Source organism: Acidovorax sp. GW823-FHT01C06 (genome assembly GCF_058798375.1).
In genome coordinates this window covers 274,449-320,401 of sequence record NZ_JBXAKN010000005.1, presented here as the reverse complement: position 1 = coordinate 320,401, position 45,953 = coordinate 274,449, and the positions used below count along the sequence as shown (strand labels likewise).

At 70.2% G+C, this 45,953-nt stretch carries 34 protein-coding genes (1 of these 34 only partly in view); 20 read left to right on the top strand and 14 right to left on the bottom strand.

Going from position 1 to position 45,953, the window contains the following annotated elements:
• Positions 1 to 208: 208 nt before the first annotated feature.
• The 5 genes from AC1RCS_RS13750 to AC1RCS_RS13730 all read right to left on the bottom strand — a co-directional run bounded on the left by AC1RCS_RS13750 (position 209) and on the right by AC1RCS_RS13730 (position 5,660).
• A complete protein-coding gene (locus AC1RCS_RS13750; RefSeq protein ID WP_218296735.1) occupies positions 209 to 976 on the bottom strand; it encodes a class II glutamine amidotransferase in 768 nt (255 codons plus the stop codon).
• 29 nt (positions 977 to 1,005) lie between these two features.
• Positions 1,006 to 2,502: an MFS transporter gene (locus tag AC1RCS_RS13745; protein ID WP_492245005.1), complete on the bottom strand. Its 1,497-nt coding sequence runs from the start codon at positions 2,500 to 2,502 to the stop codon at positions 1,006 to 1,008.
• Positions 2,503 to 2,683: 181 nt separating this feature from the next.
• Positions 2,684 to 2,890, bottom strand: coding sequence for a 4-oxalocrotonate tautomerase (locus AC1RCS_RS13740; protein WP_370627859.1), 207 nt, complete (start codon positions 2,888 to 2,890; stop codon positions 2,684 to 2,686).
• A gap of 24 nt (positions 2,891 to 2,914) precedes the next feature.
• Entirely contained in the window at positions 2,915 to 3,187 is a 273-nt protein-coding gene (locus AC1RCS_RS13735) for a cysteine-rich CWC family protein (RefSeq protein WP_492245006.1), read from the bottom strand.
• 262 nt (positions 3,188 to 3,449) lie between these two features.
• Positions 3,450 to 5,660, bottom strand: a complete 2,211-nt coding sequence (locus AC1RCS_RS13730) for a malate synthase G (RefSeq protein WP_492245007.1) — start codon at positions 5,658 to 5,660, stop codon at positions 3,450 to 3,452.
• Between the two features lie 232 nt (positions 5,661 to 5,892).
• Here AC1RCS_RS13730 and AC1RCS_RS13725 point away from each other — a divergent pair, with 232 nt between their 5' ends.
• From AC1RCS_RS13725 to AC1RCS_RS13715, 3 genes are all read left to right on the top strand, one after another.
• Positions 5,893 to 7,818 carry an acyl CoA:acetate/3-ketoacid CoA transferase gene (locus AC1RCS_RS13725; RefSeq protein WP_492245008.1) on the top strand — a complete coding sequence of 642 codons (1,926 nt, stop codon included), beginning with the start codon at positions 5,893 to 5,895 and terminating at the stop codon, positions 7,816 to 7,818.
• Between the two features lie 132 nt (positions 7,819 to 7,950).
• The gene (locus AC1RCS_RS13720; RefSeq protein ID WP_218296741.1) at positions 7,951 to 8,874 is read left to right on the top strand and encodes a LysR family transcriptional regulator; all 924 of its coding nucleotides are present in this window, start codon (positions 7,951 to 7,953) and stop codon (positions 8,872 to 8,874) included.
• 162 nt (positions 8,875 to 9,036) lie between these two features.
• Entirely contained in the window at positions 9,037 to 9,681 is a 645-nt protein-coding gene (locus tag AC1RCS_RS13715; protein ID WP_218296742.1) for a LuxR C-terminal-related transcriptional regulator, read from the top strand.
• 217 nt (positions 9,682 to 9,898) lie between these two features.
• Here AC1RCS_RS13715 and AC1RCS_RS13710 read toward each other — a convergent pair whose 3' ends face one another.
• Positions 9,899 to 12,580, bottom strand: coding sequence for a hybrid sensor histidine kinase/response regulator (locus AC1RCS_RS13710; RefSeq protein ID WP_492245009.1), 2,682 nt, complete (start codon positions 12,578 to 12,580; stop codon positions 9,899 to 9,901).
• A 233-nt stretch (positions 12,581 to 12,813) separates the two neighbouring features.
• On the opposite strand from AC1RCS_RS13710, the gene AC1RCS_RS13705 reads away from it, so the two are divergent.
• On the top strand, positions 12,814 to 14,169 hold the full coding sequence (locus tag AC1RCS_RS13705; RefSeq protein ID WP_218296744.1) for a dicarboxylate/amino acid:cation symporter: 1,356 nt from the start codon (positions 12,814 to 12,816) through the stop codon (positions 14,167 to 14,169).
• Between the two features lie 116 nt (positions 14,170 to 14,285).
• On the opposite strand, the gene AC1RCS_RS13700 is transcribed toward AC1RCS_RS13705, so the two are convergent.
• The gene (locus tag AC1RCS_RS13700; protein ID WP_492245010.1) at positions 14,286 to 16,544 is read right to left on the bottom strand and encodes an IPTL-CTERM sorting domain-containing protein; all 2,259 of its coding nucleotides are present in this window, start codon (positions 16,542 to 16,544) and stop codon (positions 14,286 to 14,288) included.
• Positions 16,545 to 16,611: 67 nt separating this feature from the next.
• The gene (locus AC1RCS_RS13695; RefSeq protein WP_492245011.1) at positions 16,612 to 17,640 is read right to left on the bottom strand and encodes an IPTL-CTERM sorting domain-containing protein; all 1,029 of its coding nucleotides are present in this window, start codon (positions 17,638 to 17,640) and stop codon (positions 16,612 to 16,614) included.
• A gap of 157 nt (positions 17,641 to 17,797) precedes the next feature.
• Between AC1RCS_RS13695 and AC1RCS_RS13690 the strand changes: the two genes are divergently transcribed.
• The 5 genes from AC1RCS_RS13690 (at position 17,798) to AC1RCS_RS13670 (ending at position 26,815) form a co-directional block, all read left to right on the top strand.
• A complete protein-coding gene (locus tag AC1RCS_RS13690; RefSeq protein WP_218296746.1) occupies positions 17,798 to 18,502 on the top strand; it encodes a response regulator transcription factor in 705 nt (234 codons plus the stop codon).
• A complete protein-coding gene (locus AC1RCS_RS13685; protein WP_492245012.1) occupies positions 18,465 to 20,441 on the top strand; it encodes a sensor histidine kinase in 1,977 nt (658 codons plus the stop codon). The genes AC1RCS_RS13690 and AC1RCS_RS13685 overlap by 38 nt, the downstream gene beginning before the upstream one ends.
• A 159-nt stretch (positions 20,442 to 20,600) precedes the next feature.
• Complete coding sequence (locus tag AC1RCS_RS13680) at positions 20,601 to 23,864, top strand: IPTL-CTERM sorting domain-containing protein (RefSeq protein WP_492245013.1); 3,264 nt, start codon at positions 20,601 to 20,603, stop codon at positions 23,862 to 23,864.
• A 156-nt stretch (positions 23,865 to 24,020) separates the two neighbouring features.
• On the top strand, positions 24,021 to 26,276 hold the full coding sequence (locus AC1RCS_RS13675; RefSeq protein WP_492245014.1) for an IPTL-CTERM sorting domain-containing protein: 2,256 nt from the start codon (positions 24,021 to 24,023) through the stop codon (positions 26,274 to 26,276).
• 83 nt (positions 26,277 to 26,359) lie between these two features.
• Complete coding sequence (locus AC1RCS_RS13670; RefSeq protein WP_218296750.1) at positions 26,360 to 26,815, top strand: DUF2214 family protein; 456 nt, start codon at positions 26,360 to 26,362, stop codon at positions 26,813 to 26,815.
• Between the two features lie 48 nt (positions 26,816 to 26,863).
• On the opposite strand, the gene AC1RCS_RS13665 is transcribed toward AC1RCS_RS13670, so the two are convergent.
• A complete protein-coding gene (locus AC1RCS_RS13665) occupies positions 26,864 to 27,193 on the bottom strand; it encodes a PsiF family protein (RefSeq protein ID WP_218296751.1) in 330 nt (109 codons plus the stop codon).
• Between the two features lie 109 nt (positions 27,194 to 27,302).
• Here AC1RCS_RS13665 and argS point away from each other — a divergent pair, with 109 nt between their 5' ends.
• From argS to AC1RCS_RS13620, 9 genes are all read left to right on the top strand, one after another.
• On the top strand, positions 27,303 to 29,012 hold the full coding sequence (argS, locus tag AC1RCS_RS13660) for an arginine--tRNA ligase (RefSeq protein WP_218341193.1): 1,710 nt from the start codon (positions 27,303 to 27,305) through the stop codon (positions 29,010 to 29,012).
• Positions 29,013 to 29,021: 9 nt separating this feature from the next.
• Positions 29,022 to 29,666 carry an SPOR domain-containing protein gene (locus tag AC1RCS_RS13655; protein ID WP_218296753.1) on the top strand — a complete coding sequence of 215 codons (645 nt, stop codon included), beginning with the start codon at positions 29,022 to 29,024 and terminating at the stop codon, positions 29,664 to 29,666.
• A 79-nt stretch (positions 29,667 to 29,745) separates the two neighbouring features.
• Positions 29,746 to 30,402, top strand: a complete 657-nt coding sequence (locus tag AC1RCS_RS13650; protein WP_218296754.1) for a thiol:disulfide interchange protein DsbA/DsbL — start codon at positions 29,746 to 29,748, stop codon at positions 30,400 to 30,402.
• A 210-nt stretch (positions 30,403 to 30,612) separates the two neighbouring features.
• A complete protein-coding gene (gene lptA, locus AC1RCS_RS13645) occupies positions 30,613 to 31,269 on the top strand; it encodes a lipopolysaccharide transport periplasmic protein LptA (protein ID WP_218296755.1) in 657 nt (218 codons plus the stop codon).
• Positions 31,266 to 32,051 (top strand): LPS export ABC transporter ATP-binding protein, encoded by a 786-nt coding sequence (gene lptB / locus AC1RCS_RS13640; protein ID WP_218296756.1) that lies wholly within the window; start codon positions 31,266 to 31,268, stop codon positions 32,049 to 32,051. Before lptA ends, lptB begins: the two co-directional genes overlap by 4 nt.
• Before the next feature lie 172 nt (positions 32,052 to 32,223).
• The gene (locus AC1RCS_RS13635) at positions 32,224 to 33,813 is read left to right on the top strand and encodes an RNA polymerase factor sigma-54 (RefSeq protein WP_218296757.1); all 1,590 of its coding nucleotides are present in this window, start codon (positions 32,224 to 32,226) and stop codon (positions 33,811 to 33,813) included.
• 91 nt (positions 33,814 to 33,904) lie between these two features.
• Positions 33,905 to 34,387: an acyl-CoA thioesterase gene (locus AC1RCS_RS13630; protein ID WP_492245015.1), complete on the top strand. Its 483-nt coding sequence runs from the start codon at positions 33,905 to 33,907 to the stop codon at positions 34,385 to 34,387.
• Positions 34,384 to 35,688, top strand: a complete 1,305-nt coding sequence (locus AC1RCS_RS13625) for a THUMP domain-containing class I SAM-dependent RNA methyltransferase (protein WP_218296759.1) — start codon at positions 34,384 to 34,386, stop codon at positions 35,686 to 35,688. The genes AC1RCS_RS13630 and AC1RCS_RS13625 overlap by 4 nt, the downstream gene beginning before the upstream one ends.
• Positions 35,678 to 36,169, top strand: coding sequence for a putative toxin-antitoxin system toxin component, PIN family (locus AC1RCS_RS13620; RefSeq protein WP_492245016.1), 492 nt, complete (start codon positions 35,678 to 35,680; stop codon positions 36,167 to 36,169). The genes AC1RCS_RS13625 and AC1RCS_RS13620 overlap by 11 nt, the downstream gene beginning before the upstream one ends.
• Before the next feature lie 51 nt (positions 36,170 to 36,220).
• On the opposite strand, the gene AC1RCS_RS13615 is transcribed toward AC1RCS_RS13620, so the two are convergent.
• The 3 genes from AC1RCS_RS13615 to AC1RCS_RS13605 form a co-directional block, all read right to left on the bottom strand.
• A complete protein-coding gene (locus AC1RCS_RS13615) occupies positions 36,221 to 37,954 on the bottom strand; it encodes an ABC transporter ATP-binding protein/permease (protein WP_492245017.1) in 1,734 nt (577 codons plus the stop codon).
• Between the two features lie 273 nt (positions 37,955 to 38,227).
• A complete protein-coding gene (locus AC1RCS_RS13610; protein WP_492245018.1) occupies positions 38,228 to 39,043 on the bottom strand; it encodes a BUD32 family EKC/KEOPS complex subunit in 816 nt (271 codons plus the stop codon).
• Positions 39,040 to 40,782 (bottom strand): FMN-binding glutamate synthase family protein, encoded by a 1,743-nt coding sequence (locus AC1RCS_RS13605; RefSeq protein WP_218341201.1) that lies wholly within the window; start codon positions 40,780 to 40,782, stop codon positions 39,040 to 39,042. Before AC1RCS_RS13605 ends, AC1RCS_RS13610 begins: the two co-directional genes overlap by 4 nt.
• A 157-nt stretch (positions 40,783 to 40,939) precedes the next feature.
• Here AC1RCS_RS13605 and AC1RCS_RS13600 point away from each other — a divergent pair, with 157 nt between their 5' ends.
• On the top strand, positions 40,940 to 41,764 hold the full coding sequence (locus tag AC1RCS_RS13600; RefSeq protein ID WP_218296764.1) for a YecA/YgfB family protein: 825 nt from the start codon (positions 40,940 to 40,942) through the stop codon (positions 41,762 to 41,764).
• 112 nt (positions 41,765 to 41,876) lie between these two features.
• Here the strand turns inward: AC1RCS_RS13600 and AC1RCS_RS13595 are convergent, their stop codons facing one another.
• Positions 41,877 to 43,754 (bottom strand): patatin-like phospholipase family protein, encoded by a 1,878-nt coding sequence (locus AC1RCS_RS13595; protein WP_218341203.1) that lies wholly within the window; start codon positions 43,752 to 43,754, stop codon positions 41,877 to 41,879.
• A gap of 219 nt (positions 43,755 to 43,973) precedes the next feature.
• The gene (locus tag AC1RCS_RS13590; protein WP_218296766.1) at positions 43,974 to 44,867 is read right to left on the bottom strand and encodes an alpha/beta fold hydrolase; all 894 of its coding nucleotides are present in this window, start codon (positions 44,865 to 44,867) and stop codon (positions 43,974 to 43,976) included.
• Positions 44,868 to 45,303: 436 nt separating this feature from the next.
• Here AC1RCS_RS13590 and AC1RCS_RS13585 point away from each other — a divergent pair, with 436 nt between their 5' ends.
• Positions 45,304 to 45,953, top strand: partial view of an IPTL-CTERM sorting domain-containing protein gene (locus AC1RCS_RS13585; RefSeq protein WP_492245019.1) — the 5' portion only. The gene runs 622 nt beyond the window's last position; only the first 650 of its 1,272 coding nucleotides appear in the window; its start codon is at positions 45,304 to 45,306; its stop codon lies beyond the right edge, outside the window.

Sequence of the window (45,953 nt, the reverse complement as noted above, 5' to 3'; positions counted from 1 at the left end):
GTGAAAGTAGGTCATCGTCAGGCTCTTACAGCCCAGAAAACCCCAGTCAGCAATGACTGGGGTTTTTTGCTTTGGGGAACGGCGAAAAGCACGTTGTGGGCAGTGCGTCTTCCGTGACACCACTGGCGTTTATCGAAGCTAAGCCCGGCAGGCGCGGGCGGTACACCCCGAGGGATCGAGGGAAGGGCCTGCGCGAAAGCCCGGTGGCTCAACCGCCTTGCCGCTGTCCGTCCACGAACACCAGCAGTTCTTCCTTGCCGAAGGCCGTCCACTCCTCATTGGTGGTGAGGGGGGCCGTCACGATCACGGCCACGCGGTCCGTGGCCGTGGTCCGGGTGGCGAAGTCGATGCGCACGTCCTCGTCCGACAACTGTGCCTCGCTGAACGGGTGTTTGCGCTCGATGTAGTACAGCCCTGTGGATGCATGGGCCCACAGCGCCTGGCCGTTGGAGAGCAGGAAATTGAAGGTGCCATGCGGTGCGATGCGCGCGGCCAGCTCTTTCAAGGTGATGGTCAGTTCGGCAATGCTGGGCACGCTGGCATGGGACTTGGCCAGCTCCTGCATGATCCAGCAGAAGGCGTGCTCGCTGTCGGTATCCCCCACCGGATGGAAATGCGCATGCAGGCGGGGGCGGAAGTCCTTCAAGTCACCGTTGTGGGCGAACACCCAGTACCGGCCCCACAGCTCGCGCACGAAGGGGTGGCAGTTCTGCAGGCTCACCACACCCTGGGTGGCCTTGCGGATGTGCGCGATCACGTTGCGGCTCTGGATGGGGTAGCGGCGGATCAACTCCGCCACGGGCGAATTCACGGCGGGCAGATGGTCCACGAAGTGCCGCAGTCCCCGGTCTTCGAAAAAGGCGATGCCCCAGCCGTCGGCATGGTCGGCCGTGTTGCCGCCGCGCTGTGCGAAACCGGTGAAGCTGAAGGTCACGTCGGTCGGCGTGTTGCAGTTCATACCGAGCAGTTGGCACATGGTCGAGCGAAGTCCGGATCAATCGGCCATCAGGCCGGGGGTGAAGGGGAGGATGTATCGGCCGGCGCCGCAGGTGCTTCGCGCAGCTGCCACGCGGCCACCAGGGCCAGCAGGCACAGCGCGGTCAGCATCAGAAAGGTCTCGCCAAAGGCGTCGATGCGGGCTGTGTTGCTCGCACCCGAGGTCAGCGACGCACCATGCGCCCCCAGGCGCCACTCCAGCACGATACCGCACAGGCTCACGCCGGCGGCCCCGCCGAGCATGCGCAGGAAGCCGATGGCGCTCGATCCCTGCGAGATCAGCGACTTGTCCAGCGGCCGCATGGCCCCCAGGTTGAGCGACGGCAGGATGAAGCCGAGTCCGATGCGGCCCAGGATCGCAAAAGCCACCAGCATCCACAGTGCGGAGCCCAGGCCCACCAGCACCATGAGCCCGAACGACAGGGCCAGCAGGGCCAGGCCGATGCTCACCAGCAGGTGCGTGGGCTGCCTGTCGGCCAGCCGTCCCACCAGGGCGATGGTGATGGCCAGCACGAAGCCCGCGGGCAGCATGATGGTGCCCACGTGCGAGGCCGAGAGCGACAACCCCAGTTGCATGAACACCGGCAACAGGTAGGTGGAGCCGAACAGCGCCGTGCCATAGATGAACGCCACGATGCTGCCCATGGCGAACTGCCGGTACTGGAACAACCGCAAATCCATCAGCGGCTTGCGCCCCTGCCGCAGCTGCCGGCGTTGCCAGCCGATGAAGAGGCCCGTGGCGACCACGGCACCGGCCAGCAACAGGATGGCCTCCGATGCGGTGCCCCCATGCAGTGCCACCAGCCCATTGAGCAGGCACAGCGTCCCGGCCGTGCCCAGCGCCAGGCCGCGCCAGTCGAGCGCCTCGCCCTGGCGGTTGGCGGCCACGCCGCCCGGCGCGGTGACGGGCACGAATTTGTAGGCGAGCCAGAGGGAGGCCAGGCACAGCGGCACGACCATGAAGAAAATGGAGCGCCAGCCGAACCAGTCGACCAGCAGGCCGCCGATGCTCGGTCCGATGGCGGGCGCCAGCACCACGCCCATGCCGAAGATGCCGCTGGCGCGGCCTTGCTCGTGGGGCTGGAAGGCGTAGAGGATGATGACGGCGGGAATGGGCTGCACGACCCCGGCCGCCAGCCCCTCGGCCACCCGGGCGGCCAGCACCAGGCCGAAATCACGGGCCAGCCCGCCGCCGATGCCGCCGGCCAGCAGCAGGAGCATGGCGCCCACATAGGTGGCGCGGTAGCCATAGCGGGACAGGAGCCACGGCGTGGTCAGCATCGAGACCGTGGTGGCCACCATGAAGCCCGAGGTGACCCATTGGGCGCGCTCCTGGCCCAGGGTGAAGTAGTGGCTCATGTCGGGGATGGCCACGTTCACGATGGTCGACGACATGATCGACGCCATCGTGCCGACCATGACGGACAGCAGCAGCAGCCAGCGGTAACGTTCGCCATGGCGTTCGCGCAGGGCGGCGAGGGAACCAGAAGAAGGCTGTGTTGTCATGGATCGGTGGGCTGGCGTTCAGTTGCGAAGAAGCACGGGCTCTTCAGTGGGCTGGCGCAGTCCCAGGCCAGCGCAGTCAGGGACGGGCCGCCCCGCACCGAGGACCGGGCCCTCCCTTTTTCGGATTGCTGCAAAGCAATTCGAGAGCAGGGGGAAGGCGCCCAGTGCCTCGGGGGGATAGTCAGCTCCTCTCCGACCAGAGCTTGCCGCCCGTGGCCCAGTTCTCCCGCTTGACGTCGGTGATCAGGATGTCCACCGACTCGGGCGAACCGCCGAGCACCTCGACGGAGACGCGGGTGATCTCTTCCACCAGCTTGCGCTTTTGCTCGACCGTGCGGCCTTCCATCATTTCGACGTGGTACGTGGGCATATCAGCCTCCTTGGAGATAGTTGCAGAAAACAAAAGCGGAAATCATATCGGCGCCGGCGCGTCCGCAGAGGCGCCGGGCTGGGGCGCCGGTGGAGCGCCCCGCGCGCCGCACGCAGGACAGATACACACCTGGCCCCGTGCTCGGGCCGGCAGCGCCGCCAGCGCTTCCGGGTTGATCACCCGCGCCATGCACCAGCAGCTCTCGGCGGGCTGGCCCGCCGCGATGGCGCACTGGTTCGGCTGGCCGCACAGGGGGCAGCTGGAGGAGGAGGAGGAAGACGGCGCAGCGGATGGCGGGGCACTGGAGGGCGGCATGATGGCGGGCGGCACGCGCCCGCTGTGGATGGGAGGCGGCTGCGGGCCCAGTGTAAGGCGCCTGCGGCGTCCCGTCTTCCGCGCAGCGGGAAAGCCTGGGCGCTGGTGCCATGCGCGGCGGGCGGTCCGTGCCGCGCACCACTGGCACGTGGCCCGCCGCAGCCAGGGCAATCCATAAAAAAACAGCTGCCAGCGCTTGATGGGAAGGCGCTGGCAGCTATCAATAGGTGAGCGTGGCGCGCTTTGCGCGGCGTTCCCGGAATCAGGTGGCCTGTGCGGCCTTGAGCTTCAGGCGCCAGGCATGCAGCAGGGGTTCGGTGTAGCCGCTGGGCTGCTCCTGGCCCTTGAAGACCAGGTCGCAGGCGGCCTGGTAGGCCATGCTGGTGGCGAAGTGGCCCGCCATCGGCTGGTACAGCGGGTCGCCCGCGTTCTGGCCGTCCACCACCGCGGCCATGCGCTCGAAGGTCTCGCGCACCTGCGCTTCGGTCACCACGCCGTGCAGCAGCCAGTTGGCCATGTGCTGGCTGCTGATGCGCAGCGTGGCACGGTCTTCCATCAGGCCCACGTTGTGGATGTCGGGCACCTTGGAGCAGCCCACGCCCTGGTCCACCCAGCGCACCACATAGCCCAGGATGCCCTGGGCGTTGTTGTCCAGCTCCTGCTGCTTCTCGGCGTCGCTCCAGTTGGGGGCGGCTGCCACGGGCACGGTGAGCAGGCCGGTCAGCAGGTTGTCGCGCTCGGCGTTCACGTCGGTCTTCTCCAGGCCGATCTGGATCTCGGCCACGTTGACCTGGTGGTAGTGCAGCGCGTGCAGCGTCGCGCCGGTAGGGCTGGGTACCCAGGCGGTGTTGGCGCCGGCCTTGGGGTGGGCGATCTTTTGCTTGAGCATCTCGGCCATCAGGTCGGGCATGGCCCACATGCCCTTGCCGATCTGTGCCTTGCCGCGCAGGCCGCAGGAGAGGCCCACCAGCACGTTGTTCTTCTCGTACGACTGGATCCAGGCGCTGGTCTTCATGTCGCCCTTGCGCACCATGGGGCCGGCGTGCATGGCGGTGTGCATCTCGTCGCCGGTGCGGTCCAGGAAGCCGGTGTTGATGAACGCCACGCGCGCCGATGCGGCGGCGATGCAGGCCTTGAGGTTGACGGAGGTGCGGCGCTCTTCGTCCATGATGCCCAGCTTGACCGTGCTGTCGGGCAGGCCCAGCAGCTTCTCGACGCGGCCAAACAGCTCGGCGGCAAAGCCCACCTCAGCCGGGCCGTGCATCTTGGGCTTGACGATGTAGACGCTGCCCTTGCGGGAGTTGCGGATACCGTTCGCGCCGTGGCCTTGCAGGTCGTGCAATGCGATGGCCGTTGTGACCACTGCATCCATGATGCCTTCTGGGATCTCGCGCTGCGCGCCCTGCGCGTCGGTCCAGAGAATGGCCGGGTTGGTCATCAGGTGGCCCACGTTGCGCAGGAACATGAGCGAGCGGCCGTGCAGGCGCACCTCGCCACCTTGCGGGCCCGTATAGATGCGGTCAGGGTTCAGCCCGCGCGTGATGGTCTTGCCGCCCTTGGCGACCTGCTCGGTCAGCGTGGCCTGGATGATGCCCAGCCAGTTGCTGTAGCCCAGCACCTTGTCCTCGGCGTCCACGGCGGCCACGGAATCTTCCAGGTCCAGGATGGTGGAGAGCGCGGCTTCCAGCACCAGGTCGCTCACGCCCGCGGCATCGGTCTGGCCGATGGGCGTTGCGCGGTCGATCTGGATGTCGAGGTGCAGGCCGTTGTGCTGCAGCAGCACCGACGAAGGTGCCGCGGCGTTGCCCTGGTAGCCCTTGAACTGCGAGGCGTCCTTCAGGCCCGTGGTGCTCCCGTTGGCGAACGCGACGACCAGCTGGCCGCCTTCCACCTTGTAGCCCGTCGAATCCTTGTGCGAACCCGCAGCCAGCGGCGCGGTGTCGTCCAGCACCTGGCGCGCGAACGCGATCACCTTGGCGCCGCGCACGGGGTTGTAGCCCTTGCCCTTTTCGGCGCCGCCTTCTTCGCTGATGGCGTCCGTGCCGTACAGCGCGTCATACAGGCTGCCCCAGCGCGCGTTGGCGGCGTTCAGCGCGTAGCGGGCGTTCAGGATGGGCACCACCAGCTGCGGGCCGGCCTGCGTGGCCAGCTCGTCGTCCACATTGGCGGTGGTGGCCTTCACATCGGCGGGCTGGGGCACCAGGTAGCCGATCTTTTCCAGGAAACCACGGTAGGCCACCATGTCCTTGATGGGACCGGGGTTGGCCTTGTGCCAGGTGTCCAGCTCGGTCTGCAGGCGGTCGCGCTCGGCCAGCAGGGCGATGTTGCGCGGGGCCAGGTCGGCCACGATGGCGTCAAAGCCCTTCCAGAAGGCGGCGGCATCGACACCCGTGCCGGGCAGCACCTTGTCTTCGACAAAGCGGTACAGGGAGGTGGCCACTTGCAGGCCGTGGACTAAGGTGCGATCGGTCATGGGGTGCCTAGAAAGTTGTGCAAACGTGGATCAATGAAAAAGAAAACGGGACCTGTATGAGCAGGCCATGGGCAGACTGTATTGCAAATATTTGCCCACATAAATACGCTGAAAATCTCTAAACCAGTGACTTTTACGCACAACTGGTGGCCGTCCGTAGTCGCCCGGAATGGTGCTTTGGCCGGTTACCCACTACGCTGCGCACACAACAAACCCACCGGGAGACAAACCCATGCAGGCACCCCTGGCCGCTGGCGCGCTGAACGCAGCCTACAAGAACAAGATCGTCAGCGCCGCCGACGCGGTGTTGCTCATCCACGATGGCGACACCGTGGCCACGGGCGGCTTCGTCGGCATCGGCTTTGCCGAGAGCATCGCCGTGGCGCTCGCCCAGCGCTGGGAGGCCACACAGACCCCGCGCGACCTCACCCTGGTCTACGCCGCAGGCCAGGGCGATGGCAAGCAGCGCGGCCTCAACCACCTGGGCCACGCGGGCCTGCTCAGGCGCGTGATCGGCGGGCACTGGAGCCTGGTGCCGCGCATCCAGAAGCTCGCGGTGGACAACCAGATCGAGGCCTGGAACCTGCCGCAGGGCGTGATCACGCACCTGTTCCGCGACATCGCCGCGGGCAAGCCCGGCACGCTCACGCGCGTGGGCCTCGACACCTTCGTGGACCCGCGCCATGGCGGCGGCAAGCTCAACGCGCGCACCACCGAAGACCTGGTGCGCATCCTGCCCATCGACGGGCAGGACTACCTGTTCTACAAGGCCTTCCCGATCCACGTCGGCATCATCCGCGCGACGACGGCCGACGCAGACGGCAACCTCACCATGGAGCGCGAGGCGCTCACGCTCGAAGCGCTGGCCATCGCCATGGCCGCGCGCAACTCGGGCGGCGTGGTCATCGCGCAGGTCGAGCGCATCGCCGAGCGCGGCACGCTCAACCCCCGGCAGGTGAAGGTGCCCGGCGTGCTGGTGGACGCCGTGGTGCTGGCCACCGAGCCCGCGCACCACCACCAGACCTTTGCCGAGCCCTACAGCGCCGCGTTCGCGGGCGAATTGCGCGTGCCCGTGGACACGCTGGAGGCCATGCCCCTGACCGAGCGCAAGATCATCGCCCGCCGCGCGGCGCTGGAGCTGCGCCCGCACCAGGTGGTGAACCTGGGGATCGGCATGCCCGAGGGCGTGGCCAACGTGGCGGCCGAGGAGCGCATCATCGACCTGGTCACGCTCACGGCCGAGCCCGGCGTGATCGGCGGCATCCCCGCCGGGGGCCTGAACTTCGGCGCGGCCGTGAACCCGCAGGCCATCATCGACCAGCCCAACCAGTTCGACTTCTACGACGGCGGCGGCCTGGACATCGCCATCCTGGGCCTGGCGCAGGCCGACCAGCACGGCAACCTCAACGTGAGCAAGTTCGGGCCGCGCCTGGCGGGTGCGGGCGGCTTCATCAACATCAGCCAGAACGCCAAGACCGTGGTGTTCGTCGGCACCTTCACGGCGGGGGCGCTGCAGGTCGAGGCGGTCGACGGCCACCTGCACATCCTGCACGAAGGCGGCGCGCGCAAGCTGGTGCGCGAGGTCGAGCACCGCACCTTCAGCGGCGCCGAGGCGCTGCGGCGCGGCCAGCGTGTGCTGTACGTCACCGAGCGCTGCGTGTTCCGCCTGGTGCCCTCGGGCGAGGAGGGCGGCAGCGGCGCGCTGGAGCTGATCGAGCTGGCGCCCGGCATCGACCTGCACCGCGACGTGCTCGCCCACATGGCCTTCACGCCGCGCATCAGCCCGGGCCTGCAGGCCATGGACATGCGCCTGTTCGAGCCCGGCCCGCTGGGCCTGCGCGAGCAGCTGCTCAACCGCCCGCTGGTGCAGCGCTTCGAGCTCGACGCCGCGCGCAGGCTGCTGCACATCGACTTCTCGGGCCTGCAGATCAACACGGCCACCACCATCGACGCCATCGAGCACGAGGTGCGCCGCCTGCTGGCACCGCTTGCTGCCCAGGGCGAGCGCGTGGAGGTCATCGTGAACTACGACCACTTCACCATCGCGCCCGACCTGGCGGATGCCTACACCGCCATGGTGCAGGGGCTCACGCGCGACCACTACGCGGACGTCAAGCGGTATGGCACGGTGGGTTTCCTCAAGTCGCGCCTGTTCTGATTGCTATAAAAACAATAGCTATTGGCGCAATGCCACCGGGCGCTGGACGCTGTTTTTGCTTCAAGGCCGGGGGCGTAAGGCCCGTGCGGCGCCGGGCTTGCACGCCCTCGGATGTCTCCATAATCACTGCCCATGGACAAACTCAAGGCCTTCGAATCCTTTGTGTCGGTGGCTACGCGCGGCAGCCTCACGGCCGCCGCCAAGGCCGAGGGCGTGGCGCCCGCCATCATGGGGCGGCGGCTCGACGCGCTGGAAGAGCACCTGGGCGTGAAGCTGCTGGTGCGCACCACGCGGCGCATCAGCCTCACGCACGAGGGCAGCGCGTTCCTGGAAGACTGCCAGCGCCTGCTGTCCGACGTGGCCAATGCCGAGGCCAGCGTGTCGGAAGGCGGGGTCAAGGCCACGGGCCATTTGCGCATCACCGCGCCCGCCGGTTTTGGCCGCCGCCATGTGGCGCCGCTGGTGCCGCGTTTTCGCTCGGCGCACCCGGACGTGACCATCTCGCTGAACCTCAGCGACCGCGTGGTGGACCTCGCGGGAGAAGGCTTCGACTGCGCCGTGCGCGTGGGCGACCTGCCCGACTCGTCGCTGGTGAGCGTTCGCATCGCCGACAACCGCCGCCTGTGCGTGGCCACGCCCGAATACCTGGCCCGGCGCGGCACGCCGCGCGCGCCGGCCGAACTCGTGCAGCACGACTGCCTCACGCTCTCCAGCGACGCATCGCAGACGCGCGGCTGGGCGTTCCGGGTGCCCCTTGCGGATGGCGCCACGGAGGTCATGCATCTGAAGCCCGGCGGGCCGCTCGACTGCTCCGACGGCCAGGTGCTGCACGACTGGTGCCTGGGCGGCTGGGGCATCGCCTGGCGCAGCACCTGGGAGGTCGAGGCCGAGATCGCCGCTGGTCGCCTGGTCGCGGTGCTGGAGGACTTCGCCGCGCCGCCCAACGGCATCTATGTGGTGTTCCCCCAGCGCAAGCACCTGCCGCTGCGCGTGCGGCTGTGGATCGACTTCCTGAAACACCAGTACGCGCAGCCCGCGTTCTGGAAAGGCGAATGACTTCCCCTGAGCCGCTGCGCGCCTTCCTCCGACGCGAAGCGGGATGCCTCCGGGGGCCAAGCCGGTTCCACGGTAGCGCTGGCCTTGGCGCGCCCCATGCGTTGGCCCGCTCCGTGCGACGGGTGGTGCTGATGGACCGCCCCGTGGCAGACTGCGCACTCCATGGCCGAGCCCACGCTTCTCGTCGCTGACGACCACCCGCTGTTCCGCGCCGCCGTGCTGCACGTGCTGCATGAGCGTCTGCCGCAGTTCCGCACGCTGGAGGCGGCCAGCGCCGCCACGCTGGGCACGGCGCTGCAGGAGCACCCCGAGGTGGAGCTGGTGCTGCTGGACCTGAGCATGCCCGGCGCGCGCGGCTTCTCCTCGCTGCTGCACGTGCGCGGCGAGTACCCCGAGCTGCCGGTGGTCATCATCTCGTCCAACGACCACCCGCGCGTGATCCGCCGCGCGCAGCAGTTCGGCGCGGCCGGTTTCATCCCCAAATCCGCGCCGGCCGAGGCCATGGGCGAGGCCATCGAGGCCGTGCTCGACGGCGGCAGCTGGTTCCCGCCCATGGCGGCCGAGCGCTCCGAGGCCGACGCCGAGCTGGCCGCGCGGCTCGCGCAGCTCACGCCCCAGCAGTTCCGCGTGCTGCTGTGCCTGGCCGACGGCCTGCTCAACAAGCAGATCGCCGCCGCGCTGGGCCTGGCGGAGAACACCGTGAAGGTGCATGTCACGGCCATCCTGAAAAAGCTCGCGTGCTACAGCCGCACGCAGGCGGCGGTGCTGGTGAAAAGCCTGGAGACGGAAGACGGCGTGTCTTCCTGAGGTCGGGATCTGAATCAAAACGGCCGCTGTCGCCTATTCATCAAGCGCTGGCAGCTACTAAAAGCGTAGCGACGAGCGCAGCCTCCCCAACCGGGCGCAGCACCATGTGCGAGACGCCGTGCGAGGGCCGCCAGCACACGGTGCCTGCACTGGCGCCGTCCCCCTTCCCGTAGCGCGCAGCGCGCAGAGAGAAAGAAGGAGGAAGCCACGCAGCGGCTCAGGGGGATGCTCCCTGTCTCAGCAGCGTCTGGCTCACCAGCGCCCGCAGCGCCGGCGCCCGCACCGGCTTGGCCAGAAAGCCCCAGCCGCGTTCGGCCGCCTGCCGGCGCAGCGTGGCGTCGTGCTCGGCGGTGACCAGGATCACCGCGGGGGCCTGGCCCCAGCGTTCGCACAGCTGGGCGTAGACATCGGGGCCATGGTGGCGAGCGCCCAGGTGCACGTCCAGCAGCACCAGCTGCGGCGCCTGGCCGCGTTCGGCCTGGGCCAGCGCCTCGGGCGCGCCGCCGGCCAGCGGCACCTGGCAGCCCCAGCGCTCCAGCAGGGCACGTGTCGCGGCGCAGGTGGGGCCGTCGTCCTCGATCACCCAGGCGCTGCTGCCCTGCAGCGGGGCGTCTTCCTGCGGCTGCCGTGGAGCGGCCGTGGCGGCGGCGGCTGGCTGTTGCCGCGCGGCGGCGGGGTCGCCCAGCGGCACGCGCACCCAGAACACACTGCCGCGCCCCAGCTGCGAGCGCAGCCCGATCTCGTGCCCCAGCAGGCGGCCCAGGCGCTCGACGATGGCCAGGCCCAGGCCCGCGCCCCGGTCGTCGGCGCGGCCTTCGTCCAGGCGGCGGAACTCCTCGAAGATCTCGCGCTGCAGCGCCTCGGGGATGCCCGGGCCCTGGTCGTGCACCTCGATGCGCAGGTGGTCACCGGCCCTGCGGCAGCCCACCACGATGCGCCCCTGCCGGCTGTAGCGGATGGCGTTGGAGACGAAGTTCTGCAGGATGCGGCGCAGCAGGTTCTCGTCGGTGCGCACCACGGCGCGCGTGGGCACGCAGCGGAGCTTCAGGCCCTGGCCCTCGGCCAGCACGCCGAAGTTGTGGGCCAGCACCTGCAGCAGCGGGCCCAGGGCCACGTCGTGGATGTGCACGTCCAGTTGCCCCGACTCCATGCGCGAGATATCGAGCAGGCTGCTCAGGATCGCGTCCTGCGAAGCGAGCGCGCCGTCGATGCTGTCCACCGTGCGCCGCTCGGCGTCGTCCTGCAGGTGGCTGCGCAGCAGCGAGGTGAACATGCGCGCGGCGTTCAGCGGCTGCAGCAGGTCGTGCACGGCGGCCGCGACGAAGCGGGTCTTGTAGCGGTTGGCGCGCTCGGCCTCGCGCCGCGCGGCGTCCAGGTCGCGCGTGCGGTCGGCCACGCGCTGCTCCAGCGCATCGGCCAGGCTGCGCAGTTCGCGTGCGGCGTTCTTGTAGCTGGTGATGTCGGCATAGCTGGTCACGAAGCCGCCTTCGGGCAGCGGGTTGCCGCGGATCTCGAGCACCGTGCCATCGCCCTTGGCGCTCTCGTGCAGATGGGGCAGGCCGCTGCGCAGGTGCGACAGGCGCCGCTCGATCGCCTCGTCGGCCGGGCCGGGGCCCAGCAAGCCGCGGCGCGCGTTGTGGCGCAGCAGGTCCGCGATGGGCTGGCCCACGCGCATCAGGTCGGCGGGGTAGCGAAACAGCTGCACGTAGCGCGAGTTCCAGGCCACGAGGTTCAGGTCGGCATCGATGATGACCACGCCCTGGGGCAGGTGCTCCAGGCTGCGCGAGAGGCCCGTGTCGGTCTGCTGGGCGGCCTGCTGCGCCGCCTGCACGATGCCGTCCTGGGCGGTGCGCAGCTCCTGCGCGTGCTGCTGCAGCACGGTCTCCAGCTCCTGGCGGCTGCGCTGGCGCAGGTTCGCCAGGCGCTGCCGCTGGCGCACGAACAGCACCAGCAGGGCCAGTGCCAGCCACCCGCCGCCGCCGGCCGCCGCGGCCCAGCGGCTGTCGGCGATGCTGCTGTGCGTGTCGTGCACCAGGTGCAGCTGCCAGGGCGTGCCGGGCAGCGGCTGGGTCTGCCACAGCACGCGGCCGGGCAGGGGCGGCAGGTCGGGCGACAACAGGCGCACCAGGCGGCCGCCGTTGTCCATGTGGTCGTCCACGCGCCAGGCCAGCGGGCGCAGCGGCTGGTTCGAATACTGGCGCGTGGCGTTGAGCTCGCGGCGCTCCTCGTCGCCCAGGGGCTCCAGCAGGCGGTAGCGCCACGCGTCCTGGCTGGCCAGGAACACCACGCCGTGCGCGTCGGAGGCCAGCACGATGTCCGGCGTCTGCAGCCACTCGCGCTCGAGCTCCTGCAGCGCGATCTTGATCGCCACCAGGCCCAGCGTGTGGCCGCTGGCGTCGCGGATGGCCTGCGACAGGAAGTAGCCCGGCTCGCCCGTGGTCACGCCGATGCCGTAGAAGCTGCCGCGCCCCTGCGCCAGCGCCTCCTGCACATACGGGCGAAAGCTGTAGTCCACCCCCACGTTGCTGGTGGTGGTGCGCCAGTTGCTGGCCGCCACGGCCAGCCCTTCGCGGTTGAGCAGGGTGAGCGTGGACGACTGGCTCGCGCCGTTGGCCTGCTCCAGCTTGAGGTTGAGCTGCTCCACCTCCGCCGGGCTCAGGGCGCGGGTCAGCGCATCCTGCAGCTGCGCGTCCAGCGCCAGCACCTCGGGCAGGGTGCGGTAGCGGTCGATGCGCTGGGCCAGCGTCTGGCCGTACAGGGTCAGCTGCTGCTGCACGCTGTCGCTCTCCTCGTGCAGCGAACGCTGCCACGCCCACTGCCCGGCCACGAACATGCTGCCCGCCATGCCGGTGAGGAGGATCAGCAGGGTCCAGAATTTGCGAAGGCGCGGCGTCGTCATGGGGCAGAAATCAGGGGGCCGGGAGCGTGCCCCGGGCTTGATGGTGAGGGCAGCGAGTGTGCCTCACCTCGCTGGCATCTAGGGGTTTTCCCTATATTGGGGCACGGGGCGCCCTCTGGCGGTGCCACCGACTAATACCAATAGGTTATCGGCTGAATCCGGGGGCGGCGGTACAAACGGCACCCTCGACGCACCCCGCTGGTGCAGTCACCGTGATTTCAGGAGACATCCCCATGCACGCCATTACCGCCCCCACCGCCCATCCCGTGCGGCTTCCCTTTTACCGGCAACTGTACTTCCAGGTGGTGGTCGCCATCGTCCTCGGGGTGCTGCTGGGCCACTTCGAGCCGGCCTACGGCGAGGCGCTCAAGCCGCTGGGCGACGCGTTCATCAAGCTGGTGAAGATGATCATCGCCCCGGTGATCTTCCTGACCATCGTGACCGGCATCGCGGGCATGTCGCAGCTCTCCACCGTGGGCCGCGTGTTCGGCAAGGCCATGGCGTACTTCCTGTTCTTCTCCACGCTGGCGCTGGTCGTCGGCCTGGTGGTGGCCAACGTGGTGCAGCCCGGCGCGGGCATGAACATCAACCCCGCCGACCTGGACCAGACGGCCGTGAAGACCTACGTGGCCAAGTCGCACGAGATGTCGCTCACCGGCTTCGCGATGGACATCATCCCCAAGACGCTGGTCAGCCCCTTCGTGGGCGACAACATCCTGCAGGTGCTGCTGGTGGCCGTGCTGTTCGGCATCGCGCTGGCCATGGTGGGCGAGGCCGGCCGCCCGGTGCAGAATTTTCTGGAAGCGCTGACCACGCCCGTGTTCAAGGTGGTGGGCATCGTGATGAAGGCCGCGCCCATCGGCGCGTTCGGCGCCATGGCCTTCACCATCGGCAAGTTCGGCCTGGGTTCGCTCGTCAACCTGGCCTGGCTGGTGGGCTCGTTCTACATCACCTCGCTGCTGTTCGTGGTGGTCATCCTGGGCTTCGTGGCCCGGCTGTGCGGCTTCTCGGTGCTCAAGCTGTGCCGCTACCTGAAGGCCGAGCTGATGCTGGTGCTGGGCACCTCGTCGTCCGAATCGGCCCTGCCGTCGCTGATGGAGAAGATGGAAAAGGCCGGCTGCAGCAAGTCGGTGGTGGGCCTCGTGGTGCCCACGGGCTACTCGTTCAACCTGGACGGCACCAACATCTACATGACGCTGGCCGCGCTGTTCATCGCCCAGGCCACCAACACCGAACTCTCGCTGGGCCACCAGGTGGCGCTGCTGCTGGTGGCCATGCTGTCGTCCAAGGGCGCGGCGGGCGTGACCGGCGCGGGCTTCATCACCCTGGCCGCCACCCTGGCCGTGGTGCCCGAGGTGCCGGTGGCCGGCATGGCGCTGATCCTGGGCGTGGACCGCTTCATGAGCGAGTGCCGCTCGCTGACCAACTTCATCGGCAACGCGGTGGCCACCGTGGTCGTCTCGCGCTGGGAAAACGCGCTGGACCACGAACGCCTGGACGCCGCGCTGAATGGCCATCCGCTGCCCGCCCCCGGGGTGGTGCCCGCCGCCGAGGTGCCCCTGGGCGCGGTGGCCCGCTCCGCGGCCTGATACGCCGCCACTCGCCGCCGCAGCGGCGCGGGCCCCGGGGCTTGCGCCGCTGTTTTTTTGCTATTGATGTAATAGCTGCTTGCGCTTGCTGGGCAAGCGCTGGCCCCCGTCTGTGTTCAGGCGAATGCCTTGCGCCGCTGCGCCACCATGCCTGCCGTGCCCGCCAGCAGCGTGAGCAGCAGCAAGCCCCATCCGCCCAGTGCCGGGATGCCATGGGCGCTGGGGGGGGCGGCGGCCAGGGGCATCGCCGGGTCCAGGATCTCGCCGTTCTGCAGGCCGTCGTCATCGCCCACGCCGCCGTCGGTCACGTCAAAGCCCACGGTGTTGCCGTTGATGAGCAGGTTGCCGGGCGTGATGAAGTTGCCATGGCTGTGCTTGATGAAGTCGTCCACCGCCTGCGGCCAGATGGTGGTGACGCGCACCGTCGCGCCCGGGGTGCAGCCCACCAGCTTGAAGCGGAATGCGCCTTGCGGCGCGGTGCGGCCTGGCGGCGTTGCGGCCGCCGCGATGAACCCGGTGGCCGCCGGGTCGAAGCGGCAGCCCGCCCCCCCGCCGGTGAAGCTGGCGCTGGCCGCGCCCCCCGCGCCGCCGGCCGGCACGGTGGTGCCGGTGGCGGTGGTGATGGCCGCGTACTGCGCCTGCACGCTGCGCGGGGCCTGCACGTTGGCGAGGGTGCAGGTGCGGCTGGGCAGGTCCACGCCGTCGCAGCCGGTAAAGCCGGTGAAGGTGAAGCCCGCGTGGGGCGCGCTGGCGGTGCAGGTGGCGCCGCCGCCGTGGTTCACGCTCGCCGGGCAGGTGACGATGCCGCCGCCGGCGGGCGATGCGCTGGCGCTGAGGGCATGGGTGTTGATGGCGAAGCTCGCCGTCACGCTGCGCGCCTGGTCCAGGGTGACGGTGCAGGTGGTGGCGCTGCCGGTGCAGTCGCCGCCCCACACCACGTGCCAGTCGGTGGCGGGCGTGGCCGTGAGGGTCACCACGCCGCCCGCGAGGTAGCTGGCCTCGCAGTTGCCGCTGCTCGCAATGCAGTTGGTGATCTGGCCTGCCGTGGGGGCGGGCGGGGCCGTGGCGCCCACGCTGCCGCCCGTGGACAGCACGGCCAGTTGCAGCAGCTTGTCGTCGCGCAGGTCGGCGTCGGCGCGGTCAGGGCCTGCGTTCCGGCCCCGCATCCCGGCGCCGGCCGCGTTGCCGCTGACGCTGTGTTCGCAGCCGGGCGCCAGGGTCAGCTGGCCATCGTTCCACAGCCCGCCCACGGCCTGGCCGCCAGCGAAGCTGGCAGGGTGACCACTACCGCCACCGCCCGCGGCCAGGTTGGCGCTGATGGCGCAGCCCGCGCCCTGCACCGTGAGTTGCGCGCCCGGCGCGTTGTAGATGCCGCCGGCCGCCGCGCCGCCGGCGCTATTTCCGCCGCCGCTAATCCATCCCCCGCCCCCGCCGCCGCCCACCCAGACGCCGCCGAGCGTGGCATACCCCCCGCCGCCGCCCGTGTCACCAGCATTTCCTGGAAAGCCCGTGCTGCCGGTGCCGCCGTTTCCTGCAAGGGTTGCGCCTGCGCCGCCGCTGCCGCCGTTGCTGCCGTTCCCGGCGTCGGTGTTCCCGCCGCCGCCGCCATAGCCGCCACCTCCCGCGCCGTACCATCCGCCACCGCCACCGCCGCCCGCCCAGCCACCGCCGCCGGCACCGCCACCACCGGCGCCACCGCCCCCCGCGCCCCCGCCATGGCTGCCGCTGCCGCCATTGCTGAAACCCTCCCCACCCGTTGGTGCATCGATGGCGCCGCTACCGCCTCCATTGAGGCTGCTGCCATTGCCTCCGCTGCCGCCCGCGCCCTTGATCTCGCCCGGCTGGCCGATGTTCAGCCCCACGCCGCTGCCCCCGCCGCCGCCGCCCATGCCGCTCTGCCCGCCGCCCGTGGCGTAGTTGCCCTGCACCCGCACGCCGTCGAGCGTGAGCGTGCCATCGTTGCGGATGCCTGCGCCCCAGGACGAGCCCGACTGCGCCGTGCCGCCCACGTCGATCCCCTTGCCTGCCAGCAGCCCGCGCGTGATGACCAGCCCGCGCAGGGTGGCGGTGGCGCCCGCGTTGACCCACAGCACGCGGCCCCGAAGCTGCCCGTCCAGCGTGACGCCGGGGCCGTCGATGGTGACGCTCTTGCCGATGACGAGCTGGCCCAGCAGCGCCACGCGGGACACGCCGCCCGCGAAGGCGATGGTGTCGCCGCTGGCGTTGGCATCGGCGAGCGCCTGGCGCAGGCTGCCCGGGCCGCTGTCGTTGCCGTTGGTCACGGTGAGGCTGGCCGCCTGGGCGGCGCCAGCGGCCACCAGCGCGGCGGCGCAGGCCAGCCCGCGCAGGGGATGGGGGCACGGGGTGTGGAACATGGTTTGTTTGCTTTTGTTTTGATAGCTGTTTGCGCTTGCTGAGCGGGCGTTGAAGGGTGTTTTGGCCTTAAACGCCGCGTCGCCGCCGGTGCAAGCCCAGCGCGGCCACCAGCGCAGACAGCAGCGCCAGCGCCCAGGGCGCATCCACGGGGATGGCCGCGGGCGGCGCAAGGGGGTTGACGAAGCGGCCCGCGGCTGCGGGGCAGCTCGTGTCGCTCTCCGGCCAGTACTGGTTGCCCGTGCCGGTGAAGGGGATGGCGCTATAGCAGTTGTCGCCGGGCGTGTTGTCGGTGATCTGGTTGTGGTTCAGCGTGAACGTGTGCCCGGCCGGAGCACTGAACCGGACGCCCGCGCCCCTGTTCGCGCCGCCTGCGGCGGGGCTGGCGTTGTTGGCAATGATGCTGCCGGTGACCAGCGTGTTCACGCCGCTGTAGAGGGCGCCGCCCTGCTGGCCGGCGATGTTGCCCGTGAAGCGGCTGTTCGTCACCGTCAGCGAGCCGCTGCCCGTGCTGTAGACGGCGCCGCCCAGGCTGGCGGTGTTGGCGGTGAACTGGCTGTCCGTGATGGTCACCGTGCTGTCGCGGCTGAAGAGGCCGCCGCCGTTGGCCAGGGCCGTGTTGCCGGTGATGACGCTGTGGTCGATGTTCAGGGTGACGCCGTCCGCGTAGATGCCGCCGCCATCCGTCGGGCCGCCGCCGGCGGTATTGCCGCCGGCCAGCGTCAGCCCGCGCAGCGTGAGCGTGGTGCCCGCCAGCGTGGCGGTGACCAGGGGTGTGGCGCCGCCGCCGTCCAGGGTCACGCGCCCGCCGCCGTCGATGGTGGTGTTCGAGGCCTGGTAGATGTCCAGCGCGCTGCCCAGCGTGATGGTGCTGCCTGCGGGAAAGGCGGCGGGGTCGAACGCGATGGTGTCGGCGCCGCTGCCCAGCGCGCAGTCGGCGTCCCAGACGGTATCCGTCACCGCGCTGCCGAGGGCCTCGGTCAGGCTGCACAGGCCGTCGCCCCCCATGACGGTCGTGGTGTTGACGGTGATGGTGGCCGCGGGGGCCAGGCTGGCGGCCAGCAGGCAGGCGGCGGCGAGGGCGATTCGTTTGGGCATGAAAAAGGCTTCCAGCGCCCACGCAGAAAGCGCAGGCAGCTATGAAATTGAAAGCATTGGCGTGAAGTCACAGATGGTAGGGATTGGCCATGCGCCTGTCTGTCCTCAGAACTGATGACATGGCGCTGCTGCCCGGCGCTTGCCCATAATCCAGCCCATGGCCCCCGACACCGCCCCGCCTCTGCCCGCCCCCTGGCCCGCGCGCCTGCCTGCTCCTTTGCGGGTGGGCGTGGTCGAGGACGACCCGGCCTGCCGCGACACCTTCATCGCCATGATCGGCGCGCAGCCCGACCTGGCGCTGGCCATGGCGGCGGCCAGCCGGGCCGAGGCGCTGGCGCTGCTGCCCCAGTCGCCCATGGATGTGCTGCTGGTGGACCTGGGCCTGCCCGACGGCTCGGGCCTGGACGTGATCCGCGCCGCGCGCGCGCAGTGGCCCGGCTGCAGCGTGCTGGTGAGCACCATCTTTGGCGATGAAACGCACGTGCTGCGCTCCATCGAGGCCGGGGCCATGGGCTACCTGCTCAAGGACGTGAGCGCCGCCGAGCTGGCCGAGGAAATCCGCAGCATCCACGCGGGCGGCAGCCCCATCAGCCCCATGGTGGCGCGCAAGATCCTGGCGCGCGCCGCCGCCAGCCTGCCGCCCGCCACCGAGCCGCCCGCCGCGCTGCTGTCCGCGCGCGAGCAGGAGGTGCTGCGCTGCGTGAGCAAGGGCTTCACCACCGAGGAGACGGCCCGCACCATGGGCGTCTCCCGCACCACGGTGCTCACCTTCGTGCGGCGCATCTACGCCAAGCTGCAGGTCAACACGCGCGCCGAGGCCATCCATGCCGCCCACAGGCAAGGCCTTCTGGCGAACGGGTAGGTGGTGCGCCGCGCTGCTGTTGGCCGCCTGGCTCGCGGCCTGCGGCGGCGGCAGCGCTACCGATAACCCCACGCACCTGCGGCAGGCCGCCTTCCGCATGGAGCCCGGCGCGGGCTGGGAACCTCCGCCCGCGCCGCCCTTCGCTGGGGAGGAGGAGAAAGGCGCGTGGGCCAGCGTGCCGCTGCCCCACGCGCGGGAGCGCAGCCTGGCCGAGGGCGGCGCCTCGCTGCGGGCCCCGCCCGACGTGGCCTGGTACCGGCTCGACCTGCCCCCGCCCGGTACACCCGGTGCCCCCAGCGCATCGGGCGCGCCGGGCCAGGACTTGTTTCTGTACCTGCCGCGCTGGCAGACCATCGGCATCGTCGCCGTCTATGTCGATGGCCGCATGGCCTACCGCACGCGCGGCAGTCGCGTGTGGAACAGCTTCAACCGGCCCCTGTGGGTGGCGTTGGGCAACCAAGCCGCCGGTGGCGAGCCGCCCCGCACCGTGTGGCTGCGCATGGCCAGCCAGCGCGGCGTGGGCGGGGCCGTCTCCAGCGCCTGGGTGGGCACCGAGCAGAACCTGCTGTGGCGCTACAGCGTGCGCCGCTTCGTGCAGAACGACTTCATCAGCCTGACCGGCGCCGCCTTTCTGGCCATTGGCCTGTTCGCGCTGGCCGTGGGCTGCGTGCGCCGCCGCGAGCCCATCTACCTGCTGTTCTTCGCCATCTCCGTCACCACCTTGCTGCGCAGCCTGCACTACGTGGTGGACGACCGGCCCCTGCCCGTGCCCGACGACTGGTTCGGCTGGATGACCGTCAATTCGCTGGGCTGGGCCATGGTGTGCACCTTCGCCTTCGCCTTCCGCGTGCACGGGCGGCGCATGCCCGCGCTGGCGCTGGGCATCGCGGGGCTGGTGTCGCTGGGCACCGTGCTCACCCTGCCGCTGCCGCCGCTGCTGCCGTACCTCGATGCCATGCTGCCGCTGGTCTATCTCGTCATCACCGTGCTGACGGCGGTGGTGGCCGCGTCGGGCCTGTGGGCCTCGTGGCGCGCGCGGTCGCGCGAGGGGCTGGTGCTGTTCGCCTGGTTCTCGCTGAACGTGCCCGCGGGCGCGCACGACCTGCTGATGGTCAACTACCGCATCGACATGGAGCATGTCTATCTGGCGCCCTACAACGCCATCGGCCTGTTCGCCATCTTCCTGGCCATCGTCTGGCGGCGCTACGTGGGCGCCATCCACGCGGTCGAGGTGGCCAACGCCGGGCTGGAAAGCCAGCTCGCCGCCCGCGAGCGCGAACTGACCGCCAGCCACGAGCAACTGCGCGCGCTGGAGCGCCAGCAGACCCTGGCCACCGAGCGCCAGCGCATGATGCAGGACATGCACGACGGCATCGGCTCGTCGCTGATGAGCGCGCTGCGCATGGTCGAGCGCGGCCAGGCCAGCACGGCCGACACGGCCCAGGTGCTCAAGGACTGCATCGACGACCTCAAGCTCGCCATCGACTCGCTGGACCCCGCCGATGCCGACCTGCTGGCGCTGCTGGCGGCCGTGCGCTTTCGCCTGGCGCCCCGGCTCAAGGCCGCGGGCATCACCCTTGCCTGGAACGTGCAGGACCTGCCCCCGCTGCCCTGGCTCGACCCGCAGTCCGCGCTGCACGTGCTGCGCATCCTGCAAGAAGTGCTGGCCAACATCCTCAAGCACACCCAGGCCACCCTGATCGACGTGGCCACCGCGCCGAAGGCGCAAGCCGGGCAGGGCGGCGCGGGCGTGGTGGTGCGCATCCGCGACAACGCAGGCGCCTTCGTGCTGTCCGAAGGCCCGCCCGCCGCCCTGGCCGGCCAGGGCCTGCTCAACGTGCGCCACCGCGCCCAGGCCCTGGGCGGGCGCTGCCAGTGGGCGGCATGGGAGGGCGGGGGCGAATTCACCCTGTGGCTGCCGCTGGCGCGCGGTGATTGAATAACTACTCTTTTGATAGCTGCCGGCGCCTGCCTGCTAAGCGCTGGAGGCCTGTTGGGCATCAAACCCCGGCAAGGCCTTGTCCTCAGTTCTGAGGACATACAGGCGTGTTGCAATTTCTTAACATTCCGGCGGTTCGTCACACACCAAGGCCCCGCCATGCCCCGCCGCCCCTGCGCCCTGCGCGCCCTGCTGCTCCAGCTCGTGTTCATCGCCATCGCCTGCCTGGCCGCCTGGCCCGCCGCGCACGCCCAGGCGGGCACCTGGGCGGTCAGCGGCAGCCTGGGCGATGGGCGCCAATGGCACACCAGCACCCAGCTGCCCAGCGGCAAGGTGCTCGTCGCGGGCGGCTATGGCGGCGGCAGCCTCAGCCACCTTGCCAGCGCCGAGCTGTACGACCCCGCCGCCGGCCAGTGGGCCGCCACCGGCCCGCTCGCCCACGCGCGCCGCGGCCACACCGCCACCTTGCTGCCCCATGGCAAGGTGCTCGTGGCGGGTGGCTACGACGGCAGCGCATTCATCGCCAGCGTCGAGCTGTACGACCCCGCCACCGGCTTGTGGAGCGGTGCCAGCGCGCTGGCCCAGCCGCGCACGGAACACACCGCCACCCTGCTGGCCGATGGCCGGGTGCTCGTCGCGGGCGGCCACGCCAGCGGGGGGCAGGTGGCCCAGGCCGAACTGTACGACCCCGCCACCGGCGCCTGGTCCCCCGCCGGGCAGTTGGCCGAAGCGCGCCAGGGCCATACCGCCACCTTGCTGGCCGACGGCAGGGTGCTCGTCGTCGGCGGCGGCAACGGCACCGGATACCTCGCCACCGCCGAGGTGTACCGCCCGAGCGACAACACCTGGGGCTCCGCCGCCCCGCTGCCGCAAGGGCCGCGCAGCGATTTCACCGCCACCTTGCTGCCCGACGGCAGGGTGCTTGCCGTGGGCGGAAACAGCGGCAGCGAGCAGCTTGCCAGCGCCGAGCTGTACGACCCCCAGGGCGATACCTGGGCGCCTGCCGCCTCGCTGAACAGCAAGCGCTTGTTCCACACCGCAACGCTGCTGCCCGGCGGCAAGGTGCTCGTGGCGGGAGGCTTCGGCAGCGGCAGCGCTCTCCAAAGCGCCGAACGGTACGACCCTGACACCAACCAATGGACCGCCGCCGGCGGCCTGAACGACGGGCGCTGGCGCCACATCGCCACCCTGCTGCCCCAGGGCAAGGTGCTCTTCATCGGGGGCGCCAGCGACCTCGGCGCGCTGCTCGCCAGCACCGAGCTCTACGACCCCGCCATCGGCACCTGGGCGGGCACCGGCGCGCTGCCAGGCCAGCGCACGGAGCACACGGCCACCCTGCTGCCGGACGGCAAGGTGCTCGTCGCGGGCGGGGGCGCCGGTTATGGCACCGGGCAGCTCATCGGCGCCGCCGCGCTGTACAACCCCGCCACCGGCGCCTGGGCCGCCACGGGCCCGCTGGCCGCCGCGCGCGCCTACCACACCGCCACCTTGCTGCCCGGCGGCAAGGTGCTCGTCGTGGGCGGCCTCGGCAGCGCAGGCGCCGTGCTCGCCAGCGCCGAACTCTACGACCCCGCCACGGGCACCTGGAGCGGCACCGGCGCGATGGCCAGCCCCCGCTTGCGGCATGCCGCCGCCCTGCTGCCCAGCGGCCAGGTGCTGGTCGTGGGGGGCTGGGGCAGCAACATCAGCAACAGCCAAACCGCCACCGCCGAGCTGTACGACCCCGCCACCGGCCTCTGGTCCGCCACGAGCGCGATGAGCGCCGCACGCCAAGGGCCCACGGCCACCCTGCTGCCCACCGGCAGGGTGCTCGTCGCGGGGGGGAGTGGCAGCGGCGGCCCCCTGGGCAGCGCCGAGCTGTACGACCCCGCCTCGGGCACCTGGAGCGGCGCCGGCGCGATGGCCAGCCCGCGCTGGACACACACCGCCACCCTGCTGCCCCAGGGCAAGGTGCTTGTAGCGGGGGGGTACAGCGGCGCATACCTCGGCAGCGCCGAACTCTACGACCCCGCCCTGAACGCATGGAGCCCCACCGGCCCGCTCAACACCGGGCGCGCCAGCCACACCGCCACCCTGCTGCCCGGCGGCAAGGTTTTGGCCGCTGGGGGCTTTGGCGGCGGCTACCTGGGCAGCGCCGAGCTGTACGACCCCGCCACGGGCGCCTGGGCCGCCACCGGCGCGCTGGCCGCTGCGCGCGCCTACCACACCGCCACCGTGCTGCCCGACGGCACGGTGCTTGCCGCCGGGGGGCGCGACGGCGTCACGGCCACCAGCGGCATCGCCACCGCCGAGCGCTACGACCCTGCCGGCGGCGCAGTGCCCCCGGCCCGCATTCCCGCATTGACCGGCGGCCCCGTCCGGTTGAGCGGCGCGGCCTTCACCCTCACCGGTTTGCGGCTGCGCGGCGACAGCGAGGCCAGCGGCGGCAGCACCAGCGCATCGCCCACCCCCTTGCCGCTGGTGCAGTTGACGCGGCTGGACAACGGCGCGCACACCTGGCTCGCGCCCACCGGCTCCACCGCCGCTAGCATCGACGTGGCCGCGCCGGGCGTGCTGCCCAGCGGCCGGTATGCGCTGCGGGCGTTCGTGAACGGCATGGCGTCCAACGCGCTGCTGCTGGGCACGCAGGCCCAGCCCACGCTGGCCCTGTCCGCCAGCGCCGTGGGCGCCAGCGTCACCTTCACCGCCACGCTGAACGGCGCATCCGCCAGCCCCACGGGCCAGGTGGCGTTCAGCGTGGATGGCGCGCCGCTGGCCTGCACCACGGCCACCTTCAGCGGCGGCGTGGCCACCTGCGCCACCAGCAGCCTGGCCATGGGCCTGCACAGCATCACCGCCAGCTACACGGGCGACGCCGACAACGCGCCCGCCACCGCCAGCCCGCTGGCGCACACCGTCAACACCGCCGCCGTGCCCGTGCCGGGCGGCGGCGGCAGCACGGCGCAGGTCGGCATCACCGGCGGCCCGCCCGGCTGCACCGTGAACACCCTGGGCCTGAGCGCGGCCACCGGCGCCGACAACCTGCCCGCAGGCGCCACCGCCCCGCTGGGCGTGCTGCGCTTCACGGCCACGGGCTGCGCGAATGCCACGCTCGCGGTGGCCGTCACCTACCCCGGCGGCAGCCTGGCGGGGCTGGTGCCGCGCAAGTTCGGCCCCGCCGCGGCCGGTGCCACGGCGCTCTGGTTCCCGCATGGCGCGGTCAGCGGCGACACGGTGAGCTTTGCCGTCACCGACAACGGCACGGGCGACAACGACCCCGCCCCCGGCGCCATCGCCGACCCGCACGCCATGCTGCTGCTGGCCGCCGGGCCCGCCGGCGCGCAGGCGATTCCGGCGCTGTCCGAAGGGGGCTTGCTGCTGCTGTCGGCCCTGCTGGCCCTGGTGGCGCTGTCAGCGGGCCGCGTGGGAAGGCGGGTGGTGTGAATCACTTCTCTTTTTGTAGCTGCTGGCGCTTGATGGGTGGGCGCTGGGGCTATTTTTCGCATAGAACCCTGGCAGGGCCTTGTCCTCAGTTCTGAGGACATACAAAAGCGGCAGGCAACGGCAACATGGCGCATCTTCATCGCCACCAGCCCACCCATGCCATTCCCCTTCACCACCGCCCGCCTTGTGGGCCTGCTGCTGGCCGCCGCGGCTGCGCTGCCGGGCGCGGCCCCTGCGCAAGTCCTGTACGAAGGCTTTGACGACACCTTCACGCTATCGGGCAATGGCTGGGTCATGCAGAACAACAGCGCCCCGGTGGGCGCCATGGGCTGGTTCCAGGGCACCCCCATCTCTGCCTTGCCGGACCCCGGCCCGTTCGACGCCTACAGTGGCGCAGCCAATGCCTACATAGCGGCCAACTTCAGGAACACGGGCAGCAGCGGCACCATCAGCAACTGGCTGGTCATGCCGAACCGCACACTGAGCAATGGCGACGTGCTGACCTTCTACACGCGCAAGCCGGTCCCCAACCCAACGGACTACCCCGACCGCCTGGAAGTGCGCATGAGCACGCAGGGCGCCAGCACGGACGTGGGCACCACCGCCACCGACGTGGGAGACTTCACCACGCTGCTGACGAGCATCAACCCCGGCCTGGCGGCGGGCGGCTACCCCGCCGCCTGGACGCAGTACCGCATCACCGTGTCCGGGCTGGCCGCCCCCACCTCGGGCCGCGTCGCGTTCCGCTACTTCGTGACCGGCGCCGGCACCTTCGGCGCGAACGGCGACTACATCGGCATCGACGACGTGACGCTCTGCCCCGCCCCCGCCATGACGGCCACCGGCACGCCCGCCAACGGCACGGCCGGGGCCGCTTATGCCTACACGCTGGCGCAGGCCGGGGCGGTGGGCGGGTCGTCCTTCGCGGTCGCGGCGGGGGCGTTGCCTCCGGGTCTGGTGCTGTCGGCTGCAGGCGCCATTTCCGGCACCCCCACGGCCACGGGCACGTTCAGCTTCACGGCCACGGTGACGGACAGCCGCCACTGCTCGGCGTCGCTGCCCACTTCCATCACGGTGCAGGCAGGCAAGCCGCCCCCGCCGGCCAGCGCCACCGCCACCGCGGGCGACGCCGAGGCGACGGTGGACTGGAGCCCGGAACGGTGGGCGGACGCCTATGGGGCCCCCATCACCAGCTACACCGCCACCGCCGTGCAAGACCCCGCCAGATCCTGCACCGTGACCGGCTCCGGGCACAGCTGCACCGTGGCGAACCTGGCCAATGGAACAAGCTACACGTTCCGCGTGGTGGCGCACAACGGATCCCCCACGCAACCCGATTCGGACGCCGCCGTGACCAACGCGGTCACGCCCCTGGGCGCGCAGAGCATCACCTTCCTCCCCGCCACCATCCCCGCGCAGGCTGCGGGCACCACGCTGACCCTGGGCGCCACGGCGACGTCGAACCTGCCCCTCACCTACAGCGCCACGGGCGCGTGCAGCGTGGCGGGCAGCGTGGCCAGCTTCAGCGGCGCGGGCTTGTGCACGCTGACGGCCAGCCAGCCGGGCGGCGGGGCCTGGGCGGCGGCGGCGCCCGTAGCGCGTACCTTTGCCGTGATGGCGGCGCCCACGCTGGCGCTGGCGGCCAACGCCAACCCCAGCGCACTGGGGGCCAGCGTCACCCTCACCGCCACGTTCGGCAGCGCCAGCAACCCCACGGGCACGGTGAGCTTCAGCGCGGACGGCCTGCCGCTGGCCTGCGCGGCCCCGCCCGCCATCACGGGCAGCGTGGCCGCCTGCACCGTCAGCGGCCTGCTGGTGGGCGCGCACGCCATCACCGCCAGCTATGCGGGCGATGCCAACAACACCAGCGCCACGGGCGGGCCTCTGGCGCTGACGGTGGGCCAGGCCAGCCTGGCGGTGCCCGGCGGCGGCATGGCGCAGGCCAGCATCTCCGGCGGCCCGGCGGGCTGCACCGTGGGCAGCCTGGCGCTGACCGCCGCCGCCCCGGGCGACAACCTGCCCGCAGGCGCGACCGCACCGCTGGGCGTGCTGCGCTTCACGGCCACGGGCTGCGCGGGTGCCACGCTCGCGGTGGCCATCACCTACCCCGGCGGCAGCCTGGCGGGGCTGGTGCCGCGCAAGTTCGGCCCCGCCGCGGCCGGTGCCACGGCGCTCTGGTTCCCGCATGGCGCGGTCAGCGGCGACACGGTGAGCTTTGCCGTCACCGACAACGGCACGGGCGACAACGACCCCGCCCCCGGCGCCATCGCCGACCCGCACGCCATGCTGCTGCTGGCCGCCGCCGCGCAGGCGATTCCTACGCTGTCCGAATGGGGCCTGCTCGTGCTGGCGGCGCTGCTGGGGCTGGCAGCGCTGCGCAGGTTTCAAGCCAGATCGGCCTCCAGCGCTTGATGAGAAAGCGCTGAAAGCTATCAAATCAGGAGTTTTTTGCCGGATGCGCTAGCATTGCCAGTCCCATTCTCACGAGGCGCCCCATGACCACTGAAGCCCTGCTGGCCTACGCCCACTTTCTGGCCATCCTGACCATGACCGTCTTCCTGGCCAGCGAGGCGGCCCTGTGCCGCAAGGAGTGGCTCAACGCCGCGGTGGTGGAACGCCTGGCGCGGGTGGACATGGTCTATGGCATCTCCGCCATCGCCGTGCTGGCCACGGGCCTGGCGCGCACCTGGTGGGGCATGAAGGGCGCGGGGTGGTACTGGTCGCAGCCCCTGCTGCACACCAAGGTCACGCTGTTCGTGGTCATCGGCCTGATCTCCATCGTGCCCACGGTGCGCTTCCTGCGCTGGCGCAAGCAGCTGCGCGCCACGGGTGCGCTGCCCACCGAGGCCGAGGTGCGCGGCACGCGCCGCCTGGTGATGATCGAGGCGCACCTGCTGGTGGTGATTCCGCTGCTGGCCGTGTTCCTGGCGCGGGGCGTGGGCACGCGCTAGAAAGCACAAAGCCCCGCGTGCGGGGCTTTGTTTGGGGGCCAAGGTGTGTCAGGCGGGCTTGTTGCTCAGGCATTCCTTCATGAAGGCCTTGCGCTCGTCGCCCTTGAGGGTCTTGGCCTTGGGGTCTGCGTTGCAGGTCTTCATCTTGGTCTGCTGCTTTTCCTGCTTGTTGGCAGACAGGCATTCCTTCATGAAGGCCTTGCGCTCGTCGCCCTTCTTTTCCTTGGCGTCGGCATTGCAGGTGGCCATCTTGCTCTGCTGCGCGGTGGGCGCCTTGGCCGGCGCGGAGGCCGCGGCAGCAGGCGCGTCGGCGGCATGGGCCGTGGCCAGGGAGAGGGTCAGGCCGATGGCCGTCATCAGGGAAAGCAGTTTCTTCATGTAATGCTCCTGCGGGTAGGGGGATGAACGGCCCGGTGGACACCGGGCCATTCAGCATAACGCCACAGCGGCGGGATGGGATGACGGGGCGCCCCCGTAGAATCCCCGCATGCTCTCCGTCAAACAGGAATTGCTCGCGGCGCTCGCCGGCGAGCTGGAAAAATTGTCGCCCGGCACTGCCGGGCGCGCTGCGTTCGAATCCCCCAAGGTGGCCGCCCACGGCGACTTCGCCTGCACGGCGGCCATGCAGCTGGCCAAGCCGCTCAAGCTCAACCCGCGCGCGCTGGGCGAGCAGCTCAAGGCCGCGCTCGAGGCCACGCCCGCGTTTGCCCGCTGGGTCGATGCCATCGAGATCGCCGGCCCCGGGTTTCTCAACATCCGCCTCAAGCCCGCCGCCAAGCAGGAAGTGGTGCGCGAGGTCCTGGGGGCCGGAGACCGCTTTGGCTACCAGGCCGACAACGGCCAGCGCGTGCTGGTCGAGTTCGTCTCGGCCAACCCCACCGGCCCGCTGCACGTGGGCCACGGCCGCCAGGCGGCGCTGGGCGACGCGATCTGCAACCTCTTTGCCACCCAGGGCTGGAAGGTGCACCGCGAGTTCTATTACAACGACGCGGGCGTGCAGATCCAGACGCTGACCACCAGCACGCAGCTGCGCGCCAAGGGCTTCAAGCCCGGCGACGAGTGTTGGCCCACCGACCCCGAGAACCCGGCGTCCAAGGCGTTCTACAACGGCGACTACATCCAGGACATCGCCAACGACTTCCTCGCGAAGAAGACCGTCAAGGCCGACGACCGCGCGTTCACCGCCAGCGGCGACGTGGACGATGTGGAGTCCATCCGCCAGTTCGCCGTGGCCTACCTGCGCAACGAGCAGGACAAGGACCTGCAGGCCTTCAATCTGAAGTTCGACGAGTACTACCTCGAGTCGAGCCTGTACACCAGCGGCCGCGTCGAGGCCACCGTGGGCAAGCTCGTGGCCAACGGCAAGACCTACGAGCAGGACGGCGCGCTGTGGCTCAAGAGCACGGACTACGGCGATGACAAGGACCGTGTCATGCGCAAGAAGGACGGCACGTACACCTACTTCGTGCCCGACGTGGCCTACCACATCGCCAAGTGGGAGCGCGGCTTCACCAAGGTCGTCAACATCCAGGGCACGGACCACCACGGCACCATCGCCCGCGTGCGCGCCGGGCTGCAGGCGGCCGGCGTGGGCATCCCGCAGGGCTACCCCGACTACGTGCTGCACACCATGGTGCGCGTGGTCAAGGGCGGCGAAGAGGTCAAGATCAGCAAGCGCGCGGGCAGCTACGTCACGCTGCGCGACCTGATCGAATGGACCAGCAAGGACGCGGTGCGCTTCTTCCTCTTGAGCCGCAAGCCCGACACCGAGTACACCTTCGACGTGGACCTGGCCGTGGCGCAGAACAACGACAACCCGGTGTACTACGTGCAGTACGCCCACGCGCGCATCCAGTCGGTGCTGCGCGGCTGGGCCGAGCAGGGCGGCGGCGATGTGGCCTCGCTCCAGGGCGCGGACCTGTCGGCGCTCGAAGGCCCGCAGGCCCAGGCGCTGATGCTGCAGCTGGCCAAGTACCCCGAGATGCTCACCGCCGCCGCCGACGGCGAGGCGCCGCACGACGTGACCTTCTACCTGCGCGACCTGGCCGCCAGCTACCACAGCTACTACGACGCCGAGCGCATCCTGGTGGACGATGAAACCGTCAAGCGGGCCCGGCTGGCCCTCGTCGCCGCCACCGCGCAGGTATTGCACAATGGCCTGGCCGTGCTGGGCGTGTCGGCTCCGGCCAGAATGTAAGCAGTCACTATGAAGAAACAACAGACGGGTGGGACCATCATCGGCTTCATCGTCGGGGTCATCGTGGGCCTGGGGGCCGCACTGGCGGTGGCCGTGTACGTGACCAAGGTGCCGGTGCCCTTCCTCAACAAGGGCAACGGGCGGGGCGTGGACATGGATGCCGCCGAATCCCAGAAGAACAAGAACTGGGACCCGAACTCTCCGCTGTACGGCAAGAACCCCGCGCGTCCCCCCGCGCCGGCGGTGGCGGCGGCTTCCGCGCCCGCCTCCGCGGCGGCGCCCGAGGTGCGGGCGGCCGCCTCCGCGCCCAAGCCGGTTGCCAGCAAGCCCGAGGCGGCCAAGGCCGAAAGCAAGCCCGGCGCCGACCCGCTGGGCGATCTGGCCGTCGCCAAGGCCGCCGCCAAGGGCAACCTGGACCCGTTCGACTACTTCGTGCAGGCCGGGGCATTCCGCACCCAGGCCGATGCGGATGCCCAGCGCGCCAAGCTGGCCATGCTGGGCTGGGAGGCCCGGGTGAGCGAGCGCGAGCAAAATGGGCGGGCCGTGTTCCGCGTGCGCGTGGGCCCGTTCACCAAGCGCGATGATGCCGAGCAGCTCAAGGAAAAGCTCGACGGCGCCGGGGTGGAATCGGCCCTGGTGCGGGTGCAGCGCTGAACTGCCGCGCAGCGGGAGCTGAACTTTTTGCGGGGGCATGGCTCACATCCCCCAGACCAGAACCAGGAGAGTCTTTGCCATGAAACGCCGTGAGTTTTCTTTGTCCGCCGCCTCGGCGGTTGCCGCTTCCGCCCTGACGCTGCCAGTGGCCACCCCCGCGCTGGCCCAGGCCCGCCAGTTCAAGGAGGGCAAGGACTTCAAGCGGCTGGACAAGCCCGTGGCGCCCGATGCGCCCGCCGGCAAGGTCGATGTGATCGAATTCTTCTGGTACAGCTGCCCCCACTGCCACGCCTTCGAGCCCACGCTCGACGCATGGGTGAAGAGCGCCCCCAAGGACATGAGCATCCGCCGCATGCCCGTGGCCTTCAATGCCAGCTTCGTGCCGCAGCAAAAGCTCTACTACACGCTCGAAGGCATGGGCAAGCTCGACGCGCTGCACGCCAAGGTGTTCCGCGCCATCCATGTGGAAAAGCAGAAGCTGGCCAAGGACGACGAAATCCTGGCCTGGGTGACCCAGCAGGGGGTCGATGCCGCCAAGTTCAAGGAGGTCTACGGCTCCTTCACCGTGTCCAACCAGGTGCGCCGTGCGTCGCAGCTGCAGGACGCGTATGGCGTGGAAGGCGTGCCTTCCATGGGCGTGGCCGGCAAGTACTACACCGATGGCACCATGGCCGGCAACATGCAGAACGTGCTGCAGGTGGTGGAGCACCTGGCCGCCACGGCGAAAAAGGGGTGACGCCTCCTTGAAGGAAGCGTGGCCCTCGTGAGCCGCCTTCCTGCCCAGGGGAACGCACCCGGCGGCCCGGCAGCGCCGGCTCCACGGGTGCAGGCGTCGGCTTCCAAGCGCCGACGGCCTCGGATGCCCCAAGAAGAAGCCCGCGGATGCGGGCTTTTTTCATGGCGCACGCCGTGGGGTGGCTACAATGACCTGCAAGATTCGTGCCCTATGAACTACCGCATCCTCCCCCACCTCCTGCTTGTCGCCCTGGCCTGCCATCTGGGCGCGGCGCACGCCGAAAAGGCCGACCGCGCCAAGCCCATGAACATCGAGGCCGACGCCTTGCGACACGATGAGCTCAAGCAGACCAGCGTGTTCTCGGGCCGCGTGGTCATGACCAAGGGCTCCATCGTGCTGCGCGGCGCGCGGCTGGACGTGCGCCAGGACGCCGACGGCTACCAGTACGGCGTGGTCACGGCCGAGGCGGGCAAGCGGGCCTTCTTCCGCCAGAAGCGCGATACCGTGGCGGGCGCGCCGGACGAGTTCATCGAAGGCGAGAGCGAAGTCATCGAGTACGACGGCAAGGCCGACAACGTGCGCTTCATCACCCGCGCCGAGCTGCGCCGCTACCGCGGGGCGGTCCTCAGCGACGAGATCACCGGCGCCGTGATCGTCTACAACAACCTCACCGATGTGTTCACCGTGGACGGCAAGCGCACCCCCGCGACCAATGCGGCGGGCGATGCGCCCGCGCCCGGCAGCCGGGTGCGTGCGGTGCTCGCGCCCAAGGACCCGCCCGCCGGTACCGCCGCGCCGGAGGCCGCGCCCCCGGCATCGGCGCCGGTGCTGCGCCCCAGCAACAGCCTTGGCGGCGGCTCCAAGTGAGCGCGCAGCCCGTCAGCCCCGGTCCTGACACCCAGGCGGGCAGCCGCCTGGAGGTGCAGCACCTGGCCAAGTCGTATGGCAGCCGCAAGGTCGTCAAGGATGTGTCGCTGGTCGTGCAAAAGGGGGAGGTCGTGGGCCTGCTGGGGCCCAACGGCGCGGGCAAGACCACCTCGTTCTACATGATCGTGGGCCTGGTGCGCAGCGACGCGGGCGACATCCGCATCGACGGCCATTCGGTGGCCCACATGCCCATCCACCGCCGCTCGCGGCTGGGGCTGTCCTACCTACCGCAGGAAGCCTCCATCTTCCGCAAGCTCACGGTCGAAGAGAACGTGCGCGCGGTGCTGGAGCTGCAGCGCGCGGACGACGACGGCAAGCCGCTGTCGCGCGAGGCCATCGAAGAGCGTCTCACGGCCTTGCTGCAGGAGCTGCGCGTGGACCACCTGCGGGCCTCGCCCGCCATGGCCCTGTCGGGCGGCGAGCGCCGCCGCGTCGAGATCGCCCGCGCGCTGGCCACGCAGCCGCGCTTCATCCTGCTGGACGAGCCCTTTGCGGGCATCGACCCCATCGCCGTGATCGAGATCCAGCGCATCATCGGCTTCCTCAAGGCGCGCGGCATCGGCGTGCTCATCACCGACCACAACGTGCGCGAGACGCTGGGCATCTGCGACCACGCCTTCATCATCAGCGATGGCCAGGTGCTGGCCCAGGGCACGCCGTCCGAGATCGTGGACAACGCCGAAGTGCGCCGGGTGTACCTGGGCGAACATTTCCGCATGTAGACATGGCCTCCACGCTTGTCATTTCGTGTACTGCGCTGCCCCCCGAGGGGGCGTTCGCGCCTTGGGGCGGCCCGGCGGCGCGGTACGGTACCCCCACGCTCCCCGCTGCGCGTGGTTCGCTGCCCCCCGAGGGGGCCTTCGCGCCTTGGGGCGGCCCGGCGGCGCTCAATCAATGAAACCTGGACTCTCGCTGCGCGTCTCGCAGCATCTTGCATTGACCCCCCAGCTTCAGCAGTCCATCCGGCTGCTGCAGTTGTCCACGCTGGAACTCTCGCAGGAAGTCGAGCAGATGCTCGACGAAAACCCGTTCCTCGAACGCAACGCCGACGAGGCGCCGCGCGAGGAGTTTGGCCTGGAAGCCGCCGATACGCCGGCCCAGGCCGACGACTACAGCGCGGATGATGCTATTTTTTCAGGAGCTACCAGCGCAAGCAGTACCAGCGCTGAGGCTCAAAATGATGCTGAAACACCGAGCGCGGGCGCCGACGAGCCCGACTGGAGCGGCGACGGCACGGTGGAGATGGCGCCCAACGACGCCGAGTGGGGCGGCGACGCCCCCGCCCGCAACCGCAACGACGCCGAAGGCGACGAGGCCGACGCCACCGAGCTGGCCCGCACGCACGAATCGCTGACCGCCTTTTTGCACCGACAGGCGCTGGCGCTGCGCCTGTCCGAGATCGACCGCGCCGCGCTGCGCTTCCTGATCGAATCGCTCAACGACGACGGCTACCTGGAGGATCCGCTCGAAGAGCTGGCCATCAGCCTGGCCGGGCCCGACGACCTGGAGCAGATCGAGGAGTTGGTGCACCGCTTCACCGTGGCACAGCGGCTGCTGCAGAGCCTGGAGCCCGTGGGCGTGGGCGCGCGCGGCCTGGCCGAGTGCCTGACGCTGCAGCTCAAGGCGCTGGCCGCCGACGAGGACAGCGACATCGACCCCGACACCGTGCAGACCGCGCTGCGCGTGTGCCAGCAGCCGCTGGAGATGCTGGCGCGGCGCGACGTGCGCCGCCTCACGCAGGCCTGCGGCGACAGCGAGGAGCGCACCCGCGCCGCCATGGCGCTGATCGCCCGGCTGGAGCCGCGCCCGGGGCGCCGCTTCGCCGACGTGGAGCGCAACATCATCATCCCCGACGTGATCGTGCGCAAGGCCGGGCGCGCCAATGGCCGCGACGGGCAGCACAACTTCATCGTGCAGCTCAACCCCGACGTGATGCCGCGCCTGCGCGTGCACGACATCTATGCCGGCGCCCTGCGCGGCCACAAGGGCGGCGAGGGCCACCAGGGCATGCAGCAGCGCCTGCAGGAGGCGCGCTGGTTCATCAAGAACATCCAGCAGCGCTTCGACACCATCCTGCGCGTCTCGCGCGCCATCGTGGAGCGGCAGAAGAACTTCTTCACCCACGGCGAACTCGCCATGCGCCCGCTGGTGCTGCGCGACATCGCCGACGAGCTGGGCCTGCACGAGTCCACCATCAGCCGCGTGACCACGGCCAAGTACATGGCCACGCCCATCGGCACCTACGAGCTCAAGTACTTCTTCGGCTCGGGCCTGGGCACCGAGACCGGCGGCAATGCGTCGAGCACCGCCGTGCGCGCCCTCATCAAGCAATTCGTGGCCGCCGAGAGCCCGACCAAGCCGCTGTCGGACAGCCAGATCGCCGAGATGCTCAAGGAGCAGGGCATCGAGTGCGCGCGCCGCACCGTCGCCAAGTACCGCGAGGCGCTCAAGATCGCGCCGGCGAATCTGCGCAAGGCGCTGTAGGCGCCGTGCGGGCGTGTGCACGGCGCATGCGCCTGGTGGCCCGTTTTTCCGCTCCGTTGCCGTCTTTCCCTCTCACTTCGCCACCCCGTCCATGGCCCGCATCGTCTTCGACCTTCCCGCGCACTTCGGTTTCGTCACCGAAATGCAGATCTACATCAGCCACGTCAACCAGGGCGGGCACCTGGACAACGCGCAGCTGCTGAGCCTCGTGTCCGAGGCCCGGGTGCGGTTTTTCCAGTCACTCGGCTACCCCGAGGCCGACGTGGGCGGGCTGTCCATCGTGGTCGGAGACATCGTGGCGCAGTACAAGTCCGAGGGGTTCCACGGCGAGACCATGCGCGTGGAGATGGCGCCTGCGGACTTCAACCGCTATGGGTTCGACCTGGTCTTTTGCATGACCGAGAAGACCTCGGGCCGCGAGGTGGCGCGCGGCAAGATCGGCATCGTTTTCATCGGCAAGGCCGGCCGCAAGGTGGCGCCGATCCCGGACTCCATTCGCCAGTTGCTGCTGGCCCGTGGCGGCACGCCGGATTCACACGCACTTTCCGAGCGCGTATCCTCACCATCGTCATGAACCAACTCCAACTTTTTCTCCCCTGCGCCGCCGGTGTGGAGGGCTTCCTGGCCGACGAAGTGCACGGCATCACCGGCCTCACGGGGCAGGACCTGCTGGTGGGCCGGGGCGGCGTGCTGCTGCGCGCCTCGTGGCGCGACGCGCTGCTGCTGAACCTGCACAGCCGGCTGGCCCAGCGCGTGCTGGTGCAGCTGGCGCACCGCCCGTACCGCTCCGAGAACGACCTCTACGCCGCCGCCAGCGACGTGGCCTGGGAAATCTGGTTCACCACGCGCCAGACCTTCAAGGTCGAGGTGACCGCCCAGCACAGCCCGCTGCAGAGCCTCAATTTCGCGGGGCTCAAGGTCAAGGACGCGGTGGCCGACCGCTTTCGCGCCAAGAGCGGCGTGCGCCCCGACGTGAACACGCAGTGGCCCGACGTGCGCATCCACCTGCACCTGACCACCGACGAAGCCACCATCTACATCGACACCTCGGGCGAGCCGCTGTTCAAGCGCGGCTGGCGCGAGGACAAGGGCGACGCCCCGCTCAAGGAAACCCTGGCCGCCGCCATGATCGCCGCCAGCGGCTGGGACCCCCACGGCGACAACCCCCAGCCACTGTACGACCCCTGCTGCGGCAGCGGCACCATCGCCATCGAGGCCGCGCAGATTGCCTGCCGCATTCCGGCGGGCAGGCTGCGCCGCTTTGCGTTCGAGAAACTGCTGCCCTACCAGGCCCATGTCTGGTCTGCTATTAAAAATGAAGCTGAAGGCGCAATACAGACAAGCGCTGTACCTATTTTCGGCAGTGACGTCGCCTTCCGGATGGTGGATTTCGCCGAGCGCAATGCCGAGCGCGCCGGCGTGGCGGGCGCCGTGCAGCTGCGCGGAGGCGATGCGCTGCAGCGCATGCCGCCGTGCGAGCAGCCCGGCGTGATGCTCCTGAACCCCCCGTACGGCGAACGCATCGCCGCGGCCGGTGCCGCGGGCCGCAATGCCAGCGAGCGCGCGGCCGACCGTGCCCAGGGCCTGGCCGTGGGCCGTGAAGAAGCCCATACCGACGATGGCGGCGAGTTCTTCAGTCAGCTGGCCGCGCACTGGAAGAAGAACTACAGCGGCTGGACGGCCTGGATGCTCACGCCCGACCTCAAGCTGCCCGGCAAGATGCGCCTGAAGGAGTCGCGCCGCGTGCCGATGTGGAACGGCCCCATCGAATGCCGCATGTTCCGCTTCGACATGATCAAGGGCGCCGTGCGCGACCGCGGTGCCAAGGCGCCGCCCCAGGCGCCCGATGCCGGCGGCCCGCGCGATGCGGGTTGAGCTTTCGCTGCCCGCCGAGGCCGCTGAGGGCGAGCCCGCGCGCCCCGTGGTGGTGGACACCAACGTGGCGCTGGACCTGCTGATCTTCAGCGACCCGCGTACCGCGCCGCTGCGCACGCTGCTGGCCCAGGGGCGCCTGTCATGGATCGCCACGCAGGTCATGCGCGATGAGCTGGAGCGGGTGTTGGCCTACCCGCACATCGCGGAGCGCATGGACTACTACCGCGTGGACGCGGCGCAGGTGCTGTCCGCGTTTGATGTGCAGGTGCAGCGGGTGGATGTTGCGCCCACGGTGGCCTATGTGTGCAAGGACGCGGACGACCAGAAGTTCATCGACCTGGCCGCCGCGCACCGGGCGATTTTGCTGAGCAAGGACAAGGCCGTGGTCTGCATGCGCAAGCGGCTGCTCGCGCTGGATGCGCACGTGGCGACGGCGCTGGTGCTGCAGCCCGCCGCCGAGCCAGCGCCTGCCCGGGCCTGACGGAGGCCGCGCACGGCGGGGCGCACAGGCCCCGGCCCGCGGCGGTGGTGCTCAGCGCTCGAAGCTGAAGTCGCCCGCCGCGTGCACCTGCCATGCCCCCTCGCCGCGCAGCTCCAGCACGTGTGTGTGGTGGCGGAGCACGGCGGGGCGGTGCGCGATGCTGACCAGCGTGGTGCCGCTGGCGCGCAGGCGCTCGTAGAGCGCGGCTTCGTTGGCGCTGTCCAGCGCGCTCGTGGCCTCGTCCAGCACCACGATGCGCGGGGCATGCGCGAGTACCCGCGCAAAGGCCAGGCGCTGCTGTTCGCCGGTGGACAGCAGCTTTTCCCAGTCATGCGTGGCGTCGAGCCCGCCCACGCGCCCGGCCAGGGATTCCAGGTGCACCTCCTGCAGCAGTTCCAGCAGGCGTTCGTCGGGCAGTTCCGTCTGCTTGCTGGGGTAGATGATCTGGCTGCGCAGCGTATCGACCTGCATGTAGGGGCGCTGCGGCAGGAAGAACACCTCTTCCATCGGCAGGTGGCGCACCGTGCCGCTGCCCGTGCGCCACAGGCCCGCGATGGCACGCAGCAGCGAACTCTTGCCGCAGCCGCTGGGCCCGGTGATGAGCAGCGCATCGCCCGGCTGCAGCCGCAGCGACAGGTCCTGCACCAGCAGGCGGCCGAACTGCGGCGTGTACAGCGTGAGGGCTTCCAGCGCCAGCGCGTCCCCCGCGCACCGGGCGATCTGCGGCGGGGGCGCGGCCTCCGTCTCTGGCAGTGCGGCCGGGGGCGTGGAGGGCGCGGCAGCCGGTTGTTCGGCCCAGGGCGTGGGCGTGGCGGGAGTCTTGAGCACCACCTGCGACAGGGCGTGCAGCCGGTCGATGCCCGCCACGAAGCGGCTCAGGCTCTCGAAGTTGTCGACGATCAGCGAGACGGCCGTGAGCACCGCGGCGAATGCGCCCGCCGCCTGGATCGCGCGCCCGACCTCCAGTTCGCCCGACAGCACCTGGCCAGCCAGGATGATGCTGGGCAGCACCAGCGTGAGCTGGCTGAACGAGCGCTGGTAGAGATTGAGCGAGCGCTGCTTCTTGATGAGCCGTGCATAGTTGGTGAACGCGGCCTCGAACCGGTGGTCGATCTGCGCACGCTCCTGCGGTTCGCCCCGGTAGAAGGCGATGGATTCCGCATTCTCGCGCAGCCGCATCAGGCCGAAGCGGAAATCCGCTTCGCGCCGGATCTGCCAGAAGTTCAGCCGGATCAGCGGCGCGCCGAACAGGTACAGCGCCCCGAAGGTGCCCATGAGCGCATACACCGCCAGGAAGGCCACCAGCGTGTGCGAGATGGACCACAGCACGGCGCTGAACGCCACGAGCTGCATGAGCGAGCCCAGGAAGATCAGCAGGAAGTGCGTGGAACGCCCGGTGAAGGTGTTGATGTCTTCACTGATGCGCTGGTCGGGGTTGTCGATGTCGTTGCCCGCGCCGATCTCGTAATAGTGGCGCTCGCCCAGGTAGCCGTCCAGGAACCGGTGCGTGAGCCAGCGGCGCCAGTGGTTGGAGAAGGCGTCGCGCATGTAGTAGTAGAAGGCGTACACCGGCACCGCGAAGGCCAGCACCACCAGGCAGGCGCGCACGGCGGCCCAGAACCGGTCCGCCTGCCTCGCGGCCAGGGCCGAGGTCATTTCCCCGGTCTTGTCGATGAGCATCACGGCCAGCTGGGTTTCGCAGACCATGAGGCCCACCAGGAGCGCGAGCAGACCCCAGGCGGTGCGTTTCCGGTCGCCCGTCCAGTACGGTCGGGCCACGGCCATGAACTGTTTCCAGGCGGCCAGGGAAAGGGTCGGCGGGCGCCTGCGGCGGGGTTTCCTGGTGGGGGGAGGCGGCGCCGCGGCGGGGTGGGGTTCGGGCAGGGCAGCGGCGGCAGAGGAGTTGGGCATTGCGGAGGTCTTGAAGGGTGCGGTGCACCTGCCTGCACGATAGGTGCGCCGCCCGCAAGGCCCTGTCAGCCAATGCCTACGGCGTATTAAGGACGGCCGCGCGACCTCTTCTCCCGCCCTTGGGCGACCCGGCCGCCCGCGCGGGGCTCAGGGGGCCAGCAAGTCATACGCCGCCCGCACCCGCTGCAAGTCCCGCCCCAGCTTGCGGCTCGCAGGCAGTTGCCGCATCCACCCCATCCGGCGAACGCTGGTCGCCAGCACCTCCCGCATCTCCGTGCTCCCCTGCGCCACCCACGCCGCCCAGCGCTCGCGCCCCTCGCCCAGCGTGCCGCTCTGGTGCAGATAGATGGCCGTGGAGTGCGCATAGCACAGCGCATCGCGCACATGGCATACGGGCAGCGGCAGCACGGACGCAGGATCGTCCTCGAAGTCGATGCAGGCCACTTCGCCATCGGGGCAGCGCACCAGGTTGCGCGCAAAGGCCTGGCTCAGGCACGTGCCCTGGCGGTGCACATGGGCGAGTGTGTCCAGCCCCTGTTGCCACAGCGCCAGCACGGCCGCCGTGTCGCCCGCCTGCACGGCATGGTCGATCTCGTTGCCCAGCGAATGGGTCTCCTCCCCCGTGCGGCCCAGGTGCCGCATCGCGAAGCCATCTCGCTGCGCGGCCAGCACCACGGGCACGCGCACACCCCGCGCCGCCAGGTCCGTGAGGCGCCGCACCTCGGTGGCGATGGCGGCGGTGCCGCCGGGGTTGGGCACGGGGCGCAGCACCGGGAGCCGCAGCAGGCCGGCCAGCACGGCCATGGCGCGGTAGCGCCCCGTGCCGTGGGGCGCGCCCGCGCGCTTGATCCAGATCTGTTCGCCGCCCAGCACGTGGGCCATCACGGCGTGGGGCTGCGTGGGCAGGTGCTGCTGCAGGAAGGCGCCGTAGTCGGCGGTGGCCCCGGGGGTGTCCATCGTCATACGGCCGCGTCCCCTGCCACCGCGGCGGCGGTGCCTGCCGCCGCCGCATGGACCAGCTCCACATGGTGCGGGATGGAGGGCTCCAGCGCGGGCTCGCTGGCCTGGAAGCTGTGCGCGCTGGCCAGGGGCCAGTACAGGCGGAACACGTTGTGCTGCGCGTCCAGCGGGCCCAGCAGCGCGCCGGGCAGCATGCGCGTGATGAGGTTGGACAAGAGGCGCACCTCGGTGTCGCTGATGCGGCGCACGATGTGGTGGGCCGTGATGTCCTTGGGGTGGGTGAGGCCGGCGGCCTGCACCAGCTCCTGCAGCGCGTGCAGCGTGCTGCGGTGGAACTGCGCCACGCGCGTGGCCTTGTCGGGCACCACCAGGGCCTGCTGGCGCAGCGGGTCCTGCGTGGTCACGCCCGTGGGGCAGTGGCCGGTGTGGCAGCTTTGCGCCTGGATGCAGCCCAGCGCCATCATGAAGCCGCGCCCCGCGTTGCACCAGTCGGCGCCCAGCGCCATCATGCGGGCGATGTCGAAGGCGCTGATGACCTTGCCCGCGCAGCCGATGCGCACGCGGTCGCGCAGGTTCACGCCCACCAGGGTGTTGTGCACCAGCAGCAGGCCCTCCTGCAGCGGCGCGCCCACGTGGTCGCTGAACTCCACCGGGGCCGCGCCGGTGCCGCCCTCGGCGCCGTCGACCACGATGAAGTCGGGCGTGATGCCCGTGACCAGCATGGCCTTGACGATGGCGAACCACTCCCACGGGTGGCCCAGGCAGAACTTGAAGCCCGTGGGCTTGCCGCCCGAGAGCGTGCGCAGCCTGGCGATGAACTGCATCATCTCCACCGGGTTGCGGAAGGCGCTGTGGCTGGCGGGCGAGATGCAGGCCTCGCCTTCCTTCACGCCGCGCGCGGCCGCGATCTCGGCCGTGACCTTGGCCCCGGGCAGCACGCCGCCGTGGCCGGGCTTGGCGCCCTGGCTCAGCTTCAGCTCGATCATCTTGACCTGCGGATCGGTGGCGTTGGCCGCAAAACGCTCTTCGCTGAACGTGCCGTCGGGATTGCGGCAGCCGAAGTAGCCCGAGCCGATCTCCCAGATCAGGTCGCCGCCGTGCACGCGGTGGTGCTGGCTGATGCTGCCCTCGCCCGTGTCGTGCGCGAAGCCGCCCTTCCTGGCGCCCTGGTTGAGCGCCAGGATGGCGTTGGCCGACAGCGCGCCAAAGCTCATGGCCGAGATGTTGAACACGCTCGCGTGGTAGGGCTGGGTACAGGGCGCCACGGACGGCGACGGTGCATCCGGGTTGCCGCCGATCCACACGCGAAAGTCGTGCGACGGCAGCTGCGTGGGCGCGAGCGAGTGGTTGACCCATTCGTAGCCCTGCGCGCCCACGTCCAGGTGGGTGCCGAAGGGGCGGTTGTCCGGGTCGCCCTTGGCGCGCTGGTACACCAGCGAGCGCTGCGCGCGCGAGAACGGCGCGGCCTCGCTGTCGCTCTCGATGAAATACTGGCGCACCTCGGGCCGCACGTATTCGAGCATGAAGCGGATGTGGCCGATGACCGGGTAGTTGCGCAGGATGGCGTGGCGCGACTGCTGCAGGTCGTACACGCCTACGGCCACCAGGGCGGCGAACACCAGCACCACGGGCAGTCCCACGCTAAAGGCCACCAGCGCGAACAGCGACAGCAGCAGCCCGAAAACGCACAGCGCGAAGGCCGTGTAGCGCACCGGGTACAGGGAGTTCAGTTGGTGGATCATGGGGGTCCTGATTCTGCGGGATGCCGGGCGCCAGGCGGCGAGAGGGCTACACTGGCCGCCTTTTCGCAGGCCCGGCCGCAAGCGGCGGACCTGTGCAGCATCATAGAAGTAAAAAATTGTTCTTCTTCGCCCCTGAGCGATTGACCGGAGCCCTGCCATGACCGATACCACGCCTGCCGCCGCCCCCCTGGGGCTGGGCCCCGACGAACTCGAAGAGATCGACAACATCCTGGACGACCTGCGTTCGCGCGGCGAGGAAATCCCGCAGTGGGAGTTCTGCGACGGTTTCATGACCGCCGTGATCTGCAGCCGCCGCCCCATCGCCCCCGCCGAATACCTGCCCATGCTGCTGGGCGACGGCGCCGAGCTCGATGTGGCCGAGGGCGAGCCCCTGCCGCTGCTGCCCGCCTTCGCGGATGCCGCCCAGCAGGCGCGTTTCCTCGCGCTGTGGGACCGCCGCTGGAACGAGATCGTGGCGCAGCTGGACACCAAGGTCGAAACGCTGGATGACGACCGCACCTTCCAGCCCGAGGCCATGGACATGCGCGGTGCGGTGGCCAGCCTCACCGACGAGCAGCGCGCGGAGATGGGCGACGACCAGGAAATCCCGTCCTTCGGCCAGGTCTGGGCCCTGGGCTTCATGTTCGCCGTGGAGAACTGGCCCGAGGACTGGGCCGCCCCGCGCGACAAGGAGGCCGCCCGGTGGCTGGACGACGCGCTGGACAGCATCGTCGCGCTGACCGAGGACGACACCGGCAAGCCCGAGGTCTGCATGTACAGCGAGGACGGCCCGCCCAGCACCAGCCAGGCGCGCGTCGAGGCCTTCGGCGAAGCCATCTGGGCCGTGTACGACCTGCGCCAGATCTGGAAGAGCATGGGCCCGCGCGTGGAAACGGTGCGCAAGGCCCCCGAGCCGGGCCGCAACGACCCCTGCCCCTGCGGCAGCGGCAAGAAGTACAAGAAGTGCCACGGGGCGGCCTGAGTCCCGGTCTCTATGGGTTGGATTTGCTATTAAATAAATAGCGATTGGCGCTTGTCACGCAAGCGCCACGGCCTTTTTTGATTTGAAACCCGCGCACCGCGCGGGCTGCTTCTCAGGCCGCCCGCAGCCCGCCGATGCGCTGGCGGCGCACGGCATCCAGCGCGTCGAGCACCTCGGTACCGTGCGCATAGCCCTGCTGCACGATCTGCTCGAAGCGGTTCCACTGCAGCATGCCCACGCGGTCCATGGGCGGGTTGAAGTACAGGTCGGTGAGCTGCTGCGACTGGCGCTGGCGCGACATGCTGTACAGGATGGTCACGTTCATCAGGTAGCTCGCCAGCGACGGCAGCCGGTAGCGCCGCTTGGCGCGCGGCCGCAGCTTGTCGCGCAGCAGGGCCCAGCTCGTGGGCACGTCGTCCAGGTCGATGCGCCGGGGCTTCCTGAAGTTCAGGTCCACGCCGATCACCGTGCCCACGCCGCGCATGCCGCGCATCACGTCCACCGGAAAGTTGTTGAACGTGCCGCCGTCGCACAGCAGGTCGCCCTCGTGCACCACGGGCGGCAGCGCGCCGGGGATGGAGATGCTGGCCAGCAGCGACTTCACCAGGCTGCCCCGGCGCACGACCTGCTCGCTCGCCCTGGAGTAGTTGGTGGCCACGCAGTAGTAGTTCTTCCACAGGTCCTCGATCTGCGCGGGGAAGCCCACCAGCCGCTCCACGGCCGCGTGCAGGATGTGGCGCAGGCGCCGGCCCTTGATGAGCGACAGCAGCGGCAGCAGGTTGAAGTCTCCCGTGGGGTTGGTGCGAAAGGCCTCGCGCGCATTGGCCATCACGGCCTCCAGCGGCTGGTCGGAGGCGACGTACGCCGCCATCACCGAACCGATGCTGGTGCCGCCCACACAATCGATCTCCACGCCTTCTTCCTGCAGCGCGCGGTAGACGCCCAGGTGCGCGAAGCCGCGCGCGCCGCCACCGGCCAGCACCAGGCCCACGGCCGTGCGGCTCTGGATGCGGGCCAGGCGCGCCATGTCGCGGTCGAGGGCGGGGCGCACGTGCAGATGGTCGGCCACGGGGCGGCGGTCCAGCCAGCGCTGGGTGCCTTGCGGGCACCGGGTGCCGGCCGGGTGCAGCAGCACCAGGATCTCGGCGGCCTCGGCCAGCGGCGCGCGGCGCAGCAGGCACTGCTCCTCGATGGCGTGGAGGGCGGGCTCGGCCTGCGCGTCGGCCAGCAGCAGCAGCTCGTCGCAGTGGCGGCTCACGCGGCGCGTCCAGGGCGTGGGCTCGGGGTCGGCCACCAGCAGCACGAAGTCGTTGCGCGCCTCGATCTCGTCGAGCAGCATGGCGATGCGCCGGTTGGCCGTGGCGTCGGCGCCCTCGCGCTGCGCGATGCCGGCCTCGCGCAGTTCGGCGTCCACCGTGGCGGAATCCACCACGCGCACACGGCCGATGAGGCCCAGCTGGCGTGCCATGCCCTGGCCGAAGCCCTGCAGGTCCACCCCGGCGCTGATCGGCAGCAGCCCCATGGCCACGGGGCGCTCCAGCGCGGCCACGTTGGCGGCCGTCCCGGACTGCAGGCGCTGGATGATCTGGCGCGTGAGCGCGATGGACACCTGCGCGCTGCTGGCCAGCAGGGTCTTGAACACGTCCTTGGTCAGGCGCACCAGCACCGAGTCGCGCACGGCCACCACGGTCGCGGCGCGGGGGGCATCGGTGAACAGGCTGATCTCGCCGATCACCTGGCCGCGCCCCATGTCGGCCACGCGGCGCTGGTGGCCGTCGTCGCCACGCACATAGGCGCGCAGGCGGCCGCTCACCGTGAGGTACATCGATTCGCCCGGCTCGCCCTGCGCCATCAGCGTGCTGCCGCCGGGCACCTCCACCCATTCCAGGTGGGCCCGCAGCAGCTCCAGCGCCTCGGGCTCGATGCCGTGCAGAAAGCTGCGCAGGTGCTCGGTGAGCAGTTGGTTCTGGGTGGCGGTGAAAGGGGGCATGGTCGCGCAATCGGCAGGGCTTGTTTTGGGGGGGCGCTGCGGAAAACGGGGTGCCTGCGCACAGGCCTTCGCAACGGATTCCGCAGCTGCGAAGCGGCGGATTCTAGGAACGCCGGAGCCCCTGCGCGTGCCCGGCGGCAGGCGCCGGCCGGGGCCTGCGTGAACAAATGCACGCCTGCCGCGGCGATTGTGGTCCGTGCGCGGCCCGGGCCCGCGCCGTCAGCGCATGAAGGCGCGCAGCGCGCCGGCCGTGGCCTCGGGCAATTGCTCGGGGATGAAGTGCCCGGCGGGCACGGCCTGGCCGGTCACGGCGCCCGCGCACTGCGCCTGCCACAGCGCCAGCGGATCGAACAGCCGGTGCACCACGCCGTGCTCGCCCCACAGCACCAGCGTGTCGCAGGCGATCTTCTCGCCCTGCGCGCGGCCCGTGCGGTCGTGGTCCAGGTCGATGCCCGCGCTGGCGCGGTAGTCCTCGCACGCGGTGTGGATGGCCTCGGGCGTGCAAAAGCAGCGCTCGTAGTCGGCCAGGGCCTGGGGTTCGATGTGGGCCAGGCCCGCGCTGCCCCAGCCGCCCAGCTTGGCGTGCAGGTAGGCGCGCGCGTTGCCGCCGATCATGGTCTCGGGCAGCGGCGCGGGCTGGATCAGGTGGAACCAGTGGTAGTAGGCCCGCGCGAAATCCATGTCGGTGCGGGCGTACATGTCGAGCGTGGGCGCGATGTCGATCACGCACAGCCTGCGCACGCGCGCCGCGTGGTCCAGCGCCAGGCGGTGCGCCACGCGGCCGCCCCGGTCGTGGCCGCACAGGAAGAACGCCTCATGGCCCAGCGCCGTCATGACCTCGGCCATGTCCTGCGCCATCGCGCGTTTGCTGTAGTTGGCGTGGCCGGGCAGGCCGGGGGCGTGCGACGAGTCGCCATAGCCGCGCAAATCGGGCATCACCAAAAAGTAGTCGTGCTGCAGTTGCTGCGCCACGCGGTGCCACAGCGCATGCGTTTGCGGAAAGCCGTGCAGCAGCAAGAGCGGCGGCCCCTCGGCGTTGCCGCCCGTGCGCACAAAGATATCTGCCCCGCCCGTGGCGATACGTTGGGTGTTGAATCCTTGGAACCAGTGCATGGTGTGCGCCGCGAATGAGGTGCGCCCATGCTACACCGCAGCGCTGCACTGCAAGAGCGCGCTGGCGGTGGACGCGGTGGTGGGCGCGCGCGAGGCGCCTTGGCGACCGGGTGCCCCACCTCGCGCCCCGGCCCGCCGCCGGATCGTCTTTGCTTACGTAAAGTTACACTGGCGGCCGGCTCGCGCGGTGGCACCCCGGGGTGTCCGCATGCAGCCGGCAGCAGCCTGGGGCGCGGTGCGCGGCAGCCCCGCGTGGCACCGGGTTTTCCCTCGCAGATTCTGAATTCCACCGGTGGTTCGGCAAGGTGCTCGGCGCGAAAAAAAGAAACAGGCCCTGTGGGCCGAAAAAGGAATGGTTGTGGGTACGACAGAGATGGCCTGTACAGGCGGGGCGGGGCTTGGGGTGGGCGTGATTTCAAGGGGGCGGGGCCGGCTGATGGCACGGCTGCTGCTGCCGTGGTGCCTGTGCCTGGCGGCACCGTTTGTGCTGGCGGCTCCGGCGATGGTATCGGTCGTGCCCAGCGACTCCCCGGTGTCGGGCGGTGACGCCTTTCATTTGACGGTGACCTACGACGTCGCCATGGACACCGCCGTCACTCCGGTCATCTCGTTTCCCACGGCGGGTGAAGACCCCGGGGCGTTTCTGGTGCCCACCACCTCGACCTGGCTCGATGCCACGACGTTCCGGCAGAACTATGGCACCGCCAGCATGGTCGTGAACATCAGCCCGGTGGACGTGGCGGTCAGCGGCGCGAAGGACACCGTGGGCGCGGTCCAGTCCCCCGGCTTTCAGGCCGACGTGTTCGAGATTGTCTTCATCCCTCCCCCGCATGTCGTCGATATGAAGGGTGTCATCGATGGCGGCATCCTGGTGCACCCGGCCGGCAGCGGCCATGTCCTCACCGACGCCGACATCGGGAAAACCGTCACATTCGTTATCCGGTATGACATTGCCAGCGACTATGGCGGGTGCCCCAATGGGGTGCTGCTCAACTATCTGTGCACGAACCTGGTGTTCACCAACACGGGTGGCACGCCGCTCACGCTCGGCAATGTCACATCCACATGGGCGAACCGCAACCGCTA

What these genes read in the sequence shown, in the direction of transcription:
- AC1RCS_RS13720 (WP_218296741.1), top strand. Translation starts at nt 7,951, where the DNA reads ATGGACAAACTCAAGGCCTTCGAATCCTTTGTGTCGGTGGCTACGCGC.
- AC1RCS_RS13650 (WP_218296754.1), top strand. Translation starts at nt 29,746, where the DNA reads ATGAAACGCCGTGAGTTTTCTTTGTCCGCCGCCTCGGCGGTTGCCGCT.
- AC1RCS_RS13745 (WP_492245005.1), bottom strand. Translation starts at nt 2,502, where the DNA reads ATGACAACACAGCCTTCTTCTGGTTCCCTCGCCGCCCTGCGCGAACGC.
- AC1RCS_RS13635 (WP_218296757.1), top strand. Translation starts at nt 32,224, where the DNA reads ATGAAACCTGGACTCTCGCTGCGCGTCTCGCAGCATCTTGCATTGACC.
- AC1RCS_RS13600 (WP_218296764.1), top strand. Translation starts at nt 40,940, where the DNA reads ATGACCGATACCACGCCTGCCGCCGCCCCCCTGGGGCTGGGCCCCGAC.
- AC1RCS_RS13705 (WP_218296744.1), top strand. Translation starts at nt 12,814, where the DNA reads ATGCACGCCATTACCGCCCCCACCGCCCATCCCGTGCGGCTTCCCTTT.
- AC1RCS_RS13715 (WP_218296742.1), top strand. Translation starts at nt 9,037, where the DNA reads ATGGCCGAGCCCACGCTTCTCGTCGCTGACGACCACCCGCTGTTCCGC.
- argS (WP_218341193.1), top strand. Translation starts at nt 27,303, where the DNA reads ATGCTCTCCGTCAAACAGGAATTGCTCGCGGCGCTCGCCGGCGAGCTG.
- AC1RCS_RS13590 (WP_218296766.1), bottom strand. Translation starts at nt 44,867, where the DNA reads ATGCACTGGTTCCAAGGATTCAACACCCAACGTATCGCCACGGGCGGG.
- AC1RCS_RS13725 (WP_492245008.1), top strand. Translation starts at nt 5,893, where the DNA reads ATGCAGGCACCCCTGGCCGCTGGCGCGCTGAACGCAGCCTACAAGAAC.
- AC1RCS_RS13695 (WP_492245011.1), bottom strand. Translation starts at nt 17,640, where the DNA reads ATGCCCAAACGAATCGCCCTCGCCGCCGCCTGCCTGCTGGCCGCCAGC.
- AC1RCS_RS13750 (WP_218296735.1), bottom strand. Translation starts at nt 976, where the DNA reads ATGTGCCAACTGCTCGGTATGAACTGCAACACGCCGACCGACGTGACC.
- AC1RCS_RS13610 (WP_492245018.1), bottom strand. Translation starts at nt 39,043, where the DNA reads ATGACGATGGACACCCCCGGGGCCACCGCCGACTACGGCGCCTTCCTG.
- AC1RCS_RS13630 (WP_492245015.1), top strand. Translation starts at nt 33,905, where the DNA reads ATGGCCCGCATCGTCTTCGACCTTCCCGCGCACTTCGGTTTCGTCACC.
- AC1RCS_RS13605 (WP_218341201.1), bottom strand. Translation starts at nt 40,782, where the DNA reads ATGATCCACCAACTGAACTCCCTGTACCCGGTGCGCTACACGGCCTTC.
- AC1RCS_RS13700 (WP_492245010.1), bottom strand. Translation starts at nt 16,544, where the DNA reads ATGTTCCACACCCCGTGCCCCCATCCCCTGCGCGGGCTGGCCTGCGCC.
- AC1RCS_RS13675 (WP_492245014.1), top strand. Translation starts at nt 24,021, where the DNA reads ATGCCATTCCCCTTCACCACCGCCCGCCTTGTGGGCCTGCTGCTGGCC.
- AC1RCS_RS13735 (WP_492245006.1), bottom strand. Translation starts at nt 3,187, where the DNA reads ATGCCGCCCTCCAGTGCCCCGCCATCCGCTGCGCCGTCTTCCTCCTCC.
- AC1RCS_RS13620 (WP_492245016.1), top strand. Translation starts at nt 35,678, where the DNA reads ATGCGGGTTGAGCTTTCGCTGCCCGCCGAGGCCGCTGAGGGCGAGCCC.
- AC1RCS_RS13655 (WP_218296753.1), top strand. Translation starts at nt 29,022, where the DNA reads ATGAAGAAACAACAGACGGGTGGGACCATCATCGGCTTCATCGTCGGG.
- AC1RCS_RS13680 (WP_492245013.1), top strand. Translation starts at nt 20,601, where the DNA reads ATGCCCCGCCGCCCCTGCGCCCTGCGCGCCCTGCTGCTCCAGCTCGTG.
- AC1RCS_RS13685 (WP_492245012.1), top strand. Translation starts at nt 18,465, where the DNA reads ATGCCGCCCACAGGCAAGGCCTTCTGGCGAACGGGTAGGTGGTGCGCC.
- AC1RCS_RS13710 (WP_492245009.1), bottom strand. Translation starts at nt 12,580, where the DNA reads ATGACGACGCCGCGCCTTCGCAAATTCTGGACCCTGCTGATCCTCCTC.
- AC1RCS_RS13595 (WP_218341203.1), bottom strand. Translation starts at nt 43,754, where the DNA reads ATGCCCCCTTTCACCGCCACCCAGAACCAACTGCTCACCGAGCACCTG.
- AC1RCS_RS13670 (WP_218296750.1), top strand. Translation starts at nt 26,360, where the DNA reads ATGACCACTGAAGCCCTGCTGGCCTACGCCCACTTTCTGGCCATCCTG.
- lptA (WP_218296755.1), top strand. Translation starts at nt 30,613, where the DNA reads ATGAACTACCGCATCCTCCCCCACCTCCTGCTTGTCGCCCTGGCCTGC.
- AC1RCS_RS13730 (WP_492245007.1), bottom strand. Translation starts at nt 5,660, where the DNA reads ATGACCGATCGCACCTTAGTCCACGGCCTGCAAGTGGCCACCTCCCTG.
- AC1RCS_RS13625 (WP_218296759.1), top strand. Translation starts at nt 34,384, where the DNA reads ATGAACCAACTCCAACTTTTTCTCCCCTGCGCCGCCGGTGTGGAGGGC.
- AC1RCS_RS13690 (WP_218296746.1), top strand. Translation starts at nt 17,798, where the DNA reads ATGGCCCCCGACACCGCCCCGCCTCTGCCCGCCCCCTGGCCCGCGCGC.
- AC1RCS_RS13615 (WP_492245017.1), bottom strand. Translation starts at nt 37,954, where the DNA reads ATGGCCGTGGCCCGACCGTACTGGACGGGCGACCGGAAACGCACCGCC.
- AC1RCS_RS13665 (WP_218296751.1), bottom strand. Translation starts at nt 27,193, where the DNA reads ATGAAGAAACTGCTTTCCCTGATGACGGCCATCGGCCTGACCCTCTCC.